This window comes from Phenylobacterium sp., from assembly GCF_004297125.1.
Classification (GTDB): domain Bacteria; phylum Pseudomonadota; class Alphaproteobacteria; order Caulobacterales; family Caulobacteraceae; genus Phenylobacterium.
This window is the reverse complement of record NZ_SCVD01000026.1, coordinates 57,672-115,342: the sequence shown is the minus strand read 5'-3', so window position 1 is coordinate 115,342 and position 57,671 is coordinate 57,672. Positions and strand designations below refer to the sequence as shown.

General features: G+C 68.6%; 47 protein-coding genes (2 of these 47 cut by a window edge). 29 read left to right on the top strand and 18 right to left on the bottom strand.

The features are described from left to right. The 5 genes from EPO51_RS19410 to EPO51_RS19390 all read left to right on the top strand — a co-directional run. On the top strand, positions 1-1,583 hold the 3' portion of the coding sequence (locus EPO51_RS19410; RefSeq protein WP_293353640.1) for a TonB-dependent receptor. Its footprint begins 598 nt before the window's first position; only the last 1,583 of its 2,181 coding nucleotides appear in the window; the start codon falls outside the window, past its left edge; it ends in the stop codon at positions 1,581-1,583. A 45-nt stretch (positions 1,584-1,628) separates the two neighbouring features. Beyond that, positions 1,629-2,666, top strand: a complete 1,038-nt coding sequence (locus tag EPO51_RS19405) for an alpha/beta hydrolase (protein ID WP_293353638.1) — start codon at positions 1,629-1,631, stop codon at positions 2,664-2,666. 95 nt (positions 2,667-2,761) lie between these two features. Then, positions 2,762-3,319 carry a cupin domain-containing protein gene (locus tag EPO51_RS19400; RefSeq protein ID WP_293353636.1) on the top strand — a complete coding sequence of 186 codons (558 nt, stop codon included), beginning with the start codon at positions 2,762-2,764 and terminating at the stop codon, positions 3,317-3,319. 229 nt (positions 3,320-3,548) lie between these two features. Further along, positions 3,549-4,487, top strand: a complete 939-nt coding sequence (locus tag EPO51_RS19395; RefSeq protein ID WP_293353634.1) for a helix-turn-helix domain-containing protein — start codon at positions 3,549-3,551, stop codon at positions 4,485-4,487. Positions 4,488-4,683: 196 nt separating this feature from the next. Beyond that, positions 4,684-6,378, top strand: a complete 1,695-nt coding sequence (locus tag EPO51_RS19390) for a class I adenylate-forming enzyme family protein (protein ID WP_293353632.1) — start codon at positions 4,684-4,686, stop codon at positions 6,376-6,378. A gap of 60 nt (positions 6,379-6,438) precedes the next feature. Here the strand turns inward: EPO51_RS19390 and EPO51_RS19385 are convergent, their stop codons facing one another. Further along, a complete protein-coding gene (locus EPO51_RS19385) occupies positions 6,439-6,810 on the bottom strand; it encodes a winged helix-turn-helix transcriptional regulator (protein WP_293353630.1) in 372 nt (123 codons plus the stop codon). 115 nt (positions 6,811-6,925) lie between these two features. Here EPO51_RS19385 and EPO51_RS19380 point away from each other — a divergent pair, with 115 nt between their 5' ends. Beyond that, a complete protein-coding gene (locus EPO51_RS19380; protein ID WP_293353628.1) occupies positions 6,926-7,738 on the top strand; it encodes an SDR family NAD(P)-dependent oxidoreductase in 813 nt (270 codons plus the stop codon). 443 nt (positions 7,739-8,181) lie between these two features. Further along, positions 8,182-8,577: an MFS transporter gene (locus tag EPO51_RS19375; protein ID WP_293353626.1), complete on the top strand. Its 396-nt coding sequence runs from the start codon at positions 8,182-8,184 to the stop codon at positions 8,575-8,577. Here the strand turns inward: EPO51_RS19375 and EPO51_RS19370 are convergent. From EPO51_RS19370 to EPO51_RS19360, 3 genes are read right to left on the bottom strand one after another with little or no spacing between them, the layout of a single operon-like run. Then, the gene (locus tag EPO51_RS19370; RefSeq protein ID WP_293353624.1) at positions 8,514-10,178 is read right to left on the bottom strand and encodes an alkaline phosphatase family protein; all 1,665 of its coding nucleotides are present in this window, start codon (positions 10,176-10,178) and stop codon (positions 8,514-8,516) included. The genes EPO51_RS19375 and EPO51_RS19370 overlap by 64 nt on opposite strands. Continuing rightward, on the bottom strand, positions 10,175-10,984 hold the full coding sequence (phnX, locus tag EPO51_RS19365) for a phosphonoacetaldehyde hydrolase (protein ID WP_293353622.1): 810 nt from the start codon (positions 10,982-10,984) through the stop codon (positions 10,175-10,177). Before phnX ends, EPO51_RS19370 begins: the two co-directional genes overlap by 4 nt. After that, positions 10,981-12,093, bottom strand: coding sequence for a TIGR03364 family FAD-dependent oxidoreductase (locus EPO51_RS19360; RefSeq protein WP_293353620.1), 1,113 nt, complete (start codon positions 12,091-12,093; stop codon positions 10,981-10,983). Before EPO51_RS19360 ends, phnX begins: the two co-directional genes overlap by 4 nt. A gap of 342 nt (positions 12,094-12,435) precedes the next feature. Here EPO51_RS19360 and EPO51_RS19355 point away from each other — a divergent pair, with 342 nt between their 5' ends. From EPO51_RS19355 to EPO51_RS19335, 5 genes are all read left to right on the top strand, one after another. After that, the gene (locus tag EPO51_RS19355) at positions 12,436-15,222 is read left to right on the top strand and encodes a TonB-dependent receptor (RefSeq protein WP_293353618.1); all 2,787 of its coding nucleotides are present in this window, start codon (positions 12,436-12,438) and stop codon (positions 15,220-15,222) included. A 72-nt stretch (positions 15,223-15,294) separates the two neighbouring features. Then, on the top strand, positions 15,295-15,933 hold the full coding sequence (locus EPO51_RS19350) for a sulfotransferase family 2 domain-containing protein (protein ID WP_293353616.1): 639 nt from the start codon (positions 15,295-15,297) through the stop codon (positions 15,931-15,933). Next, a complete protein-coding gene (locus tag EPO51_RS19345; protein WP_293353614.1) occupies positions 15,930-16,559 on the top strand; it encodes an aspartyl/asparaginyl beta-hydroxylase domain-containing protein in 630 nt (209 codons plus the stop codon). Before EPO51_RS19350 ends, EPO51_RS19345 begins: the two co-directional genes overlap by 4 nt. Further along, positions 16,556-18,475: a sulfotransferase gene (locus EPO51_RS19340; protein WP_293353612.1), complete on the top strand. Its 1,920-nt coding sequence runs from the start codon at positions 16,556-16,558 to the stop codon at positions 18,473-18,475. Before EPO51_RS19345 ends, EPO51_RS19340 begins: the two co-directional genes overlap by 4 nt. 3 nt (positions 18,476-18,478) lie before the next feature. Further along, positions 18,479-19,429 carry an aspartyl/asparaginyl beta-hydroxylase domain-containing protein gene (locus EPO51_RS19335; protein ID WP_293353610.1) on the top strand — a complete coding sequence of 317 codons (951 nt, stop codon included), beginning with the start codon at positions 18,479-18,481 and terminating at the stop codon, positions 19,427-19,429. 12 nt (positions 19,430-19,441) lie between these two features. Here the strand turns inward: EPO51_RS19335 and EPO51_RS19330 are convergent, their stop codons facing one another. Further along, positions 19,442-20,017, bottom strand: coding sequence for an HD domain-containing protein (locus EPO51_RS19330; RefSeq protein ID WP_293353609.1), 576 nt, complete (start codon positions 20,015-20,017; stop codon positions 19,442-19,444). 213 nt (positions 20,018-20,230) lie between these two features. Between EPO51_RS19330 and EPO51_RS19325 the strand changes: the two genes are divergently transcribed. After that, on the top strand, positions 20,231-20,950 hold the full coding sequence (locus EPO51_RS19325) for a UTRA domain-containing protein (protein WP_293353607.1): 720 nt from the start codon (positions 20,231-20,233) through the stop codon (positions 20,948-20,950). A 70-nt stretch (positions 20,951-21,020) separates the two neighbouring features. Next, positions 21,021-22,340, top strand: coding sequence for a DUF5690 family protein (locus EPO51_RS19320; protein ID WP_293353605.1), 1,320 nt, complete (start codon positions 21,021-21,023; stop codon positions 22,338-22,340). A gap of 47 nt (positions 22,341-22,387) precedes the next feature. On the opposite strand, the gene EPO51_RS19315 is transcribed toward EPO51_RS19320, so the two are convergent. Beyond that, positions 22,388-24,502, bottom strand: a complete 2,115-nt coding sequence (locus tag EPO51_RS19315) for a phosphocholine-specific phospholipase C (RefSeq protein ID WP_293353603.1) — start codon at positions 24,500-24,502, stop codon at positions 22,388-22,390. A 205-nt stretch (positions 24,503-24,707) separates the two neighbouring features. On the opposite strand from EPO51_RS19315, the gene EPO51_RS19310 reads away from it, so the two are divergent. After that, positions 24,708-26,987, top strand: a complete 2,280-nt coding sequence (locus tag EPO51_RS19310; protein ID WP_293353601.1) for a TonB-dependent receptor plug domain-containing protein — start codon at positions 24,708-24,710, stop codon at positions 26,985-26,987. Positions 26,988-26,989: 2 nt separating this feature from the next. Continuing rightward, positions 26,990-27,949: a S1/P1 nuclease gene (locus EPO51_RS19305; RefSeq protein WP_293353599.1), complete on the top strand. Its 960-nt coding sequence runs from the start codon at positions 26,990-26,992 to the stop codon at positions 27,947-27,949. Here the strand turns inward: EPO51_RS19305 and EPO51_RS19300 are convergent. Continuing rightward, positions 27,895-28,887 (bottom strand): LysR family transcriptional regulator, encoded by a 993-nt coding sequence (locus EPO51_RS19300; protein ID WP_293353597.1) that lies wholly within the window; start codon positions 28,885-28,887, stop codon positions 27,895-27,897. The two genes, EPO51_RS19305 and EPO51_RS19300, sit on opposite strands and share 55 nt — an antisense overlap. A 193-nt stretch (positions 28,888-29,080) precedes the next feature. Then, positions 29,081-29,737, bottom strand: coding sequence for a PEPxxWA-CTERM sorting domain-containing protein (locus EPO51_RS19295; protein ID WP_293353595.1), 657 nt, complete (start codon positions 29,735-29,737; stop codon positions 29,081-29,083). Between the two features lie 201 nt (positions 29,738-29,938). On the opposite strand from EPO51_RS19295, the gene EPO51_RS19290 reads away from it, so the two are divergent. After that, positions 29,939-31,696: an ATP-binding response regulator gene (locus EPO51_RS19290; RefSeq protein ID WP_293353593.1), complete on the top strand. Its 1,758-nt coding sequence runs from the start codon at positions 29,939-29,941 to the stop codon at positions 31,694-31,696. Here EPO51_RS19290 and EPO51_RS19285 read toward each other — a convergent pair. The 5 genes from EPO51_RS19285 to EPO51_RS19265 form a co-directional block, all read right to left on the bottom strand. Continuing rightward, the gene (locus EPO51_RS19285) at positions 31,689-32,321 is read right to left on the bottom strand and encodes a response regulator (RefSeq protein ID WP_293353591.1); all 633 of its coding nucleotides are present in this window, start codon (positions 32,319-32,321) and stop codon (positions 31,689-31,691) included. The two genes, EPO51_RS19290 and EPO51_RS19285, sit on opposite strands and share 8 nt — an antisense overlap. Positions 32,322-32,776: 455 nt before the next feature. After that, complete coding sequence (locus EPO51_RS19280; protein WP_293353589.1) at positions 32,777-33,076, bottom strand: hypothetical protein; 300 nt, start codon at positions 33,074-33,076, stop codon at positions 32,777-32,779. Beyond that, positions 33,060-33,839: a LysR family substrate-binding domain-containing protein gene (locus EPO51_RS19275; protein ID WP_293353587.1), complete on the bottom strand. Its 780-nt coding sequence runs from the start codon at positions 33,837-33,839 to the stop codon at positions 33,060-33,062. Before EPO51_RS19275 ends, EPO51_RS19280 begins: the two co-directional genes overlap by 17 nt. Before the next feature lie 2 nt (positions 33,840-33,841). Then, positions 33,842-34,291 (bottom strand): hypothetical protein, encoded by a 450-nt coding sequence (locus EPO51_RS19270; RefSeq protein ID WP_293353585.1) that lies wholly within the window; start codon positions 34,289-34,291, stop codon positions 33,842-33,844. A 172-nt stretch (positions 34,292-34,463) separates the two neighbouring features. Next, a complete protein-coding gene (locus EPO51_RS19265; RefSeq protein WP_293353583.1) occupies positions 34,464-34,907 on the bottom strand; it encodes a hypothetical protein in 444 nt (147 codons plus the stop codon). 344 nt (positions 34,908-35,251) lie between these two features. On the opposite strand from EPO51_RS19265, the gene EPO51_RS28090 reads away from it, so the two are divergent. From EPO51_RS28090 to EPO51_RS19235, 7 genes are all read left to right on the top strand, one after another. Further along, the gene (locus tag EPO51_RS28090; RefSeq protein ID WP_363201070.1) at positions 35,252-35,338 is read left to right on the top strand and encodes a potassium-transporting ATPase subunit F; all 87 of its coding nucleotides are present in this window, start codon (positions 35,252-35,254) and stop codon (positions 35,336-35,338) included. Further along, positions 35,338-37,047, top strand: coding sequence for a potassium-transporting ATPase subunit KdpA (kdpA, locus tag EPO51_RS19260; protein WP_293353581.1), 1,710 nt, complete (start codon positions 35,338-35,340; stop codon positions 37,045-37,047). Before EPO51_RS28090 ends, kdpA begins: the two co-directional genes overlap by 1 nt. Before the next feature lie 25 nt (positions 37,048-37,072). After that, the gene (kdpB, locus tag EPO51_RS19255) at positions 37,073-39,136 is read left to right on the top strand and encodes a potassium-transporting ATPase subunit KdpB (protein ID WP_293353579.1); all 2,064 of its coding nucleotides are present in this window, start codon (positions 37,073-37,075) and stop codon (positions 39,134-39,136) included. Positions 39,137-39,254: 118 nt separating this feature from the next. Continuing rightward, entirely contained in the window at positions 39,255-39,989 is a 735-nt protein-coding gene (locus EPO51_RS19250) for a TorF family putative porin (protein WP_293353577.1), read from the top strand. 12 nt (positions 39,990-40,001) lie between these two features. Continuing rightward, complete coding sequence (gene kdpC / locus EPO51_RS19245) at positions 40,002-40,595, top strand: potassium-transporting ATPase subunit KdpC (protein ID WP_293353575.1); 594 nt, start codon at positions 40,002-40,004, stop codon at positions 40,593-40,595. A gap of 18 nt (positions 40,596-40,613) precedes the next feature. Then, the gene (locus EPO51_RS19240; RefSeq protein ID WP_293353573.1) at positions 40,614-43,298 is read left to right on the top strand and encodes a sensor histidine kinase; all 2,685 of its coding nucleotides are present in this window, start codon (positions 40,614-40,616) and stop codon (positions 43,296-43,298) included. Next, on the top strand, positions 43,295-44,014 hold the full coding sequence (locus EPO51_RS19235) for a response regulator (RefSeq protein ID WP_293353571.1): 720 nt from the start codon (positions 43,295-43,297) through the stop codon (positions 44,012-44,014). The genes EPO51_RS19240 and EPO51_RS19235 overlap by 4 nt, the downstream gene beginning before the upstream one ends. Before the next feature lie 27 nt (positions 44,015-44,041). Here the strand turns inward: EPO51_RS19235 and EPO51_RS19230 are convergent, their stop codons facing one another. Further along, a complete protein-coding gene (locus EPO51_RS19230) occupies positions 44,042-45,961 on the bottom strand; it encodes a potassium transporter Kup (protein ID WP_293353569.1) in 1,920 nt (639 codons plus the stop codon). A gap of 441 nt (positions 45,962-46,402) precedes the next feature. Between EPO51_RS19230 and EPO51_RS19225 the strand changes: the two genes are divergently transcribed. The 3 genes from EPO51_RS19225 (at position 46,403) to EPO51_RS19215 (ending at position 48,661) form a co-directional block, all read left to right on the top strand. Next, positions 46,403-46,981, top strand: a complete 579-nt coding sequence (locus EPO51_RS19225) for a hypothetical protein (protein ID WP_293353567.1) — start codon at positions 46,403-46,405, stop codon at positions 46,979-46,981. After that, a complete protein-coding gene (locus EPO51_RS19220; RefSeq protein WP_293353565.1) occupies positions 46,978-47,706 on the top strand; it encodes a cytochrome c3 family protein in 729 nt (242 codons plus the stop codon). Before EPO51_RS19225 ends, EPO51_RS19220 begins: the two co-directional genes overlap by 4 nt. A gap of 310 nt (positions 47,707-48,016) precedes the next feature. Next, positions 48,017-48,661 (top strand): GntR family transcriptional regulator, encoded by a 645-nt coding sequence (locus EPO51_RS19215; RefSeq protein WP_293353563.1) that lies wholly within the window; start codon positions 48,017-48,019, stop codon positions 48,659-48,661. Here the strand turns inward: EPO51_RS19215 and EPO51_RS19210 are convergent. The 3 genes from EPO51_RS19210 to EPO51_RS19200 are packed head-to-tail and all read right to left on the bottom strand — an operon-like array spanning position 48,658 to position 53,657. Further along, positions 48,658-49,470 (bottom strand): EthD domain-containing protein, encoded by an 813-nt coding sequence (locus tag EPO51_RS19210; protein WP_293353561.1) that lies wholly within the window; start codon positions 49,468-49,470, stop codon positions 48,658-48,660. The genes EPO51_RS19215 and EPO51_RS19210 overlap by 4 nt on opposite strands. 11 nt (positions 49,471-49,481) lie before the next feature. Then, a complete protein-coding gene (locus EPO51_RS19205; protein ID WP_293353559.1) occupies positions 49,482-51,440 on the bottom strand; it encodes a pyrroloquinoline quinone-dependent dehydrogenase in 1,959 nt (652 codons plus the stop codon). Positions 51,441-51,452: 12 nt separating this feature from the next. Beyond that, the gene (locus EPO51_RS19200) at positions 51,453-53,657 is read right to left on the bottom strand and encodes a TonB-dependent receptor (protein ID WP_293353557.1); all 2,205 of its coding nucleotides are present in this window, start codon (positions 53,655-53,657) and stop codon (positions 51,453-51,455) included. Between the two features lie 213 nt (positions 53,658-53,870). Here EPO51_RS19200 and EPO51_RS19195 point away from each other — a divergent pair, with 213 nt between their 5' ends. Next, complete coding sequence (locus EPO51_RS19195) at positions 53,871-55,124, top strand: DUF1254 domain-containing protein (RefSeq protein WP_293353555.1); 1,254 nt, start codon at positions 53,871-53,873, stop codon at positions 55,122-55,124. 58 nt (positions 55,125-55,182) lie between these two features. Further along, positions 55,183-56,715 (top strand): carboxylesterase/lipase family protein, encoded by a 1,533-nt coding sequence (locus EPO51_RS19190; protein WP_293353553.1) that lies wholly within the window; start codon positions 55,183-55,185, stop codon positions 56,713-56,715. A 136-nt stretch (positions 56,716-56,851) separates the two neighbouring features. Here the strand turns inward: EPO51_RS19190 and EPO51_RS19185 are convergent, their stop codons facing one another. Beyond that, positions 56,852-57,671: the 3' portion of a serine hydrolase domain-containing protein gene (locus EPO51_RS19185; protein WP_293353551.1), read on the bottom strand. Its footprint extends 443 nt past the window's final position; 820 of the gene's 1,263 nt are visible here — the last part of the coding sequence; the start codon falls outside the window, past its right edge; its stop codon occupies positions 56,852-56,854.

Genomic DNA, 57,671 nt, shown 5'->3' with positions numbered 1-57,671 from the left:
TCGTTAGCGGCCCGCTCACCGCGGACGGCCGGTTTCAGGGGCGCCTCGCCGTCCACCAGAACTACAACAAGGGCTATTCGAAGAACCTCCTGCCGGGCGGTCCGCAAGGCCTCGACGGCACGGAGGCCTACGGCGCGCGCGTCCAACTCCAATGGCAGCCGAACTCGACGATCAAGAGCCGGCTGCTCGTCGAGTATCACAAGCAGGATGATGCCGGTCAGGCGCAGTATTTCATCGGAACGCCCGATCCCAGCATCCCGCTTCCTGGGCCGCTCCAGGGGCAGCCGACCGGAGACATGGACAATCGCACGACCTACGCCACCCAGGGCGTGCGAGAAGTGAGCTCGTTCACCACCAACCTTGTTACGGACGTGGCCTTGGGCGCGAGCAACCTTCGGGCGCTGCTGTCCTACAATCGGAACCGCGTTTACACCGACATAGCTGACGGCACGCCGGCGAACTTCTACGATCCGCAGTTCGGGCATAACGCGCAGCAGTATTTTGCCGAAGCCTTGTTCACCTCGCCAGCGAACCGGCCCCTGACCTATGTGCTCGGCGCAAACTACTACTCAGAGCACAGCTTCCAGTACATCCGCGTTCCGATCAGCACCTTCCCGATGCCGGTAGCCCAGGGAGGGGTGCTGCGCACGCGGTCCCATGCGGTCTTCGGGCAGGCCACGTACGAGTTCTTCGACGGGTTCAAGGTGTTTGCCGGGGCGCGATACACGAAGGACCGCAAGTCGACCGACGAGTATGGCGTCTACAACCCCCTCCAGACGCTGTCCCAGGCGCGCTCCTGGAATCGCCTGACCTACGAGGCCGGCTTGAGCTACGATCTCAGCAGCACCGTCACGGGCTTCGTGAAGTACGCCAAGGGCTACAAGGGCGGCGGCTTCGCCGTCGGCAGCCTCGCGCCGGCGTTCGCGCCGGAGACGAACACCAACCTGGAGGCGGGCCTGAAGGGCGCCTGGCTCGACGGCCGCCTGCAGGCCAACCTGTCCGCCTTCCACATGAAATACAAGGACCTGCAGGTGAATCAGATCGTGGGTCTGGGCAGCCAGGTCACGAACGCGGCGCGCGCGACGATCGACGGTGTCGAGGTCGAGACTGTGCTTCGGCCCGCGGAGAATTTCCGCCTCGACCTGTCCGGAGCCTGGCTCGACGCAAGGTTCGACGAGTTCATGACGGAAGACTCCTCGCGGCCTTCGCTTGGACTGTTGAGCCTAGCCGGCAACCGGCTGCCGATGGCGCCGAAGTACAACGCCAGCGTCGGCGCCTATCTCGACCTCCCGGTCTCGACAGGGGTGGTGACGCTGGGCGCGCGGTACGACTGGAAGTCGAGGATCTACTTCTCGGAATTCAACATCCCGGTTTCGTCTCAAGCTGCGATCGGCAAGCTGAACCTGTCGCTGCGCTACGAGGATTCGCGGCGACCCTGGTACGTCAACCTGTTCGCCACGAACGTCACAGACATCAGCATCAGGTCGAACGTGATCGTCTACTCGGCCGTACTGGGCTCTCCCGCCATGGCGGTCCTCGAGCCGGGCCGACAAGTTGGCGTCACGCTCGGCTACAAATACTGAACCGCCCTCAATTCCTCCGCCCATCGGCAAGAGAAGAGTGAGTTCATGTCGTCCAAACTGCTTGACGATCCTCGCATCGACCCTCGGATCAAAGAGAAGTTTCGCAACTTCGTCAGACAAGTGGGGCCGGACGTCGCCAACCGCGACGAACTGCTGGCGCTCTTCGCCGGACCGGAAGTCCTTGCCGCCTTCGAGGAGGAGGTTGCCTTCTATCGAAGCACTGCGCCGGTCGACCATCCCGCATGGGCCGATCTCGTCGTAACGACGGAGACTTTCGCGTCCCACCCGGACGGCAACCGCGTCAATATCCAGTATATAAGGCCCAAGGGTGACCATCCATTACCCTGCGTATACTACATACACGGCGGTGGGATGCTTGTGCACTCGGCGTACATGGATCACTACAGCGCCTGGGGCAAGATCATCGCAGCCCAGGGCGTGGCGGTCGCGATGGTCGATTTTCGGAACGCGCTTTTCCCCTCGACGGCGCCGGAAGTCGCGCCCTATCCGGCCGGTCTGAACGACTGCGCCGCCGGTCTCAGGTGGGTGCATGCGAATGCCGGCAAGCTCGGCATCGATGCGAAGCGGATCGTGATCTGCGGCGACAGCGGGGGCGGAAACCTGGCGCTGGCCACCGCCATGAAACTGATGCGCGAGGAGGGCGGGAACCTCTACAGCGGCGTCTACGCGCTGTGCCCGTTTATCGCGGGATCTTGGCCCTCGGAGGAGCACCCGTCGTCCCTTGAGAACAACGGGATCTTCCTCGATCTCCACAACAATCAGTTCACATACGGCTATGGCATCGAGGCGTTCCAGGCGCGGGACCCCCTGGCCTGGCCGCTGTTCGCGACGGAAGAGGACGTGAAGGCGCTGCCGCCCGTGGTGATCAGCGTCAACGAGTGCGACCCGCTGCGCGACGAGGGAATTAGCTTCTATCGCCTGCTCTTGCGCAGCGGCGTTCAGGCCAGATGTCGCCAGGTGATGGGGACGGTGCATGCCACCGAGGTCTTTCCGGCATGCGCGCCGAACGTCAGCCACAGCACGGCGAACGATATCGCCTACTTCGCGCGGACCTCGCAGTGAGCGCGCCGCATGACGACGTGATCGCGAGCCCCCAGGCTCCCGCGGTTCGACCGGCGCCCGTTGACCCCCCAAACCTTCGTTAGACGGAGACGACTATGGCCATTCCCGTTGTGAAGCCCAGCCGCGCCGAAATGGACAGGTGCCTGGCGCGGTTTGACGATCTTGAGCGCCAGGAGAAGGGCTTCCCGGACATGCTGCTGCCGGAGGGGCGCCGCGTTCTGCGCAATGTCATCGGCAATCAGGACTCACCGTTCGACGACCATGCGCCTGCGGCCGTCTCGCACCTGAGGGCCGGGATCGTCGTCGCCTACATCAGCGCCGAACCCGGCAAGGGCGTGACCATGCACACCCACGACACGGTGGAGACCTTCATCGCGATCAAGGGGCGGTGGAGGGTGGAATGGGAGCTCGACAGCGGCGTGGACGGCGTCGTGCTGGGGCCGAAAGACGTCATCGCCTGTCCCGTCGGCGTGCTTCGGCGTTTCGAGTGTGTCGAAGCCCCTCTTGGAGAAGACGAAGGATTGTTGTTGGGTATCAACGTCGGTGACGCTCCCACCGCGGAGGGCTCGCCGGAGGCGATCCAGCGGTTGCTCGACGCGGGCGTCTTCACTCCGGAGCAAGCGAAAGCCGCGTTCGATGGCCTACGAACCTGAGTTCGCCAGTCAAGCATCAAGACCCTCCCGCGGTCGGGCGGAAGCCCCGCGCCAGACGCGGGTGGCGGGGGCCCAGCCTGAGCGCCACAGGTCCGAGGCGGGGCGGCGTGCTGCGGATCGGACGCCGCCGAAGGCTCCCGCCGCCGGCGTCGTGCCTCCCGACAACAGGTCGTTGTCGTCGTACTATGTTTCCAACTTCTTCGGTGAAGAGCGCGCTCGGACGCTCCTGATGGGTGCGGGCACCGTAAAGGGAACAGAGCCCCTTCCGGCGACCATCGCGAAGCTCGACTTCTGGCGGCTGCTCCTCACCAACATCAACCTGACGGATGACGAAGGTCACGGCTGCACGCCCGACCGCCTGCCCAAGTCCAGCTTCAGCGTCATCTTCGCGGCGGTCAATCAGATGGACACCCTCCTGGAGGGGCTGGAGCGATATGCCGAGCTGATTCCGGTTCTGCGCACGGGGATCGTCGTCAGCGTTGGTCACGGGTCCGACGGCGTGCACCTGAACTTCGATTTCCCGGGCGAGTCCGAGGCGATGGCCGAACGGCGCGAGCGCTACCTCGAGCTCATCGCCATGGTGTTCCACTGTGTGCTGCTGTGGGAGACGGCCGAGGACCTGCGTCCCGTGCGGGTCCGGCTATCCTCGCGTCTCAGCGACCGGGACGGAAGCATGGTCTCGGGCCTCGCCGCCAACCAGACGCGATCGGGGTTCGGCCTGACCATCGTCTACGACAAGGCGGATCTGGCGACGCCGTTGGGACGGCGCAAGTACACGCGGTGGGGGGCGCACGACCTTACCGCGTTCGAGGGGCTTATGGAGCGCACGATCTCGCACACGTCGCCTCCAACCTCCCCGACCGTCGAGAAGTTGGCCCACCTGCTGGGCAACGGCGACCTGTCCCGGCCCGACGCGGCCAAGGCGCTCGGGATGAGCCCCGCGACGCTTCAGCGGCGTCTGAGCCTTGCGGGCACCAGCTTCCGCGAGCTTTCGAAGGACATCCGTCGTCGTAAGCTCGTCTCCCTCCTCTCGACGGATGGACGGCTAGACGACATCGCCGCAGAACTGGGATGGTCCGACCGGCGGAGCCTGTGGCGTAGCTGCCAGGACTGGCTGGGCGCCTCGCCGAGCCAGTACCGCGCCGGCCTGCGATCATCGCGGTCGTGATGGCTCGACCCTAGAGACGGTCTCGACCGCCCAGGGCATGGCGCTGCGAGACGCCGCCGACCCGCGCCCGGGCATTAGACCCCCCGAAACTCTGAAGCCTGGGCGACGCATCGGCGCCGCTGGGACCTGTTTGGCAAACTGATGACGCGGCTGCGAGCCTGAAAAGAGCCGAGGGCGCGAGGAAAGGATGACGCGAATGACCTGGGATGAAGCGCTCAAGACCCTAACCGCCGAGGGCCAGCCCTACGAACTCATCGAAACCGAGGCGCTGGGACGTCCCGTCCGGGTCTTCGCGAATGCGCCCGCCACGCTGCGCGACCTCTATGAAGAGGCGCGGAGCCCGCTTGCCTTCGTCAACTATCAGGACGAGCACCTGAGCTTTGAAGACGTCTGGCGACGATCAGGGCAACTGGCGGCGGCCCTGGTGGAGTCCTGCGGGGTCGCCAAGGGCGACCGCGTCGCGATCTCCATGCGGAACTATCCGGAGTGGATCATCGCCTTCAACGCCGCGACCTCGATCGGCGCGATCGCCGTGGCGATGAACGCCTTGTGGCAGCCCGACGAGCTCGCGTTCGCCTTGCAGGATTGCCGGCCCAAGGTGCTGCTGGCGGACCAAGAGCGCCTGGAGCGACTCGCCGCCTGTGACGTGCCCGCCGGGCTGCAAGTCATCGCCGTGCGTGCGAACGAGTCCCTTCCGGTCGAGGCACGCCGCTATGAAGCTGTCCTGTCCGCCTACGCCGCAGCGGCCATGCCCAAGCCTGAGCTTTCGCCCGATGACGACGCGATCATGCTCTACACGTCCGGATCGACCGGCCGCCCCAAGGGCGCGGTCTCGACGCACCGGAACATCATCAGCGCCCTCATGTCCTGGGAGCTGGACGCGGAAGCGGGAATACTGACCGGGAACGCGCCGCCGCCCGAGCCGGACGCAGGGCAGCCATCGGCGCTCCTGGCGATCCCCCTGTTCCACGTCTCTGGCCTGCACTTCAACCTGCTCGCCAGCTATCGGCGCCGCCGCAGGATCATCTGCATGTACAAATGGGATGCAGAGGCGGCCGTGGAGATCATCGCCCGGGAGCAGATCACCCTCTTCAACGGTCCATCGGCGGTGACGGGGGACCTGATCCGCGTCGCGCGGGACCGCGAGGCCGACCTGACGTCCCTGACCGTAGTGGGGGGCGGCGGAGCGTCTCGAGCGCCTGAGCAGGTGCGCGCCATAGACCAGACGTTCGCGAACGCCGCACCGAACACCGGCTGGGGCATGACCGAGACCAATGCGATCGGAACCGGCGTCGCAGGTCCTGACTACCTGAGCCACCCCGCCAGTTCCGGCCGCGTCTCGGCGGTGCTGGACATCCGCATCGTGGACGAAGACGGCAAGGTGCTCCCGGCCACGTCGCGCGGCGAACTGCAGATCCGCGGCGCCTCGATCATGCGCGGCTATTGGGAACGCCCGGAGGCGAACGCCGAGACGTTCGTAGACGGCTGGCTGCGCACGGGCGATGTCGCCTACGTCGACCAGGACGGCTTCGTCTATATCGTGGACCGCATCAAGGACCTGGTCATCCGCGGCGGTGAGAACATCGGCTGCGGCGGCGTCGAGGCTGCGTTGTTGGAACATCCGGACGTCCTCGAGGCGAGCGTCTATGGGGTGCCAGACGAGCGCCTCGGCGAAGAGGTCGGCGCCACCCTCTATGCCCGGCGTCCGATCCCGGAGCGCGAGCTGCGGACCTTCCTGGGATCCCGGTTGGCCAAGTTCGCGGTCCCTCGCTACGTCCACGTCTCCACGACGCCGCTCCCAAGGATCGCGTCGGGAAAGATACTCAAACGCCAGCTGCGGGAGGAGGCGCTCCAAAGGCTGGAGGGGCCGGTGGCGGACAGGGTCCTTTGAGCCGTCAAACGTAGGAGGTTTCTTGCGGCCGCCCCGCCGTCGGCGTTGGCGCTGCGCCGGTCAATCAGGCCGGCGCCGGTCAAAGCGCGTTTGAGCGTCGCGCAGATCGCCTTGATGGTTCAGAGCCCAATCGTACAGCGACAGGAACGGCTCCTGCAGGGTCCGCCCCAGGGGGGTGATCGAGTACACGACCGCGATCGGCGAGGTCGTGGTGACGCTGCGATCGATCAGGCCGTTTCTCTCCAGGCGCCGGAGCGTTTCCGTGAGCGCCTTCTGGGTGATGCCGTCCAGGCGGCGCTTGAGCGCATTGAATCGTTTCGGTTCCTCGCAGAGGAACGTCAGCACCAGTATCGACCACCGGTGGGCGATCTGTTCGAGCACCGGACGAACGACCGGTATTGTCTCGATCACCTGTTCTTCTGTGTAGGGCATGCGGTTTCCTAGAGTATACCTAGTGTATACTAGGTGCCTAATTGACACCAAGTATAGGGATTATACTTCCGACGCCAGAGATCGCCAAGTCGGCGACCGTTCTCAGGAGACTGCGTTGGCCCATTCCTCTGCAAGCAAACTCGGTGTCGCGATCGTGACCGGCGCCTCGTCGGGGATCGGCAAGGTCTATGCCGAGCGCCTCGCGCGACGGGGCTACGATCTCGTGCTGGTGGCGCGCCGCGAAGATCGGCTCCGTCAGATCGCGGCCGATCTCGCGGACCGATTTCAAGTCTGCACCGAGGTATTGGTCGCCGACCTCTCGGAGCAGGTCGGCGTCTCCGCCGTCGCCGATCGCATCTCACGCGACCGATCGGTTTCGCTGCTGGTGAACAACGCGGGCTTCTCGGCCTTGAAGCCTCTGACCGAGACCCCGGACGATGTGATGGTGCGGATGATCGCCCTCAATGTCACGGCGCTGACGGCGCTCTCCAAGACGGCCCTGGTCGCCTTCAAGGCAAGGGGCTCGGGCGTGCTCATCAACGTCGGGTCCGGGGCAGGGTTCGCGCCCTACCCAGGCATTCCGGTCTACGGCGCCACGAAGGCCTATGTGTACCTGTTCACGCAGAGCCTGCAGAGCGAGGTGGAGGCGACGGCCGTTCGCGTTCAACTCGTCCTGCCGGGAGCGGTGATCTCTGAAGGTTGGGATGTCGCGGGCGGGGCTGAGCTGGACCCGCTGCCCGACAGCATTGTCATGACGACCGAGGATTGCGTGGACGCCGCGCTCGCGGGGCTGGACCAAGGCGAACTCGTCACCGCCCCGTCCCTGCAGGATGCTTCGGGCATGCGCGACTACGAGGCTGTGGCCGCAACCCTCCTCCAGGCGATGTTCGACGGCAGGCCGGCTCCTCGCTACGGCCTCCGCTCCTAGCGCCCGGGGCGCTGCTGGCCGCCAGCGCCCCAACCTTGCCCGGTCGCCGACTGCCTTCGAGCGCGGAACACCTCGACATCGACGGGCCCAAGGGATCAGCAAGGCCTGAACGTCCACTCCCCGTGCGGCGCCCGAGGTCCGAAGTGGCCCTCTATCGACATCTCCCGAAGGCGCTAGGGCGACGCAGGGTGGGCATGGGCGCCATTTCCCGGCACCCGGGCGCTGCACACCGCCGTCCTGTCCGTTCGAGGTGGCGGAGAAGGTGCTCCGGACGATCGGTCATGATCACATTGGAGCCGAGGTCGATCAGCCGCCCCCAACCCGCCTCCGGATCTGTGACGGAGACGGTGTCGCTGACTCCGCCAGGCGGCCAGGATGTAAGGCCGCCTCCCGGACACTCAATGAGGCGGGAGATTGCAGGCGTTCCGGACATCCCTGGGTCGATGCCGCAGGTCCTGGCGCCGGGCGCACCCCAGAGCCTGACGGTCGCCGCCTTTCTCTTCGGCCTCGGCAGCGGCGGGGTCGGCATGGTGCTCTGGGGCGCATTCAGCGACGTGGTCGCGCGGGATGCGCGCGGCCGCGAGGGCATGGCCTACGGGGTCTTCACCGCGACGGCGAAGGTCGCGCTGGCCATGGGCGGCCTTGGTCTCGGCGCAGCACTGGAGTCGTTCGACTATCGTGACGTCGAGAGCGACGGATTGCTCGGGCTCATGAGCCTGATCCCGGCGGGCGGCGCCCCGACCGCGCCCCCTTCGCCGGGGCGGCCGGGCCATCCCTACTGCGGCGTCAGCAGGTTTGGATCGATGAACTGGCGGGGGATGCCGGGGCCTTCGAAATAGGCGCCCAGCCAGGCGCCGCCGCCGCCGTTGAACCACTCCACCCGGATGGCGTGCTTGCCGGGCTTCAGGTCGATGCGGCCGTTGGCCGTGACCACGCCGTGGTCGCCATCGTTGTCCACCACCGGCTTGCCGTCGATGTACAGCTTGCTGCCGTCGTCCGAGGCGAGCGCGAAATTATAGGCGCCAGCGACCGTGATGCGGAGGTCGCCGTCGAACACCACGGCGATATTGTCCTCACGCGGGAGCGTCAGCCCTGCGACGGTCAGTTCGTGCGATATGCCCGACGCCACGGGAGTCAGGCGGGAGAAATCGGGCAGGCGTACCGCAGGGTCCGGCAGCAGATACACCTTGTAGTCCACGCCTCGTGCGCGAGGGCCTGACGCGTCCAGGATGCGGAAATAGCCCGTAGCGGGAACGCTTGCGGCCTGGCCAGCCACGAAGAGCGTGGCGCGCACGATCGTGTTGCGGGTGATCTCGACCGGGCCGGCATAGAGCGAGGACGCGGCGGTGGGGATGGAATTGTCCAACGTGTAGCGGATCTCCCCGGTGCTGTTCGGGTTCCGGATGGTCAGCCGCGCCGGTCGGTTGACGAACAGCCCTCCGGGCGGGGCGTTGCCGTCGGCCGCGGGCTCGATGACCGGCGAGGCGTAGAAGCTGCTGGATCGGTAGGCCTGTTCCGGAACCCTTTCGCCCCGAAGGGCAGGCGTCACCGGCCGGCCCAGCCAGGCGAAGGGGACCTTCGCGCCAAGCAGCCAGGCGGCGGTGGCGGCGGTGTCGAACGTATTGATCGGCAGGTCGAGCTGGACGCCCGGATTGATGGCCTTGCCGTAGGCGATCCAGGGGATCTCCAGTTCGGCCAGGCTTTCTCCTCCATGCCCCTTGCCCACCCCGCCATGGTCGGAGGTCACGAGGATCACAGTCTGGTCGGCGATGCCGGCGTCGACCGTGGCCTGCCGGATCCGGCCGATCAACTCATCGGCCTTGGCGACCGCCTCGTAGTAGTGCGCGGTTCCATGGCCGTCGGCATGTCCCGCGTGGTCCACATTGTCGAAGTGAACGAAGAGAAATTCAGGCCGCTTGGCCTTGATGTAGGCCACGGCCAGCGCCGCCGTCTCGTCCTCGTCCGTGCCGTGGACGTCGTAGTCCACGAACCGGTGATCGTAGAGGTTCCCAAAGCCCTCCCAGTGATAGATCGAGCCCACGTTCCATTCCGGCTTCTGGTCGGTAAGCACCTGGAAGATGGACGGGAAGAAGCCGCCGGAACCGGCCACCGACGTGGGGAAGTTGAACTCGCCTACCTGCCAGTCATTGCTGGTCACCCCGTGCTGCTCCGGTCCGGCGCCATTGATCACGGACGCCCAGTTGGCGCCGCTGGTGGTCGGCAGCACGCCCCGGGCGTGCAGGCTCCAGCTGCCGCGCGCCATCATGTCATGCAGGACGGGAGTGTCGGCCTTCATCACCCCGTCGGGGCTCAGGCCATCCACGCCGATGACGATGACGTGGGCCGCCTTCGCGGCCGCCGCGGGGCTGACGCAGACCGCGCCCGCCAGACCGGCGATGAGCGCGAGCAGAAGCGGGAAGCGCCGGATCGGGGTCTTCATGACAGGCTCCAGGACTCGGGAAGCTCGATGGGAAGTTCGGCGAGCGCCAGGGGAAGGTCGGCGACGGTGTCGATGACCGCGTGCGCGCCGGCCTCGATGAGCGCCGCTCGGGTGCGCGCGATGCGGTCGGCCCGGTCCTCTGCTGGCAGCGCGTCGAGCGCCTCGCGTGACAGGCCGACCCCATTGCCGCTCGCCGCGACGCCGATGGTCCACGCGCCCGCGGCCAGGCCTTCGGCGATACCCACCTCGGCGTCGTCCACCTTGACGCACGCGGCCGCCGGCCAGACGCCGAGGTCGATCAGGTTCTTCCACAGCATCAGCGGCGAGGGCCGGCCGTAAGGCGTCTCGCCCGCACAGACCACATTGTCCGGGCTGTAGCCCTGCCGCGCGGCGAGAGGCAGGATGTCCTGCATCATTTCGCGCGTGTAGCCCGTGCAGGATCCGATCGCGACGCCGCTGGCGCGCAGCCGCGCTGCCTGCTCGGCGGCGCCGGGAATGAGTTCGGCGCAGGCGCTCGCCGCCTCGCGCATCGGCGCACCGACCGCAGCGAACAGCGCATCGACATCGGCGTCCTCCGCAGCTGCGCCGCGGTTCGCGATCCACGCCGCCTGGACGTGCGGCAGGCCCAGCAAGGCGCGGATATGGTCGCGCTTGGCCATGCCCATATGGGTGCGCGCTTCGGCCTCGCTGACCGGTACGCCGGCCGCGGCGAAGACCTCGCACAGCGCGATCACCGGCGCGCGGCACCCGAAGTCGATCATGGTGCCGGCCCAGTCGAAGATCACGGCCTTCAGTCGCGGTTTCATGCATTCGCTCCGAGGAGGTCCGCCATCACATCCTCGGCGAGCGCGAACGCCGTCGAGGCGCCCGTGCCGCTGGTGACAACCACCAGCCGGACGCCGGGCGCCGGCGTCTCGACGATGCTGTGGCCGGCGGCCGAGGCGTAGGTCCCCGTCCACCGCGCGACCACCTGGGGTGGTTCGCCCAGCACGTCCCGGTAGCTTGCGAGGATCAGGTCTTCGATCGCCGCCGCCGCGAACGGATCGGGGGTCGCCGCATAGTCATGGCTGTCGCCGACCACCAGCGATCCGTCGGCGCACTGCACGGCGATCAAGTGAACGCCGTGGGCGAGGGCCGCCGCGGCTTCGGCTTCAAGCCGCGCGCGCAGGGCCGCCGCCTCGGGCAGGGCGGCATAGCCGAGGTAGCGGGTCATGCTCAGGTCGCTCATGACCGGCGAGGGGAGGCGCCATCCGGGGGCAGCCAGGCGCAGCATCTGCAGCTTGCAGCGGGTGACGCCGGCCGCCGCGAAGCTCTGCGGGAAGAGCGTCGCCCAGTCGTCTCCTGGGCACACGACCACCGCGTCGGCTTCATAGGTTACGGTGGAGGTGCGTACGCGGCCCGCTTCCACCGCCTGCACGGCCACGCCGAAGGCGAATTCGACCCGATGCGCGGCGGCCAGCCAGCGGGTCAGGGCCGGGATGGCGAGCGGTGAGTCGACGCGCAGGTCCGGCCGGCTCAGCAGCCCGGCGCGTGCGCCGCGCACCATCGGCCAGCCCGCTGCGATCTGCGCTGCATCCAGCCGCGTGCAGGCTGCGCCCATCTCCGTGGCCAGGAAGGCGTCGATCACCGCGACCGCCTCCGGCCGCTGCGCGACCAGCAGCAGCCCCTGCTGCTCGATGGCGACGCCCGCCGACCCGGCGACGTCGCGCCAGATCGCGGCGCTGCGGGCCGCCAGGTCCCAGACGCGCCCGCGCTCCTGCCCCGTGACGGTGACAAAGCCGAAATTGCGAATGGAAGCGCCGTTGGCCTGCGCGTCACGATCGAGCACGAGCACCCGCTTGCCACGCCGCGCGGCGGCCAGCGCATGCGCGAGCCCGACGATGCCAGCGCCGACGACGATCAGGTCAGGCCGCATCACGGGTCGTCCGTCTCGCCAAACATGAAACGACGTCTTCGCAAAAGTCCATGTGGCGTCGTTCAACTCTCGAGCATTGGTATAGACCAAATATCGCACGATGTTTGCAGTTTCGCGACTGTGGGCCATCGGTCCGCGCCTTCGATCGGGAAAGCCGTCCGTCAAGGTAAGGAGCAGCGGAGTGGAAGGAGCGGCGGGCGTCCCGTCCTTCGCCCCGTCCTCAAGGTCACTTGGTCAGGGCTCTTCAGAGAATTTCGGCGTGAGAATCCGGCGGTGTCACGCGGGTGTCGTGGCTCGCTGCTTTAACAGGCTGGTTCATACCAGTTGGGGCGAGGCGCACTCATGTCAAAGCGATATTCGGTTCGAGCCAAGGGCCCGAATCTCAAGAGCTTCCTGCTGGGCACCGTGGCGGTGCTGGCCGTCGGCGGCTCATCGTCCGTAGCCCTCGCACAACAGGCCTCGGGGGCCGCGGTCGACGAGGTGGTGGTCACCGGCTACCGCAAGTCGCTGGGCGACGCGCGCGACGCCAAGCGTGAATCGGTCATCCAGAAGGACGTGATCGTCGCCGAGGACATGGCGAAGTTCCCGGAACTGAACCTGGCCGAGTCGCTGCAGCGCCTGCCGGGCGTGCAGATCAACCGCGAGGCGGGCGAGGGCCGGCGCATCTCGCTGCGCGGCCTCGGCCCGGACTTCGCCCGCGTGCAGCTCAACGGCATGGAAGTGCTGGGCAACGTCGACTCCGCGCAGGACAGCCGCGGCCAGCGCTCGCGCGACCGGGCTTTCGACTTCAACATCTTCGCCTCGGAACTGTTCTCGCGGGTGGAGGTCGAGAAGAGCTTCGAGGCGGCCCAGAACGAGGGCGGCATGGCCGGCACCGTCGGCCTGTTCACCGGCAAGCCCTTCGACTACGCGCCGGGCATGAAGGGCGCCCTGACGCTCAAAGTGGGCACCAACCAGTACACGGAAGACACCCAGCCGCGTGTCGCTGCGCTGTTCAGCCAGAACTGGGACGACACCTTCGGGGTCCTGGCCTCGATCGCCTATGGCAAGCGCAAGACCACGGAGCAGGGCCACAACACGTACAACTACACCCGGGCGAGCGCCTCGACCCTGCAGGGGCTGGTCACCAAGGGCCTCGACATCTCCAAGCTGAGCGCCGCGCAGCAGGCCAAGTTCCTGTCCGGCGATCTGTACTTCGCCGACGGCAACCGCATCTCGTCCTGGAACGCGGAACTGGAGCGCCTCGGCGTGACGACCGCCGTCCAATGGAAGCCGACCGACAATCTGCAGTTCACCCTCGATGGCCTGTATGGCCAGTTCACCACCCACCGCAATGAACTGCACCTGGCGACCCGGCCGCTGGCCTCCACCGGCTCGGTCGCGTTCGACACCGCGGCCGGCGCAGTCTGGCCGGCCGCCTTCCGCACGGCGTCGGTGATCAACGATCTCCAGTGGGACAAGGACAACTACGTCACCCGGACCGACGTCACGGGCACGACCTTCGGCAGCGAGCATCGGCGGTCGCTGAACAAGGGGCGCTTCAAGCAGATCGCGCTGACCGGCAAGTGGGATGCGACCGAGCGCCTCTCGATCGACGGGCACGTCGGCTGGGAGAAGTCGACCTACAAGACGCCGTACGACGACAAGTTCTACATGCGGGCCAAGGGCAACCTGATCGCCGACTACGGGGCCGACGGCCGTTCGGCGTCGTTCCAGTATCCGAACTGGGATCCCGCCAATCCGGCCAACTACGCCATGGATTCCTTCTACTACCGCAGCTTCAACAACCAGTCCGAGCTGCACGAGGGCGTCGTGAACCTGAGCTACGAACTGACGGATTCGCTGACCTTGCGGGCAGGGGTCGCCTACCATCGGTTCACCCAGGGCGGCATCGACATCTTCTATGACGACAACGTCAACGGAACCCGGTCCAAGACGCGAGGTACTTCGGTCGGCGACATCACCTCCGTGTTCACCAACGACTTCGGCTCGTGGTTGATCGGCGACTACGCCAAGGGTTTCGCGAAGTACCGGGAATACCATCGCCTCGGCCCCAACGTCGACGGGACGGGCGGGGCGCTGCAGGACATCGAGAACGTTTACAAGACCACGGAAGCGACGGTGTCCGAGTACGCCCAGCTGGACTGGGACACCGAACTCTCGGGCATGCGGCTCCGCGGCAATATCGGCCTGCGCGGCTACAGCACCGACACCCGCAGCGTCGGCTGGATCCAGGGCGACAGCTACGCCTATCTCGGCACGACCGAAGTGGAAGGCAGCTATTCCGGCGTGCTCCCGGCCCTGAACACGGTGCTGGAACTGACGCCGGAAGTGCTGGTGCGCTTCTCGGCCACGAAGAACCTGAACCGGCCGGGCCTGGGTTCGATGGCGGCGGAAGGCAGCGCGTTCCAGGATCCGGACTCGGGCGAGATCACCGCGTCGCGCGGCAATCCCAACCTCAAGCCCTACAAGGACACCACGCTGGACCTGTCCGTGGAGTACTATTTCGGCCAGGTGGGCCTGCTGTCCGCCAGCGTGTTCCACAAGCGCATCAAGAACTTCATCGGCTCCGAGACCCTCGAGAACATCCCGTTCAGCCAGACGGGCATCCCCATCACGGCCATTCCGGGCGCGACGGGCGCCAGCATCGTCTCGGAGTTCACGATGCCGGTGAACATCGCGGGCACGAACAAGCTGACCGGCCTGGAACTGGCGGGCCAGACCCAGTTCTCGTTCCTCCCGGCGCCGTTCGACAACATGGGTCTGGTGGTTAACTACACCTATGTGGACGCCCCCAAGGCGATCACGGGCTTCTCGAAGACCAGCTACAACGCCACGCTCTATTACGAGACCGACCGCTGGGGCCTGCGGGGCTCGCTGAGCCACCGTTCGCGCTGGTACACTGGGCGCAGCGACGATCTCATGAGCGCCAGCACGCGCGGCTTCGAGGGCTCCACCTATGTGGACGCCTCGGCCTTCTTCAACGTCACAGATACGCTCCAGGTCTCGCTGAACGCGATCAATCTGACGAACGAGAAGGACACCCAGTTCTGGGGACAGAACCGCTACCTCTACAATCAGAACCAGAGCGGCGCGACCTACCTCGCCGGGGTCAGCTACAAGTTCTGAGGCGACCGCGTATCGCAGCTATGCGCCCCGCCTCTCGATGAGGCGGGGCGCCTTTCCGGGGTGTCCTGAGGCGTGATCGTTTCCCACCGCCACCGCTTCATCTTCGCCGCGGTGCCCAAGACCGGCACCCACGCCGTGCGACAGGCCCTGCGCGAGCAGCTGGGCGAGGAAGACGTCGAGCAGGTCGGCCTCTTCGTCAACAAGCGCTTCCCCTGGGAGGATCTGGCGGCCATCCGGCATGGCCACCTGGCCCTGACGCAGGTGCGCCCGTACCTCGGCGAGGAGGCCTTCAGCGACTATTTCAAGTTCGCCTTCGTCCGCAATCCGTTCGACCGCTTCGTCTCGTACTGCGCCTTCATGCTGCGCGACGGCGAGGTCTTTCAGCAGCGGTCGCGCGACGTGATGCGCCACTTCCTGTTCGAACAGCCCCCTGAACACCACATCCTGTTCCAGCCCCAGGCCTCGCTGCTGGTGGGGGCGGATGGCGAGACCCTGCTGACCGACGGGATCGGGCGCGTGGAGGATATGCAGGGGTCTTACGACGCGATCTGCGACCGCATCGGCATCCCCACCCGCCGGCTCGATCGCGTCAACGGCAGCCGGCGCGGCGACTATCGTCGCTACTACGACCAGGTTCTGATCGACGGCGTCGCCGCACGCTACGCTCAGGATCTGGACCTGTTCGGCTACACGTTCGACGGCCTGCAATGAGCGCCGTGTCTCCCGGGCCTGCCGCCAACCCGCGCAAGACCACCAGCGTCCGCAAGCTCGGCCCGGTCGATATCGCCGCGCTGCAGGCGGCCGTCCTGGCGATCCCCGAGGACGTCTGGGACGCGGAGAACGCCAGCAAGCCGAACAGGTTCGAGGTGCTGGACGAGACGCGCCACATCGTCTTCCGCTTCATCGACAGTCCCCGCGACTGGCGCGGGTCGCACGATCGCCGGGCCTGGCCCGAATGGCGGAGCCTGCTGGAACCGGTGCTGGCGCAGGCCGTCCGCGACTACGGCTATGCGCGGGGCGTGTTCCCGCGGGTGATGCTGGCCAGGATGCCGCCGGGCGGGGTGATCCACCCGCACATCGACGCCAACCCGGCGGCGAAGTGGCCGCACAAGATCCACGTGCCGCTCTCCACCAACCCCGGCGTGGTGTGCTTCTTCGGCGGCGGCGAACACCATTTCCCGCCCGGCCACGCGGTGGAGGTCGACAACCTTGGCCCGCACTGGGTGCGCAACGGCGGCGACACCGACCGCGTCCATCTGATCTTCGAGTACTACGACGCCGACCAGCCGGACCCGGACTGGCTGGAGCCGTTCCTGCTGGCTGGCGCGGCGCGATGAAATCCTCCGCCGAACCCGGCGATCGCGACGCGCTGTTGCAGGCAGCGAGGGACCTGCGTTCGCATCAGCGTATCCCGGACGCCCTGGCTGCGCTCGCGCGGCTGGAGGCGCTGCATCCACGGTTCAGCCGCCTCTATCAGGAGCGCGGCCACTGCCAAGTCCTGCTTCGGAACGCCCCGGCGGCGGTCGAGGCGCTGCAGGAGGCGGTTCGCCTCAACCCCACGCTGCCGGCGTGCTGGGACATGCTGGAGCAGCTTTACCGCATGGCGGGCGACGCCGCGCAGGCGGCCGTGGCGGCGCAGCATCTGGCCGCGCTCAGGCAGTTGCCGCCGGAGGTGGTGGCGGCCAACAGCCTGTTCGCCGATGGCGACCTGGCGCCGGCGGAGGAGGTCATTCGGGACTACCTGCGGAAGGATGGCGACAACGTTGGCGCGCTGCGCCTGCTGGCGCGCATCCGAAGGGATCGCGACGCGCCGGGCGAGGCCGAGGCGTTGCTGAAGTCGGTGGTGGAGCGCGCACCGGACTACCACGCCGCGCGTCTGGACTACGCCATGGTGCTCCTGCAGCAGCAGAAGCACCTGCAGGCGCGGCAGGAGGCCGAGCGCCTGCTCGAACATGAGCCCCACAACCGCGAGTACCTCAAGCAGTACGGCGCGGCGTGTATCGGGCTGGGCGACTACGAGCCGCTGATCGCGCTCTATGAGACGCTGCTAGCGGGCCAATGTCAGTCGGAGGCTGAGGTCGCCGACCTGCGCTTGTGGCGGGCGAACGCCCTGAAGATCACGGGGAGGCGGCAGGAGGCCGTTGCGGACTACCGCGCCGCCCTGACGGCGCGGCCGGACTATGGCGTGGCCTGGTTCAGCCTGGCCAACCTCAAGACCCATCGCTTCACCGACGACGACATCGCGCGCATGCGCGGCGTGGAATCGCGGCCCGGCGTCCAGGATATGGACCGGGTCTATCTGTGCTTCGCGCTGGGCAAGGCGCTGGAGGACCGGCGCGACTACGCCGCCTCCTGGGAACTCTACGAGCGCGGCAATGCGCTGCGGCGCGCCGCCAGCCGGCATCGCCCGGAGGCGGCGGAATCCTGCGCCGTTCGATTGAAGCAGGTGTTCACCGGCGACTTCTTCGCGGCGCGCGCCGGTTGGGGCGTGGACGATCCGGCGCCGATCTTCGTCCTGGGGCTGCCGCGTTCGGGCTCGACACTGATCGAACAGATCCTGGCTTCCCACCCGCGCGTGGAGGGGACGCAGGAGCTCACCGAAATCGACCGGTACGCCGGCGAACTCTACGGCCGCGATCCGGACTGCGGCTTGCCGCTGGACCCTGACGCAGTGCGCCGCCTGACGGCCGGGGAAGCCCGGGCGCTGGGCGAGCGCTTCCTCGTTGAGACCCGGACCTATCGCAGGCTGGGCAGGGCGTTCTTCATCGACAAGGCGCCGAACAATTTCTGGCACATCGGCCTCATCCACCTGATCTTGCCGCGGGCGAAGATCATCGACGTGCGGCGCGAGCCGATGGCGTGCGGCTTCAGCAACCTCAAGCAGCTGTTCGGCGGCGCCAACCAGGAATTCGCCTACGACATGGACCATGTGGCGCGCCACTATCGGACCTACCTCGGCCTTATGCGCCACTGGGACGCCGTCCTGCCGGGACGGGTGCTGAGGGTGCAGTACGAGGACGTGGTCGAGGACCTGGAAGGCAGCGTGCGGCGCATGCTCAAGCACTGTGGGCTGCCCTTCGAGCCGGCCTGCCTGGCGTTCCACGAAACCCGGCGCAGCGTGCGCACACCCAGTTCCGAACAGGTCCGCCAGCCCATCGGTCGGGAGGGTCTGGAGCAATGGCGGTCCTATGCGTCCTGGCTCGCGCCGCTGGAGCACGCGCTGGGCGATGCCTTGACGGGTTACAGGATCTGAACCATGCGGCTGTCCCGCCCCTTCTTCCAACTCCCCGTGCTCTTCGAGGTGGAGCGTCTGCAGGCCGAGGTCGCGGCCTTGCCGGCCGAGGCGTGGGGGCCGCACCCGGACCGCGTGCCCGGCAACAGCGCCGCGCGGCTGATCAGCGCCGGAGGGGCTGAGACGGACTCCGTCCACGGGCAGATGCTGCCGACCCCCTGGCTCGCGGACATGCCCTACCTGCGCCAGGTCCTCGCGGGGTTCGGCGTGGTCTGGAGCCGGTCGCGGCTGATGCGTCTCGCCCCGGGCGCGGGCGTCCCCGAGCATGCCGACATCAACTACCATTGGCATACGCGGGTGCGGCTCCACATTCCGATCTTCACTTGGCCGCAGGTGCGATTCCACTGCGACGGGCAATCCGTGCACATGGCCGCGGGCGAGGCCTGGATCTTCGACAATTGGCGCCGGCACCACGTGGAGAACGGGGCCGACGCGGCGCGCATCCATCTGGTCGCCGACACCAGCGGCACGGCGGCGTTCTGGCGGTTCGCCTGCGGGCAGGCGCCGCCACGCGACCAGTGGCGGACAGTCGGCTGGGACCCCGGGATCCGTCCGCAACTGCTCACCGAGGGCGATCAACGCTCGCCGGTCATGCCTGCCGCCGAAGTCCAGCTGCTGGTCGATGACCTGCGCGCGGAGCTGGCGCTCGCCACCGACGCCGCCGAAGCCCGGGAGCGCGCCGCGCGGTTCAGCGCCCTGCTGGAGGACTTCGTGTTCGACTGGCGCCAGCTCTGCGCGCTTCATGGGGCCGGCGGGCAGGGGCGGCCGGACTTCCAGCGCCTGGCTCGCGCCGCGCATGAGGCCGCGAAGCCGCTCGCCGAAGGGCTCGTCATGCGCACCAACAACGCCAGCGCGCTGCTGGTGCTCGAGAAGCGCGTGCTACAGCATCTGGTCGCCGGCGAGGTCACGCCCTGAACGGGGGCGGAGCTAGATCCTGTTCGCGCGATCGATCTGATTTCGAAGCAGCGCGCGATAGGTTTCGAAGCCGGCCACGTCGGCGTCCGGGGCTTTGCCAGCCTCGTCGTAGCCGCGCAGCCGCAGGGCGGCCTGGGCCGCCGGCTTGGCCAGGAACGCCGCAATCTCGCCCTCGCTCATCGGGCCGCCCTGCAGCGCCAGACTCTGCAGCGACGCCTTGCTGAGGCCTTCGAGATAGGCGGGATCCACGGCCACCCGGTAGCGCTTGGCCGCCACGTGCAGACGGATCGGCTCCGTCACCTCGGGGCCGAACGCGCGCCCGAGATAGCCGGCGCCGATGTGCTCGTGGCGCGTATCGACGCCGAGGTCGGCGGCGTTCTCGCCGGCCTTCTGCATCATGTGGCCGACATCGTGCAGCAGGGCCGCGGCGATCAGGGCCGGCGGCGCCCCGTCGAGCTTGGCGTGATGCGCCGTCTGCAGCGCGTGTTCCAGCTGGCTGACGTCTTCTCCATAATGGAGGCCGCCCAGCCGGGCGAAGAGGTCGGCGAGTTCGGCCACGAAAGCATCGGCCGTGAGACGAGAGGTCATTGCGTATCCGTGACGCCAACTTCACTGAACTGCGCGTGGTTGGGGTGCGCGCAGAATTGGTATAGACCAAATATGCCCGATCTTTGGCGAAACTTTCGTGAAGCGGGATCGCAGGCGAGATGCCCGTCAGCGGGTGATCCCGTTTGTTGACCTCGACCTAGCGGGCTCCCATCCTCGCGAAGGGCGGTGTTGGACCGCCGACAGGTCCCTCCGATGCAGCAGCCAGACATCCTCCAGTATCTTGGAGTCCGCGACGGAATCGCCGAGCGGATCGGCGGCGGCGAGCTCAAGGCCGGCGAGCGCCTGCCGTCGGAGCGCCAGTTGCAGGTCGGCGGCGGCGTGGCGCGGGGCACCGTCCGGGAAGCGCTGTTCCAGCTCGAGGCCGAGGGGCTGATCTACCGGAAGGACCGGAGCGGCTGGTACGTCTCTCCTCCGCCTGTGGTCTACGACCCGACCCGCTGGGAAGGCTTCATGTCGTACGTCGAGGCGCAAGGGCGACGACCGGCGACCGAGACGCTCAGCAAGACCGAGATCGCCTGCGACGGTATGCTGGCGCAGATCTTTTCGCGCCCGGTCGGCGCGCCGATGTACTGGATCCGCCGCCGCCGTTCGATCGACGACCGCGCCGTGCTGATCGAGAGCATCGTCGTCGATGCGTCCCTGGCGCCGGGTCTGATCGACCACGATCTCGACGGCTCGCTGACCAGCGTCCTGAAGTCGATCTACGGCATTGGCGTCGCGCGCAACAAGGTCGACATGCGGCCCTGCGCCCTGATCCGGGGCGAGGCCGAAGCCCTTCGGGTGAAATCTGGCCTGCCCGGGCTCAGCGTGGAGCGTACCTGCTACGATGCGCAGGGGCGCGTGGTTGAATTCGACCGCGAATACTGGCGTCACGACGCCCTGAAGGTCAGCGTCGACATCCGCGTCCGCTGACGCAGTCCATCCGTCACCGAACCGCCATGCAAGTGGTATAGACCACACGCCTCACCCTGGGGGCGTCAATTTGAGTTCAGGTCCGCGCCGCTGGCTGGAGCAGGCCAACCCCGCGGCCTTTACCCTGTTCGCGGGCCTGGCGGGCTTTTGCGCCTACTTTTCCATGTACGCGTTCCGCAAGCCCTTCGCGGCGGCGACCTTCGGCGAGGTGGACGGCTGGACCTTCGCGGTCGACTACAAGATCGCGCTGGTGCTGGCCCAGGTGGCCGGCTACGCCGCCTCCAAGCTCATCGGAGTCAAGGTGATCTCCGAGATCGCGCCGGCGCATCGCGGCGCGGCCATTCTCGGGTTGATCGGCGCCTCCTGGCTGGCCCTCCTGGCCTTTGCGGTCGTCCCGGCGCCGTGGAACGTCGCGGCCCTGGTCCTGAACGGCCTGCCGCTGGGCATGATCTGGGGCCTGGTGTTCGGCTTCATGGAGGGGCGGCGCACCTCGGAGGTGCTGGGCGCCATCCTCTGCGCCAGCTTCATCCTGTCGTCCGGTGTCGTGAAGTCGGTCGGCAAGTGGCTGATGGTCGACCTCCATGTTTCGCCGTTCTGGATGCCAGCCGCCACCGGGGCGCTCTTCATGCCCCTGTTGGCCGTCTCGGTCTGGGCCCTGGTTCAGTTGCCGCCGCCCAGCGCCGCCGACGAGGCCGCCCGCGTGCGTCGCCAGCCAATGGACCGCGCCCAGCGCCGCGCCTTTCTGGCCGCCTACGCGCCCGGCGTCGTGCTGCTGGTCATGTCCTACGTCCTGCTGACCGCCTTCCGCGACTTCCGCGACAACTTCGCCGCCGAGATCTGGACCGCCCTGGGGTTTGGCGAGGCGTCCGGCGTCTTCACCGCAAGCGAGCTGCCGGTCGCGGCCATCGCCCTGGTGGTGCTGGGCGCGGTGATGTGGGTTCGCGACAACCTGCGGGCCCTCCTTGTGATGCACGGGATCATTCTGGCGGGCTTCCTGGTGCTGGGCCTCTCGACCCTGGCCTTCCAGGCTCAGCTTGTGGCCCCCCTGGTCTGGATGATCCTGACGGGCGCCGGCCTCTACATGGCCTACACGCCGTTCAACGCCATGCTGTTTGATCGGATGATCGCCTACAGCGGCCGGATCGGCACGGCGGGATTCCTGATCTACGTGGCCGACGCCTCGGGCTATTTCGGCAGTGTCGCCCTGCTGATCTGGCGCAACTTCGCCAGGGTTCAGCTGGACTGGCTGGATTTCTTCATCGCCAGCGCCTACGCGACGAGCGCCGTCGGCGCGGTGTGCACCGTGATGGCCGGAATCTACTTCCTGCGCCGCCGTCGGACAGGCGACGCCGCCGCGTCGGTGGCCGCCGCGCAGGATGCGCTCGCCTGATATTGCGGGACTGACGGCTTGGCCTGGAACGGCGCAAGTCAGCCTGGTCACCCGCGATAAGGCTGATCCATGACCGCCATTCCGCCCATGGCGGGATCGCTGATGGTGTCCACGCCCATCTCCAGTCGACCCGCCAAGCGGCGCAGGTAGCCGCCGGCTTCGATCGACACATCGTACCAGCCGCCGGTGGCCGTCACGCGCAGGTCCTTGCGGCCGTCGCCCGCCGGCGGCAACGTCATCTTCCAGGGACGGAAGGCCCTCTCATAGGCGTTTGGCCTGGCGGCCAGGGTCCTGGCCGCGCCACCGGGATTGCGCAGGGTCAGGCTGATCAGGCCTGCGGTCGGAGATGTCACGACGCTCAGGATCGGATCCTCGCCTGGAGCCCCTCCAATGAAGTGTCGGTGGAAGCCGTTCGGACCCAACACCCACAGGTCGTAGGCCCCGCTGGGCCAGGCGTCGCGGGCCTGCTTTCCCGGCTCGACAGTGTAGCGGCGCGGCGGCAGGTCGAGGCGTAGCCGGTCATAGACGTGGAAGACCGCCGCCTGCGATCCGTCATTGCCGAACGTCAGCGTCAGGCGGCCATCCTGCCCGCCCTCGTCCACGCGCAGTTCGTAGGGCAGGCCGCGCGAGGGGCGGGTCCCTGTCGCCTGCATCGGGACCGTTGGTTCGGCCGGGGTCGGCGGCACGGTGGTGGCCTTCAGCGCCGCCGCCCGACCCGCGAGGGCCTGGGTGGTGGGCAGGGTGCGGCCGAAGGGCGTGTCGTTCGGAGTCTTGAAGTCGAAGGCGCTGGTCAGATCGCCGCAGACCGCCCGCCGCCAGGGTGAGATGTTGGGCTCAGTCACCCCGAACCGCGCTTCCAGGAAGCGGATCACCGAGGTGTGGTCGAAGACCTGCGAATTGACCCAGCCGCCGCGGCTCCAGGGGGACAGCACATACAGCGGAACCCGAGGGCCAAGGCCGTACGGACGGCCCATGAGTTCGTCCCGTTCGGCCGAGGCCTCGGTGGGATTGCGCACCAGATGATATTCGCCCGCAGTGTCGACCGTCGAGGCGCCCAGGACCGTTCCGTCCGCGGCCTTGCAGGGCGGGGCCGGCGGCGGGACGTGATCGAAGAAGCCGTCGTTCTCGTCGAACATCACCAAGAGCACGGTCCGCGCCCAGACCTTGGGGTCGGCGGTGAGGGCGTCGATCACCCGGGCCGTGTAGTCAGCGCCCTGGGCGGGACTGGAAGGGCCGGGGTGTTCGGAATCGGCGGCCGGGGCGACGATGTACGACACCTGCGGCAGGGCTCCGGCCAGCACGTCCTCGCGCAGGCCGTCCAGCTTGCGGGTGGACAGGGCCAGCGCCGCCAGGCGTGGGTCCGACCCCGGCAGGGCCGCGTGGCTGTCGCGATAGGCCTTGAACCCGGCTGTGGGGTTGTCCGTGAAATTGTCGGCCATGTCCTGGTAGATGCGCCAGGTCACGCCCGCCGCCAGCAGCCGCTCGCCATAGGTCGTCCAGCGATACGGGTCGGCGGCGCCCCCATCGGCGACAAGGCTGTCGTGGCTGTTGGAGATCGAGGGACCGCCATGCCGGCCGGACGGATCGTTGGTCCCCGTCCAGAGGAACAGACGGTTGGTGTTGGTGCCGGTCTGGGTCGAACAGTGATAGGCGTCGCAGATCGTGAAGGCGTCCGCCATGGCGTACTGGAACGGGATGTCCTCGCGGCGGTAGTAGCCCATGGCGCGTTCGGTCTTCGCGGCCGGCCAGCGGTTCATGCGGCCTTCGTTCCAGGCTGCCTGGGCGTCGGACCAGCCATGAGGCGTACCCTCGACCCGCATGTGGGCAAAGGTCGCGACGGTATCCAGAGGGAAGGGCGAGACCAGCGGCGGGCCGCCCTTTCCCGTGTCGTTGACCTGCGTCCAGACCGTCTTTTGGCGAACGCCCGGGCTGTCGGGCCGCGGGATCGGGAAGCGGTCGCCAAAGCCACGGACGCCGTTCATCACGCCGAAATAGTGATCGAAGGCCCGGTTCTCCTGCATCAGGATCACGACATGCTCCACATCCTTGAGCGTGGCGGTGCGCACGTCCGCATCGATGGCCAGGGCGTTGGCGACGGCGGGGGGCAGGGCCAGTGCTGCGCTCGCGGAAAGCAGGAAGGCGCGACGATCGACTGCGGGCATGGAGGAATCCGGAAGGTCAGGTGGCCCCTCTCTAGCGGCGTCATATGTCCTTGAGGCGACAGACCGCGCCGGCGGCGTCGCCCTGACGGGGGTCGTGTTCCGGGAGGTCGCCCCGTTGCGTCCGACGCAATTGCCTTTGCGATCATTGCGTTCGACGGGTTTCCGCGCGCCGCCGATAAGCCCCGCGAAACGGCGGGGGGACGGTATGCGCAAGAGCTGGATGATGGTCGCTGGGCTGGCGGCTTTGGCCGAGCCCGCGTGGGGTCAGGTGGCGGATCCGTCGCCCGGTGTCGCGGAGCTTGTGGTGGTCGGCAGCCGGGGCGCGCCTCGCCTGGCCACCGAGACCGCCGCGCCGGTGGACGTGCTGTCCGGGGCCGAGGTCGCCGTTCGCGGGCACAACGACCTGACCAAGGTGCTGGAGTTCCTGTCGCCGTCGTTCAACTACCCACGCTCGTCGTCCGGCCCCTCGGTGGCGGGCGCCCGGCCGGCGACGCTCAGAGGGCTCAGTCCCGACCAGGTGCTGGTGCTGGTGAACGGCAAGCGCCGCCATGCCTCCTCGATCATCACCTTCAACAACGGCGCGTACCGGGGCGCGGTGCCGGTGGACTACAACACCCTACCGGTCACCGCGATCGGGCGGGTGGAAATCCTGCGCGACGGCGCGGCCGCCCAGTACGGCTCGGACGCGATCGCCGGGGTGGTCAACATCGTGCTGCGCGACGACGCGGAGGGCGGCCAGGCCTCGGTCCAGTATGGCGAGACGGAGCGCGGCGACGGCCAGACCATCATCGTCACCGGCCGGCAGGGGTTCCGGCTGGGCGACGGGGGCTTCCTCACTGTGACGGCCGAGGTCCGGGACCGGGGCGACACCAACGCCGCCGAGGTCGATCCGCGCTTCGGCCGGATCACCTCGACCTTCGGCGACCCCCAGACCACTGACGTCGACGTCACCACCAACGCCGAGCTGCCCCTGGCGGGCGACGCCCGGCTGTACGGTTTCGCCACCTACGCCCGACGCGACTCCGAAATGAGCCCGCTGTTCCGGGCGCCCACCGTGGCGCCGGCCTTCTATCCCAACGGCTTCCTGCCGATCGTCAACCTGGACCTCCGCGACGTAGGCGCGACCGTCGGGGCGCACGGGACGCTGGCCGGCTGGACCTGGGACCTCTCCGAGACCTACGGCCATTCCAAGGGCGACTACCGGGTCTCCACCAGCGTCAACACCTCGCTGGGCGCGGCCAGCCCGACGCGGTTCTACGGCGGCGGCGCGCGCTATTCGCAGAACCTTATCAACCTGACCTTCGATCGGGCGTTCGAGGTGCTGTCGGGCGCCCACTTCGCCGCCGGGCTGGAGCACCGGCGCGAGGCCTACCGCCTGGTCTCCGGCGACGTGGCCTCCTACACCCTGGCTGGCGCGCAGGGTTTCCCAGGCTTCAACCCGCCGACGCCGGTGGACGTGGATCGCCATGCGGTGAGCGCCTTCCTGGACGGCGAACTCAGCCTGGCCGAGGGCCTCGATCTGGGCCTGGCCGGCCGCTACGAGGACTACAGCGACTTCGGCGACAAGGCGTCGGGCAAGGCGTCGGTATTCTGGCGGCCGCTCGCCCTGGCCGCACTCCGGGCCACGGCCAGCACCGGTATCCGCGCGCCGTCCCTGCAGCAGCAGTTCTTCTCCACCGTGACCAGCCAGATCAACGCGGGCCAGCTGCAGAACGTCGGGACCTTCGCGGTCAACGATCCCATCTCCATCGCGCTGGGGTCCAGTCCGCTGAAGCCCGAGGTCTCGACCAGCTATTCAGGCGGGGTGGTGGTGACCCCCGGCCACGGCCTGACCTTCAGCCTCGACCTCTTCCAGGTGGACATCGACGACCGCATCGCGCTCAGCGAGAACCTGCAGGGGGCGGCGGTCACGGCCATCCTGCGGGCCAACGGGGTCACCAACGCCGCCGCCGCCCGCTTCTTCACCAATGCCGCCGACACCCGCACCAAGGGATGGGAGGCGACGCTGCGCTGGGACGGCGCCGTGGGCCCCGACGCGCGCCTGGCGCTGACCTTCGGCTACGGCGCCTTCGACACCGACGTGCGGCGCCAGGCGACCAATCCGGTGCTGCCGGGGAGCCCGCTGCTGGGCCCCGGCTCCATCGACCTGACCACCGACGGCCAGCCCAGGAGCAAGGCGCTGCTTAACGCCGAACTGACCTGGGCGGACTGGCGGTTCATCGGCGATCTCACCCGCTTCGGCGCCTACCGCACCACCTCGCCCCTGGGCGGGGCGAACCAGGTGATCGAGGGGGCCGCCTCGCTGGACCTCTCCGTGGCCTACCGGCTGCGCGATCGCTTCACCCTCCAGGCCGGGGTGCTGAACGCCACCGACGCGTATCCGGACCGCCTCGTCGGCGAGGCGACCGGCCGGCCGTTCAGCGAGTTCGACCCGCTGGGGGTCAACGGGCGCGAGTACTACGTGCGTCTGACGGCGGAGTTCTGACCATGACTCCGTTTCGCGCCGTCGTGCTGGCTGGGGTCGTCGCCCTGAGCTTGGCAGGTCCCGCCACTGCCTGGACCCGGCCGGGCCACATGGTCACGGCGGCCATCGCCTATGACGAGATCCAGCGGCTGCGGCCCGACCTGCTGCCGCTGATCGCCTCGATCCTCGACGCCCATCCCGACCGCGGGCCGTTCCAGGTTGCGGTGGACCGCACCACCGGCGCCGAGCGCGCCCGGCGCATGTTCCTGCAGTGCGCCCGTTGGCCCGACGACGTACGGCTCACCGACCAGGATCATCCCGCCTGGCATGGCGCGCTGTGGCCGGTGGTGGCCGCGGACGCCCCGGCGGAGGTCCGCGCCCGGGCCGCCCGTCGCGGGGACACGCCCGCGGGCGAGGCGCTGCCGGCCCTGGCGCTTAACTACGCGGTCCTCGCCGATCCTGGGGTCACGCCCGCCGAGAAGGCGAAGGCCATGTGCTGGGTGCTGCACGTCACCGGCGACATCCACCAACCTCTGCATACGGCCGAGCTCTTCTCGGCGGCCTATCCCACGGGCGACAGGGGCGGCGGCCGGCAGTTCGTCCGCGATCCGTTGGGGGGTGGACCCATCAGCCTGCACTGGCTGTGGGACGACAGCATCAGCCGCTCCGGCCTCCCTGCCGAGGCCGAGCGCCGCGCCCGCGAATTGGAGGCGCTGCATCCGCGGGCCGGGTTCAAGGCTCTGGACGCTGTCGGCGCCCCGCCCAGGTTCGCCGCCTGGGCCCGCGAGGAGAGCTATCCGCTGGCGGTCTCGTTCGCCTACGCCGCCGGGCTGGCGACGGCTCCGACGGAAGCCGCGGCGCCGGCCGTGCCGGAGGCGCACTGGCAGGCCCTGCGCCGTCATGCCGAGGCGCGGGTCGCGCTCGCCGGCTATCGCATCGCCGACGTGGTGATCGCCGCCCTGGACGCCGCGGCGGGATCATAGGCGAACGCCGCCCCGCAGGCGGCGGCCTCCGCCGGCTCCCGGCACGCAGCGGCCCGGCCCGCACGGGCCTCCTCGGCCAGCCAGCGCCACATGGCCGCCACCGCCGGCGACCGCAGGCGGCTGGCGCGGCCCACCAGCCGGTAGCCGCCGGGATACCGCGCCGAGGGGAGGCCCAGGCTCACCAGGCGGCCCGACTTGAGGTGGGAAGCGACCGTTACGCCCATGCCCGCCGCCACGCCCCAACCCGCCGCGGCCGCCTCGTAGAGCGCATAGGCCATGTCGAAGGTGTCGCCGGAGCGCAGGGGGCGGCTCTCGGCGCCTGTCGTCTCGGCCCACCACGTCCACATGTCCGGCGCTTGCGCTGGCGCCAGCAGCCGCTGGCCGGTCAGGTGCGCGCGGCCCTCGCGAAACGCCGCCGCCACCTCGGGCGAGGCCACGGGTGCGACATGCACATCCAGCAGGTGTTCGGTGTGCAGCCCGGTCGCATCGACGTCGGAGGCGCAGACACCCAGGTCGGCGGCGCCCGAGCGGATGGCCTCGGCCGTCCGGGTCGTCTGGATCGCGACCTCAAGGTTGGGCGCGATGTCCCGGAAGCGATGCAGGCGCGGGATCAGCCACGACACCGCCAGGGAATGCGACAGCGAGAGGGTCACCTTCTCGACGACCTGCCGCCCGCCCAGCTCCAGCGCCGCCTGGATCATGCTGCGGTAGACAGGCTCCAGCGTTTCCAGGCATTCCTGCCCGGCTGGGGTGAGGCGCATGCCCGCCGGCGCGCGGTCGAACACGTCGCGTCCCACGAACAGCCGGAAGGCCTGGATCCTTCGGGAGAAGGCGGCTGGACTAAGCGCGCACCGCTCGGCGGCCACCCGGAAACTGGGCGCCCGCGCGGCCTCGATGAACGCCTCGATCACCTCCAGGCGGGGAATGCGCCGCGTCATGATCGTCGTCTCCGCGCCAGTGGGGTGGGAGACTACCGGCCGAGCGCCGCAACATCGTGACAGTCGATGAATGATGGGGCCACCGCCGAGGCCACGGCGGGCCGAGTCCAGGACTACCCGCCGGCGAGCGAAATCCTGCGCCGCATCCTGGCGGGCCTTGCCCACACGGTCGCCCGGCCGGACGCCCGGGTTGTCAGGCGGCGACGCGTCGCCGGCGGCGCAGCATCGCCCCGCTCGCGCCCAGGCCGAGGATCATGGTGGCCCAGGTCGCGGGTTCGGGCGCCGCGCCGGGGTTGATGGCGCCAATCCGTTCGAGGACCACCTGGTCGAAGATCGGGTCGTTGTTGCCGTAGTTGGTCGACGACTTGAGGACAAAGCTGAGGGTCGTCGATCCCCCCGTCGCGATGTAGGGGTCCACGGTCGCCACGGTGAACGCTTTGCGGAAGTACCCGCTGTCGTCGGCGGTGATTGTGAAATCCTGGGTGAAGGCGCCGAGGTTTAGGGTGAACACCGTCGAACATCCCGGGCAGTTCTCGCCTGTGTAGCCGAACGACAGCTGGTAGATGTCACCGGCCGTGGTGGAGACCGTCTGGCCGATGCCCTCGCCCACCGACAGGAACCCGTTGCTGGAGGCTCCGCCCGTCACATAGACGTAGTCGCCGTCGAAGGCCGGCAGGCCCAGGGTGGCATACGACAGAACGCCCTCGGTGTGACCGATGTTGAACCAGCCGGGCGGGGTGGTGAAGGCGCTGGTGGACTCCTCGAAGCTGCCATTCTGGATCAGATTGGCGGCTTGGACCGCCGCCGGCAGGGCCGAAAGGGCCACGATCATCGTCAGCAGTTTCCGCATACTAAGCTCCCCTGTGCAGGACGGGTGACGGCGACAACTGGTCGCGAGAAGAATTCGGTAACACCGGTTCTTCGCCTTAGAAATTGGACCGAGGCCCCAAGACTAGTCCTAGGACCACGACGACTTGATCGATCGCGTTTCTGTCTTGGATTGCTGCGGCTTCTCTGGGAGATTGGTCCCAGATAGCCCAGCGAGGGGTGCGTGCCGTCGACCGATCGCGAACAGGCGGAGCTGATCCGCGCCCTCTACGGGAACATCCCCGCCGGCGCCCTCGTCACCCTGTTCGCCGTCGTCGTCCTGGGCGGCGGCATCCTTTACATGGCGCCCGAGCGCCTGGCCCCGATCCAGGTGTGGTTCGCGGTCAGCGCGGCGGTCTGCGCCGCGCAGCTCGGCCTCTGGGCGTGGCGACGCAGCGGAACCTGCGTCGAGCGACGCTGGAGAACCTGGGAGCGACGGCTGATGGTGGCCTGCCTCGCCGACGGCGCCCGCTGGGGGGGAGCGACGCTCTGGCTGGCCGCGCCGGGCGCGGCCGACCAGCAGGTCTGGGTCTGCATGATCTGTGGCGGAGCGGTCTGCGCCTCGGTTGCGTCCCTGGGCAGCTACGCCCGCGTCTACTACTGCCTGCTGTTCCCGGCGATGGTCCCCTACATCGTCTGGGCCGCCTTCCTGCCCGACCCGAGCTACTGGGGCGTGGCGCTGCTGGGCGCCATCCTGACCTGCGCCATCGCCTGGCTGAGCCATCGCCAGAGCCGAGCGTTCGCCGAGGCTGTGCGCCTGAGGTTTGAGAACCTCGACCTGGCCGGACGGCTCGCCGAGCAGAAGGCGCTTGTCGAGCGCGCTTATCTCGCCAAGACGCGGTTCCTCGCCGCCGCAAGCCACGACCTGCGCCAGCCCATGCACGCCCTGGGCATGTTCGTCGCGGCCCTAAGTCGCCTGCCGATGGCCGCGCACGGCCAGCGCCTCACCCGCCAGATCGCCGAGACAGTGGACGCCATGGGTGACCTGTTCGGCAGCCTGCTCGACATGTCCCAGCTCGACGCCGGCCTGATCGCGCCGGAGCGCGAGGCCTTCCCCGTTGGCCCCTTGCTCGCGCGTCTCTGCCGTGAGCAGGCTCCCGAGCTGACGAAGCGGCCCGTGACCCTGACCCTCGTGGCCTGCCGGGCGACCGTCGAGACCGATCCGATCCTGCTGGAGCGCATCCTGCGCAACCTGATCGCCAACGCCGTGCGCTACACCGCCCGCGGGCGGATCCTGGTCGGGTGCCGTCGGCAGGCCCGTCGGCTATCGGTGCAAGTGTGGGATACCGGCCCCGGCGTCCGGTCCGAGGATCACGAGCGGATCTTCGAGGAATACTACCAGCTCGGCAACCCGGAGCGGGACCGGGCCAAGGGGCTGGGGTTGGGCCTGGCGATCACGCGACGGCTCTCGACCCTGTTGGACTGCCCCGTCGAGTTACGCTCGTGGCCAGGCAAAGGTTCGGTCTTCAGCGTCAGTGTTCCGGTGGTCGCCGAGGCCGCCCGCACCCCCGCTCTCAAGGCCGCCGTTCCTCCGATGCAGGACGGATTGATCTTCATCATCGACGACGAGCCGCTGGTGCAAGAGAGCATGGCCGAACTGCTCGGCGGCTGGGGCTATGAGGTGCGGGTCGCTGGATCGGCCGAGGATCTCCTGCGTTGCGCCGATCCGGCGCGCCCTCCCGACCTGCTGATCTGCGATTGGCGCCTCCGCGGCGGCGAAACCGCCTTGGCCGCCATCGGCCAGGTGCGCGAGGCAGGGTCCCCGACGCTGCCTGTGCTGCTGATCACCGGCGACACCGCGCCGGACCGCCTGCGCGCAGCGCACGCCACCGGCTTCGTCCTGCTGCACAAGCCGGTCTCGCCGGGCAAGCTGCGCGCGGCGGTGGGCAATCTGATCGCCCAGTCGCGGCCCGACCTGACGTCGGTGGCCGCGGTCAAATGATGCCGGCGGCGCGGGCCGATTGGACGGCCTGCTGCCGATCACTGACGTCCAACGCGCGCAACACACCGGTCATGTGCGCCTTGATGGTCTTCTCGGTGATGCCCATGCGATGCGCGATCGCCTTGTTGGACAGGCCCTCGCCAAGATAGCGGAGTACTTCGGACTGGCGCTCCGTCAGGTCGCTGAAGCTGGCGGGCGGCGGGACCGGCCCCGCGACAATGGGATGCGCCGTCCGCTGCATGAGCGAGGGCACGAAGGCCTCGCCCCGCATCACCAGCGATAAGGCCATGAGTAGGGTGTCCGCCGAGGCGGACTTGGGCACATATCCCAAGGCGCCGACAGCGAACGCCTGGCGCGCCAGGGCGGGATCGTCGGCGGCTGTCAGCACGATGACAGGCAAGGCTGGGCGCGCGCGGCGGAACTCGCGAAGGGCGTCCATACCGTCCATGCCCGGCATCGAGAGGTCGAGGAACACGGCGTCGAGATCGCCATGCCGCGCGGCCAAGCGCAGTCCTTCGGCGCTGTCACAGGCCTGGAGCAGCTCCGCGCCCGGAACCTCACGCTCGAGCAGGGCCAGCACGCCCTGCCGCACCAAGGCATGATCGTCGATGATCATCAGTTTCATGGCGCACTCGGACCTTGCCCATCGCCATCGGAGCTCAACCGAGAATATAGGGCGGCGACGCCGCGCGGGGCTAGCCCGTGCGCCTGGGAGGCGAGCGCACCTAAGGACGTGCTCGACGTGGAGGCGATCAAGGTGCGGCGGGGGCGCTGAGGGACGGTTGCTTTGGCCGGAGGCGGCGCCTTTACGAAGCCCGGGAGGACGAGCGCAGACCGGCGAGGTGTCGACGCGCCTCAGAGACCCCTGAACGAGACGAGCAGCCGGGACACTAGGGAGCAGAGGCCTTGCTTCCCTGCGCCGCGGCCGCTTCCGGGCGGGTCTCTCGCGTAGACCGATCCGGATCCAGGACGCTGTAGAGAACAATGGCGCCGAAGGCGATCAGCAGCAGAGCAACCTCTCGCCATCGAGCCCTGCGGCGGCGGGCGATCTCGCGATCGACGCGCGAGACGTCGCAGCGATCAGCGCTCATCGGAAGCCGCCGATGCATGGATCAGGCGCAGCGTGCGCCGCGGCCGTGCGGTGACCATGCGGGGCGTGAAGCAGTGCAGCTCCTGCACGGCGGCTTCGACCACAACCATGCCGATCAGCCCGCCGTCCGCGTCCGCGCGTGCCAGGCCGCAGGCGAAGGTCGTCGCATCGGTGGCGAGCGTGAAGGCGCCTTGGTCGGCCGTGTCACGCGTTACGCTCCAGAGGCCGAGGTGCGGCGCGACGAGGTACTTGCGCGTGCGCTCCTCGGCAGGCTCACGCGGTCCCGGCATGATGGGCCTCCGTGCGCGCCACCGTCTCCGCGAGCCGGATGAGGTCCTCCAGGGCCTCGTTGCGGGCGTCGGCACGCCAGACCAGCCCGTAGCCGATCTCGGCGGTGTCGCTGAGGATGGGCCGCAGGCAGACGCCGGGATAGAACGCGCCCAGGCTCGCGCCCGGCGACACCGAGACGCCCATGCCCAGCGCCACCAGGTCGAAGAGCGTATCCCGCTCCACCGGGTGGTGCATGAACCCGGCGGGCGCGCCGCCCAGGGCCTGGACGATCGTCTTCTGCAGGGCGCGGTCGCCGCCGCCGTCGCCGGCCAGGAGGATGATCTCGCCGCGCAGGCCGGCGGTGGTCACCGAATTGTCGACCGCCAGGGCATGGCCTTCCGGCAGCACGGCGATGAGCCGCTCGCGCCAGAGGGGCGCCTGCCGCCATTCCCGCCGCGCGGAGCCTTCCGGCGCGATGGCCGCGTCGATGCGGCAGGCGTCGAGCTCCTCACGCAGGGTCACGTCGTCGAGATCCTCGACGACCAGGTCCACGTCGGGGTGGGCGGCGCGGAAGTCGGCCAGCAGCTTGCGCGCCGTGCCCCAGTGCAGGGAGCAGAGGAGGCCCAGGGTGAGCGTCCGGCGCGGGCGCGACGCCCAGCGGGGGAACATCTCGCCCTCGTCCCGGAAAGGCTGTGCGGCGCCGGACGTGGGGACAAGGTGAACGGCCGGCAGGGTGGGCCGCGAGCCCAAACCCAGCAGGGCCCAGTCTGAACGTCGGATCATGGTCAGGCCGCCTTGCGCCAGGCATGCGCCACGCGACGCGCCACATGGACCTCGCGGTGCGCGCCGTGGACGCATCGCTCGACTGCATAGCCATGGTCCTCGAGGAGCCGATGAATGGGATCCTTCCGGCCGATCGCCGACGCGGGCACGGGCGACTGGAACACCAGGACGCCGCCTTCGCGCACATGGGGGCCGGTGGTCAGCAGGCGGCGAAGCGTCGGCTCATCGCAGGTGTGGGCGATCAGCAGGGCGTCGGCTTCCTCATGCGGGCAGCCTTGGCCGGACTTGACGTAGCCGACCTGGTCGAAGCCGTGGCGGCAAAGCCAGAGCAGGGCCGAGAGGCCGCTGGAGCCGGTGACACGGATCACGCTCGTTTTGGTGACTTGGGCCTGCGCAAGCAGCGAAATGAGCGGATCGCCGGTGCGCAGGCCGTTGGGACCATCTTGGGTCATCGGAACGGGAAACTCCGAAAGCGAAGGCCGACAGGGCCTCCAGACGCCGGCATACTCGCCCGGAGCCGCGTAAGGGTTCGATGCGGAAGTGGCGGCCTGGGATAAGCGAGGCATCAAGGCCTCGGGTGGCCGCGGGCGCCCGGTCAGTCCCTTCGGCCGCGGGTGCGCATGGTCAGGCGGCCTGTCGCGGGGCGAACGCGCGGCGACGCGCGAGGATGAGCGCGCCGCGGCTCGAACCCAAATGGCGCTCGAGCGTGAAGCCGGCGTGCTGCAGCAGCCATTCGACGGCCGTCAGGCTGGCCCCGGGACCCGCCTTGAGCTGGAAGATGAACGCGCCGCCCGGCCGGACCTGGCGGCCGACGGAGAGCAGGCGCTTCAGGTCGAGCTCACCGCAGGGCTGGGCGACGAGGACCACATCCGGTTCCTCGTGCGGCGAACCCTCGCCGGCGCACACGCAGCCCGCCTGATCATAGTCATGGCGGCGGAGCCCCAGGACGACGGCGAGGGCGCCGGGGCCCGCGACGCGGATGCTGGCGAGCTTCGAGACGCCGGCCTGTTCCAGGAGCGCGACGACAGGGGCGGTCTGGAAGCGGCCATCTGGGGGAGGTTTGGGCATGTCCGAAAGGACCTCGCTGGACGGAGCCCTGGGCTCTCGCGGGTGGGTTTGTCCCACGACGGCGCGTAAGGCCTCCATTCGGATTCTCGGCCGAGGCGTAAGTGAAGCATCAGGGCCGCCCGCAACAGCGGGAGGCATAGCCCCGACCGTCGTCCCGTCCGGCCCTTATACTTTCTTGATCATTCGCAACGCGGTTCCACATAGAGCCCTTACGTTGCTCGCGAGTAGCTTCCCCCCTCATCGCTAGGACCGGGGCTTACCATGCTCGACATCCTCTACATTTCCATCGGCCTCGTCGTGTTCGGCGTCTTCGCCGCCTACGTCCATGGCCTGAGGGGCATCTGATGCTTGCCAACATCATCTGGGGGCTCGGAGCCCTCGTCATCGGCGGCTACATGGTCGTCGCCCTGCTGCGTCCGGAGAAGTTCTGATGAACCCTCAGGGCTGGGCGGAGATCGCCCTCACCATCGCGCTCACGGTCGCCTTGGGCTGGCCGCTGGGCATCTATCTCGGCCGCGTCTGGGCCGGTGAGAAGACCTGGCTCGACCCGATGCTGAAGCCCGTTGAGCGGCTGGTCTACGCCGCCTGCGGCGTGAAGCCGGAGAAGGGCCAGACCTGGGTCCAGTACGCGCTCAGCATGCTGGCGTTCAGCGCCGCGAGCTTCGTGGTGCTCTACCTGATCCTGCGCTTCCAGAACCTGCTGCCGCTCAATCCGCAGGGGTTCCCGGGGCTCTCGTCGCACCTGTCGTTCAACACGGCGGTCAGCTTCGTCACCAACACCAACTGGCAGTCCTATGTGCCGGAGACCACGCTCTCGACCTTCTCGCAGATGGCGGGCCTCACCTCGCACAATTTCCTGTCCGCGGCCGCCGGCATCGCCATGGCCGCCGCCGTGGCGCGCGCCTTCGCGTCCAATCGTTCGGACAACCTCGGCGACTTCTGGGTCGATCTGACCCGGATCAGCCTATACGTCCTGCTGCCGATCTCGCTGGTCATCGCGCTCGCCTATGTGGCGCTGGGCGAGCCCCAATCGCTGCTGGCCAATGTGACGGCCCAGACGGTCGAGGGCGGCAAGCAGACGATCGCGCTCTATCCGGTCGCCAGCCAGGAGGCCATCAAGCAGCTTGGCACCAACGGCGGCGGCATCTTCAACGCCAATTCCGCGCATCCGTTCGAGAACCCGAACGCGATCACCAACCTGATCGAGATCCTGTCGATGAACGCCCTGTCGCTTGCCTGCGTCGTCGCCTTCGGCCGGATCGTGCTGGCCCGCAAGGAGGCGCGCGCCATCGTTGCGGCGATGGTGATCCTGGTGGCCGGCGGCGCCTCGGTGATCTACGCGGCTGAAACGCAGCGCCCGCCCGCCCTCGTCGCCGCCGGGGCCCAGTCGGACGTCAATATGGAGGGCAAGGAAGTCCGCTTCGGCGCGCCCTCCACGGCCGTCTGGGCGGCAGCCACCACCGGCGCCTCCGACGGTGGCGTCAACGGCATGCACGACAGCTTCATGCCGCTGGGTGGCGGGATGGCGATGTTCCTGATCCAGCTCGGAGAGATCCTGCCCGGCGGCGTCGGATCGGGCCTCTACGGCATGCTGGTCATGGCCCTGATCGCGGTCTTCGTGGCCGGGCTCATGGTCGGGCGCACGCCGGAGTACCTGGGCAAGAAGGTGGAGGCCAAGGAGATCAAGTTCGCCATGCTGGCGGTGCTGATCCTGCCGCTGTCGATCCTGGGCTTCACCTCGGTCGCCCTCGTCCTCCCCGCTGGACTCGCCGGCCTGCTGAACCACGGCCCGCACGGCCTGTCGGAGATCATGTACGCCTACACTTCGGCGACCGGGAACAACGGGTCGGCCTTCGCGGGCCTCACCGCCAACACGCCCTGGTACAACACCACTCTCGGCATCGCGATGCTGCTCGGCCGGTTCGCCTATGTGATCCCGGTCCTTGCCATCGCCGGCGCTCTCGCCGCCAAGCCGAAGCTCGGCGCCACCACGGGCACATTCCCGACCGATGGCCCGCTGTTCGTCGGCCTGCTGATCGGGGTGATCCTGATCATGGGCGGCCTGCAGTTCTTCCCCGCCCTCGCCCTCGGTCCGATCGTCGAGCACTTCCAAGCGCTCGCCGCGGTCGCGGCCCACTGAAACCCCTGGGGCAATTGAAATGACCATGACCTCCGCGCCTCTGGGTGAGCAACGCCGCAAGGCCGCCACCCTCGTCGGCAGCTTCTCCGGGCCCGTCTTGGCCCGCGCCGCCCGCGACTCCTTCGTCAAGCTCGACCCGCGCAAGCTGCTCGCCAATCCGGTGATCTTCGCGACCTGGGTCGTGGCGCTGCTGGCGAGTTTCTCCACCGTCCTGGCGATCGGCCAGGGCGGGGCCTGGGGCTTCGCGCTGCAGATCGCGCTCTGGCTCTGGGCGACCGTGCTGTTCGCGAACTTCGCGGAGAGCGTCGCCGAGGGCCGCGGCAAAGCCGCCGCCGACAGCCTGCGCGCCACCCGGGTGACCACCAAGGCCAAGCTGCTCGCCGATCCCGAGAAGACCGCGGTCACCATGACGCCCGCCAACGAACTGCGCGTCGGCCAGGTGATCCTGGTCGAGGCCGGCGACGTCATTCCGTCCGACGGCGAAATCGTCGAAGGCATCGCCTCGGTGAACGAAGCCGCCATCACCGGCGAGTCCGCGCCCGTGATCCGCGAGAGCGGCGGCGACCGTAGCGCCGTGACCGGCGGCACCACCGTGGTTTCCGACTGGATCAAGGTGAGGATCACCTCCGAGGCCGGGAACACCTTCCTCGACCGGATGATCGCCATGGTCGAGGGCGCCGACCGCCGGAAGACGCCCAACGAGATCGCGCTGGCGGTGCTGCTGGCCGGCCTGACGCTGATCTTCCTGATCGCGGTCGTGACCCTGCTGGGCCTGGGCGCCTACTCCGGCGTGAAGCTGGACCCGATGGTGCTGGGCGCGCTGTTCGTCTGCCTGATCCCCACCACCATTGGCGGTCTGCTCTCGGCGGTCGGCATCGCCGGCATGGACCGCCTGCTGAAGGTCAATGTGCTGGCCACCTCCGGCCGCGCCGTGGAAGCCGCGGGCGATGTCGACACCCTGCTGCTGGACAAGACGGGCACCATCACCTTCGGCAACCGCATGGCCACCGAGCTGATCCCCGCGCCGGGCGTACGCGTCGAGATGTTGCAGAAGGCCACGCTCCTGGCCTCGCTGGGCGACGAGACGCCGGAAGGCCGCTCCATCGTCGAACTCCTGCGCAACCAGGGCTTCAGCCTGGAGGCCCCGGCCGGGGCCACGGTCATCCCGTTCAGCGCCAACACCCGCCAGTCGGGTCTCGACGCCGGAGGCCACAGCTGGCGCAAGGGGGCGGTGGACGCGGTGCTGAAGGACTCCGGGCTCGAGGTCAGCCAGGCCCCGGCGGAGTTCAACGCCGCCGTGGATCGCATCGCCCGCTCCGGCGGAACGCCGCTGGCGGTGTCCGAGAACGGCGTGCTCTTCGGCGTGATCCACCTGAAGGACGTGGTGAAGCCCAATGTGAAGGAGCGTTTCGCCGACCTGCGCCGCATGGGCCTGCGCACGGTGATGATCACCGGCGACAACCCGGTCACCGCTGCGGCCATCGCTTCTGAGGCCGGGGTCGACGACTTCCTCGCCGAGGCGACGCCTGAGGACAAGCTGAAGCTGATCCGCACCGAGCAGGCCAAGGGCCGGTTGGTGGCCATGTGCGGCGACGGCGCCAACGACGCCCCGGCCCTGGCCCAGTCCGACGTGGGCGTGGCCATGCAGACCGGCGCCCAGGCCGCCCGCGAGGCGGGCAACATGGTCGACCTGGACTCCGATCCCACCAAGGTCATCGAGATCGTCGAGACTGGAAAGCAGATGCTGATCACCCGCGGCGCGCTCACGACCTTCTCGATCGCCAACGACGTGGCCAAGTACTTCGCCATCATCCCGGCGCTGTTCGTGGTGGCGCTGCCGGCGCTGGGCGCGCTCAACGTGATGCAGCTTCACAGCCCCGAAAGCGCGATCCTGTCGGCCGTGATCTTCAACGCCCTGGTGATCGTGGCGCTGATCCCGCTGGCGCTCCGCGGCGTGAAGTACCAGGCCATCGGGGCCGGCAAGCTGCTGCAGCGGAACCTGCTGATCTACGGCCTGGGCGGCATCGTCGCGCCGTTCGCCGGGATCAAGCTCATCGACCTGGTCGTATCGGGCCTGGGGCTCGCGTGATGACCCAGGTTCTGATTCCGGCCCTCCTGCTGGGCTCCACCCTCCTGCTCGCGCTCGGCAGTGCGCGGGTGCAAGCGGCGGCGGACGCCGTCCCTTCTCGCTTTTGAAAGATCCCAAGATGACGACCCGTAAGACGTTCCAAAGCCAGTTCGGCCCCCGCGCCATGGCCGCGATCTACCTCGGCATCGCCCTTTCGGTCACTGTCGGCGCCGTCCGCGCCTCGGCCGAGGAAGCCGCCGGCCCGAGCTTCGCCTTCAATATCGGCGCGAACACCGACTACGTGTTCCGCGGCATCAGCCAGACCGACGAGGATCCGTCGGTGTTCGGCGGCGTCGACGCCACCCTGGGCCTGGGCTACGCCGGGGTCTGGGTCTCGAACGTCGACTTCGGCAACGGCACGGATGTTGAGTTCGACCTCTACGCGGGCGTGAAGCCGAGCGTCGGCCCGGTGACCTTCGACCTGGGGGTGATCTACTACGGCTACACCGACCAGCCCTCCGGCTCGAACGAGGACTATTGGGAGGGCAAGGTGGCCGCGTCCGTGCCGGCCGGACCGGCGACGCTGGGCGCCGCCGTCTACTATTCGCCGGAGTTCTTCGGGAAGACCGGCGACGCCTGGTACTACGAGGTCAATGCCGCGCTTCCGATTCCGAACACGAAGTTCAGCGTGTCGGGCGCGCTCGGCCACCAGGCCGTTGACATCGGCCCGGGCTATACGACCTGGAACGCCGGCGTCGGCTACGCCCTCACCGATCACATCGGGCTGGACGTCCGCTACTGGGATACCGCCAAGGACAAGTTCGGCGATATCTCCTCCAGCCGCGTCGTCGGCGGCCTCAAGGTCGTCTTCTAGGAGACCCTGCACATGCTCGCCCAAGCCCGCGCGGCCATCGTCGCCACGCTCTTCTTCACCCTTCTGCTCGGCGTCGCCTATCCATTGGCGGTGACCGGCATCGGGCAACTGGCCTTTCCCGCCCAGGCGAACGGCAGCCTGATCCGTGACGCCAAGGGCCAGGTGGTGGGCTCATCGCTGATCGCGCAGAGCTTCACCAAGCCCGAGTACCTGCATCCGCGGCCCTCCGCGGCCGGAGCCGACGGCTACGACGCCTCGGGATCCTCGGGCTCCAACCTCGGGCCGCTCAACGAGGACCTCGCCAAGCGGGTCGCGGAAGGCACGAAGGCGATCCAGGGCGAGGGCGCCGGCCCGGTCCCGGCCGACGCCGTCACCACATCAGGCTCCGGCCTGGATCCGCACATCTCGCCGGAGAACGCCCGCCGACAGGCGGCGCGTGTCGCGGCCGCCCGCGGCATCCCGGTGGAGCAGGTGGAGAGGCTGATCGCCGCGAATACGACCAGCGCCTGGTTGGGCGTCTTTGGCCAACCGACGGTGAACGTCCTGCAGACCAACCTCGCCCTGGACGCGGCGGCTCCAGCCAAGCCCGCGGCCCCGGCCGGGTAGCGCAGGCGACGGCCGGCGATGCAACCCGAGGAACCCCGCCGACCCGACCCGGAGGCGCTCCTGGCCGCCGCCAATAAGGCGCGCCGGGGGCGCCTCAAGGTGTTCCTGGGCATGGCGCCTGGGGTCGGCAAGACCTACGAGATGCTCCGCGCAGCGCGCCGCCGGAAGGCCGACAGCGACGACGTGGTCATCGGCGTGGTCGAGAGCCATGGCCGGCGCGAAACCGAGGCGCTGCTGCGCGGCATGGAAGTGTTCCCGCGCAAGCCCATCGAATACAAGGGCCGCGCCCTGATGGAGTTCGACATCGACGGGGCCCTGGCCCGCCGGCCGAAGCTGCTGATCGTCGACGAATACGCCCACTCCAACGCCCCCGGCTCCCGTCATCCCAAACGCTGGCAGGACGTCGAGGAATTGCTCGGAGCCGGGATCGACGTCTGGACGACGCTGAACGTCCAGCACCTGGAAAGCCTGGTCGACGTCGTGCAGCGGATCACGGGGGTGCGTCAGCGGGAGACCGTGCCGGACTCGGCGCTGTCGCGCGCCGACGACATCGAACTGGTCGACATCACGCCCGAGGAGCTGCGCGAGCGGCTGGCCGAGGGCAAGGTCTATGTGCCCGAGACGGCCCGTCTCGCCGCCGACAACTTCTTCAAGCCCGAGAACCTGACGGCGTTGCGCGAGCTCGCCCTGCGCCGGATGGCGCAGACCGTCGACGACCAGTTGATCGCCGCCATGCGCGAGAAGGGGGTCGAGGGCCCCTGGGCGGCGGGCGAGCGGATCGTGGTGCTGGTCGCCGGCGACCCCATGGCCAACGCCCTGGTGCGCGCCGGCCGTCGCCTCTCCGACATGATGATGGATGCGCCCTGGACTGTGGCGCATGTGGAGCAGCCCAACCGCAAGCCGCCGTCTCCGCAGTCGCAGGGCCGGCTCAGCGAGGCGCTGAAACTCGCCGAGCAGCTGGGCGGCTCGACCGTCATGCTGACAGGGGACGATGTGGTCGCCTGCGTGATGGACTATGCGCGGCGCAACAACGTCACCCAGATCGTCATCGGCAAGTCGCGCGACAGCCGCTGGCGGGAGCTGCTGGGCCGCGCGCTCGCCATCGCCCTGCTGCGCGAGGCGCGGGGCGCCGCGGTCCATGTCGTCACCGAACCGGCGGAGGAGACCGCGGCGCCGGCGGAACACCCGACCAGGCTCGGCCCCCCGCAGTGGCGCGGCCAGCTTGGGGCGCTGGCCATGGTCGTTGTGGCGGGCCTGGTGGCGACGCTCACCGACCAACTCGCCTCGGGCGCCAACCTGGCGATGATCTTCCTGCTGAGCGTCCTGGGGTCGGGCCTGGCCTTCGGCCTCTGGCCGGCCGTCACGGCCGCGGCCCTGTCGGCGGGCATCTACAACTTCTTCTTCCTGGAACCGCGGCTCTCGCTGGAGATCGGGCGCTCGACCGACGTCCTGACCTTCGCGGTCTTCTTCGTCGTCGCCATGACGACGGGCTGGCTGACGGGCCGCATCCGCGACCAGGCGCTTCAGACCTCGGCGCGGGCGGCCGCGATCCGCTCGCTGCTGGCCTCGAGCCGGCGGCTGTCGGGATCCGCCACGCGCGAGGAGACCGCCCATGCGCTGGCCGAGCAGATCTCGGCCGCCGCCGGCGCCAAGGCGATCGTGCTGCTGCCGCTGGGGGAGGAGATCCAGCCGGTCGCCGGCGCCCCGAAGCTCGAGGTCCTGGGCGCGGCCGCCATGGCCGCCGCGCGCTGGGCCTGGGAACGCGGCGAGGCGGCCGGGCACGGCACCGGAACCCTGCCGCAGACAAGCTGGACCTATTGGCCGCTGCAGGGGGTGCGCCATCGCGTCGGCGTGGCCGGCGTCGAGGCCAACGCCCTGCCGCCCGGCTCGGACCAGGAGCGGCTGGTGCTGGCCCTTATCGACCAGGGCGCGGTGGCCCTGGAACGGGCCGACCTCGCGCTCTCGGCGGTGGAGACCGAGACCCTGCGCCGCTCCGACCGCTTCCGCGCCGCCCTGCTCAATTCCATCAGCCACGACCTGCGCACCCCGCTCTCGACGGTGCTGGGCTCCACCACCACCATGATCGAGTACGGGGAGGGCATGCCGGCCGCCACCCGGGCCGACCTGTTGGAAAGCGTGCGCGAGGAGGCCGAACGGCTCAACCGCTACGTCGGCAACCTTCTGGACATGACCCGGCTGGAGGGCGGCGCGCTCAATCTCCGGACCGACTGGGTCGATGTCCGAGATGTGCTCATGGCCGCCGCGGAGCGGGTCTCGCGGCGCCTCGAAGGGCGTCGCATCGACCGGGATTTCCCGTCGGAGCTGTCGCTGGTCCGGCTCGACCCGAACCTGCTGGAGCAGGCGGTGGTCAACATCCTCGAGAACGCCATCGCCTACAGCCCGGACAAGACCGCCATCGAGCTGGCCGCCTACGAGGACCGGTCGAACATCGTCATCAGCATCGAGGACGAGGGCAAGGGCATCCCGACCGCCGAGCTGGAGCGGGTGTTCGAGAAGTTCCGGCGCATGGAGGAGCCGACCGATCGGTCGAAAGGCGCCGGCCTTGGCCTTTCGATCTCGAAAGGCTTCATCGAGGCCATGGGCGGGCGCATAGCTGCCGCCAGCCCGATCCACGGCGACCACGGCACCCGGGTCCTGATCAGCCTGCCGAAAGCCTTTCCTGCGTCCGAGGCGCCCCAATGAGCATCCATCCCCGCGTCCTGGTGATCGACGACGAGCCGCAGATCCACCGCTTTCTACGCGCCGCCCTGCAGGCCGACGGGTTCGAGCCGCTGCGCGCGGATACGGGCGCCGAGGGCCTGCGGGAGATCGCCCGCACCGCGCCCGACGCGGTCGTGCTCGACCTTGGGCTGCCGGACATGGACGGCAAGGACGTGCTGACCAAGGCGCGGGAATTCTATCACGAGCCGATCATCATCCTCTCGGCCCGAGACCGCGAGACCGAGAAGATCGAGGCCCTGGATCTTGGGGCCAACGACTATGTGGAGAAGCCGTTCGGGGTGGGCGAACTGCTGGCCAGGCTACGCGCGGCGATGCGGCAGCGGTCGCACGCCTCCGAGCCGCCGCCCTCGATCATCAGCAGCGGGCCGCTCACCATCGATCTTCCCCGCCGCCTGGTGACCCGGGGCCAGGAGCTCGTGCATCTTTCGCCCAAGGAATATGACCTGCTCGCAAAGCTGGCGCTCAACGCCGGCAAGGTCATGCAGCATCGGGATCTGCTGATCGCGATCTGGGGACCCGCCCACGTCGACGACACCCAGTACCTGCGGGTGTTCATCGGCCAGCTCCGCCAGAAGATCGAGCCCGACGCGGCCAAGCCGCAGATCATCCTCACCGAGCCGGGCATCGGCTACCGCTTCGCCACCGACGACATGATCCGGCTCGCGCCCCAGGGCTGACGTTCACGAGCCGTCGGCGTCGGCGCCTCAGATGCTGACCTGTGTCCCCATCTCCACGACCCGTCCCGGCGGAATGTGGAAGAAGTCCGTCGGGTCGGCGGCGTTGCGTGCCAGCCAGATGTAGAGCTGGCCCATGCCGAACGGCAGCGGCGAATGGGCGGAGCGGACAAAGCTGCGGCGTCCGACGAAGAACGAGGTGTTCATGATGTCCATCTTGATCCCCTGGCCCCGCAGGGCGGCAAGGGCCAGCGGGACGTTGGGGGTCTCCATGTAGCCGTGGGTGAGCACGACGCGGGTGAACTCCGGCGTCAGCGGCTCGACGACGGCGCGGTCCTCGGGCGCCACGCGCGGCGTCTGGGCGCTGCGGACAGCCACCAGCAGGTTGCTCTGATGCAGGACGCGGTTGTGCTTGAGGTTGTGAAACAGCGACCCTGGCACGCGCGCGGGGTCGGCGGTCAGGAACACTGCGGTTCCAGCCACCCGGTGGGCCGACCGCGACGACAGGGCCGGCAGCATCTCCTCGACCAGGGGATTGTCGCGCTCCACCTTGCTGCGGATGAGGGCGGTCCCGCGCGCCCAGGTGATCATGAGGAAGACGATGGCCGCGCCGATGAGCAGGGGGACGAAGCCGCCGGAGAGCAGCTTCAGCGCGTTGGCCCCCAGGAACACCGCGTCGATGGCGAACAGCGGTCCAATGAGGGCCAGGGCGCCCCAGAGCGGCCACTTCCACTTGCGGGTCACGACGATGAAGGCCAGCGAGGTGGTCACGACCATGGTGCCGGTGACCGCCAGGCCATAGGCGTGGGCCATGGCGCTGGAGGTGTGGAATATCCCGATCAGCAGCACCACGCCCAGCCCCAGCAGGAGGTTGATCTGCGGGATGTAAATCTCGCCGGCCTGGGTCTCGGACGTGCGGAGCACGGTCAGGCGCGGCAGGTATCCCAGCTGGATCGCCTGGTTGGTCAGTGAGAACGCGCCGGTGATCACGGCTTGGCTGGCGATCACGGTCGCCAGGGTCGCCAGCACCACCATCGGGGCGCGCAGCGTCACGGGCGTCATCTGGAAGAACCAGTCCTGGTTGGCGATGGCCCCGCCGTGCGCAAGCGCCACCTGGTGCAGGGCGAACGCGCCCTGGCCCATGTAGTTGAGCGTCAGCGCCGGCAGGACGAAGAACAGCCAGGACGCCTGGATCGGCCAGCGCCCGAAATGGCCCATGTCGGCGAACAGGGCCTCGGCCCCGGTCACGGTTAGGAAGACCGACCCCAGCACGAACACGCCGGCGACACCGTGGTTCAGCAGGAAACCCACCGCGTGGTGGGGGCTGATCGCCAGGAGGACGCGCGGTTCCGCCAGAATGTGGGGGACGCCGACGCCGGCGATGGCGACAAACCAGACCAGGCAGATCGGCCCGAACCAGCGGCCCATCTTGGCCGTGCCGCGCGACTGCACGAGAAACAGGACCAGCAGGATGGCGAGGCTGGCGCCGATCACCACCCCCTGGGTCACACGCTCGCCGAGCGCGGGGACCGATCGCAGGCCTTCAACCGCTGACAAGAGGGAGATGGCCGGAGTGATGATGGCGTCGCCGTAAAAGAGGGCGGCGCCCGTCACGCCCAGCATGAAGATCAGCGGGGTCCGCCGCCCGACCGCCGCCTCCGCGAGCGCCGCCAGCGAGAGCACGCCGCCTTCGCCGTTGTTGTCCGCGCGCATTAGGAAGAGGACGTACTTGACGGTGACCACGATGATCAGGGCCCAAAGCGCGAGGGAGACCACGCCCATGGCGGCGGCGGAGGTCACGCCGCCCGCCTGGCCCAGGGCCTCGCGGAACGAATAGAGCGGGCTGGTGCCGATGTCGCCGAAGACGACGCCGACGCTGCCGAGCGCCAGGCCCCAGAACCGGCGGCGGTCCGTGGACCCCGCGGCGGCGTCGCGCGCGACCGCGGTCACGGGCGCCTCGCGTGCGTCGGTGGCGTCAGGCTGCTGATGGTCATCGTGGCTTGCGACTCTGGGGCGGGCCCGCCAACGTGGTGCGCCCGAACCTCATGTGTCGCCGGAACGGCTCGCAGCCGGCCGCGCAGCCGAGCAGTGGGTGCGCGGCGGCTTTGACGGGGGGCCCATTGCCTCGCTGGTCGGACGGCGAAGTGGGACGTGCGACGGGTTCGGCCATGGGGTCCTCGGGCGGGTTCGCCGAAACCGCGTCTATTAGGCCGCCTGCGCATAAAGATTCGATATGATTCTTATCAGCGCACATCGGCCCTGCGCGGGGTCCTGGACGGCCGGCCGACCCTGTCCCAGCTGCCTCTCGCACACTGATCTAAGTCAAGTTGGTCGGGCCGTCGTCGTGCGACATGCCATCGACTATCCGAGGCGATACCGGACACGGACCGCATGAGGTCAAACCTCCTTCTTCGCGAAGTGCTGCCGTTCTTCCTGTCGCTGATGGCCCTGGTCGGCGCGGCGCTCCTCGTGGACGCAGGGTTGCACCTGCTCGACGCCGTCTGGATTGGCCGCTACCTCGGCATTCCAGGCGTCATCCTGATCCTGGCCTCATTCGGGCACTCCCTGCGCAAGCGCGGTGTCATCCAGGGTGGCGACCCTATGCTCCTGCTTCGCCTGCACGAGTGGCTGGCGTGGGCGGGCTCGTTGCTCGTGCTGGTGCATGCCGGCGTCCATTTCAACGGCGTCCTGGCCTGGCTCGCCCTCGGTGCGATGCTGATCAACATCGGCAGCGGGCTGACGGGCAAGTTCCTGCTCCGCCGAGCCCAGGCGTGGCTGAAGGCGGCGCGCACCGAGCTGAAGGAGGAGGGGCTGCCCGATGCGGAGATCAAGGCGCGCCTCCACCAGGACAGCCTGACCGTCGACATCGTCAGGCAGTGGCGGAAAATCCACCTGCCGATCGCGCTCGCCTTCACCGTCCTGTCCTTGGCCCACATCATCGCCGTCTTCATCTTCTGGGGCTGGAAATGACGCCGAGATGGGTCTGGATCGGCCTGAGCACGGTCCTTGCCGCGATCCTGGTGCTCGCCTTCCTTTTTCCTCACCAGATGGTCAGTCCGGGGGACCTCCAACCGGCGCACGCAGGTCTGCAGCAGGATTGCTTCGCCTGTCACGATGCATTCCGAGGCGCGGCTCCCGAGCGCTGCGTCAAATGCCACGTTGTGGCCGACATCGGCCGCCGCACGACGAAGGGCGCGCCGATCGCCTGGTCGCGGATGCCGCCCTTCCACGAGGCGCTGCTTGAGCGGGACTGCATGGCCTGTCACACGGACCACCCGCGGCCCAGGCTTACGCGCAACCTGGCGCCGGCGTTCGACCACGCGCTCCTGAAGCCCGACGTGCGAGGCCGATGTGCGACGTGCCACGGCCCGCCCAAGGACGACCTTCACCGCGGCGTCACCGCGTCCTGCGGTCAATGCCACAGCACTCAGGCGTGGAAGCCCGCGAGCTTCGAACACAGCCGGTATTTCAGCCTGGCGCCGCCCCATGACGCGAAGTGCTCCACCTGCCATGTCGGAGGAAACTACCGCACCTACACCTGCTACGGCTGCCACGAACACCAGAAGGCCCGCATGGAAGCCGAGCACCTCGAGGAAGGCATTCGCAACATCCAGAACTGCGCGCGCTGTCACCGCAGCGCTGACGACGAACACGGGGACGGCGACCGGCGTTCCAGGGAGACCGACGAGGATTGATCAGCCGGCGTGGAACCCAAGCGCGAGGCCGCCCAAGCCGAGGCGTCGGTGAGGTAGGGCATGCGCAGAGCGCGGTGCGCCACTGCTTCCAGCGGCAGGGGATCAGCGTCAAAGACGTATGGCAGGTCCCGTCCGCAAGGGTGCTGTCGTGATGGCGTGATCGGTCTGCGGACGGCGGCGCTGCCGTGGAGAGCGACGGCGCGCAATCCCCCAGAATGTCTGAACAATCTGGGCGACATCCGTTACTGCCTTCGACTATTGAACTTGCATGACGATAGCCGTTCCGACCGCTCATTCCGGGCGCAGCCGTGTGAAGGACGTCGCGCAGGCGCTGCGCGCCGAGATCCAGGCGGGTGAGCGCGCGCCAGGTGCGCCGTTGCGCGAGGTGGCGCTTGCCGAGGCGATGGGCGTGAGCCGGGCCACCATCCGCGAGGCGCTGCGACACCTGGCGGCGGATGGTTTGGTGCAGGTCGAGAAGTTCCGTGGTGCGCGGGTCTCGTCGCCGACCGCCTTCGAACTTTTCGATCAGTTCGAGATCCGCGCCGCGCTGTTCGGGATGTCCGCACGGTATGCCTGTTTCCGGGCGTCCGACAGCGACCTCGCCGAGATCGTGGCCCGCATCCGCAACCTCGTCGAGACCGCCGCGTCGCAATCGGCGGCCTGGCGGGTCGAGGAGGGTGTGGAGATCGGCAGCATGATCAGCCGGCACGCCGGTCCCGACGCACGGGCGATCCTGGCGGGCTCCCACCGCAAGGCCCGCTGGCATCTGTCATCTTTGGGCCTGGACGAGCGTGGCTTCGTAGGGCCGGTCGATGAATGGCGCCGGCTGGCGTCGGGGCTGGAGGCGCGGGACGCCGACGCCGCGTCGGATGCGGCGCGGCGGATCATCTTTCGCATGCAGCAGGAGGTCACCCAGGCCGTCATCGCCCGTGGCGGTCCGCCGGACCCCGCCTAGGGGATGGATCGCCGGTCGTTGACGAAGTCGATGTCCGGGTTTTCGCCGATGAACATCGATATCGCCTCCACGAAGAGTCCGCTGCCGCCCCACGGCGGCGCGGGCAGTTTCGGCGCCGTCAGGAACGCCGCCTTCCAGGCCGCGTAGTCGTCGAACCAGAACTCGGCGACCCTTGGGTATTCCGCCGCTTTGGCGAGCGTTTCGTAGCTGGCGTAGCGCCTCACGCCCGGCAGCTTGGCGGCCTGCGGGGCGTAGACGTCGCGATACCAGGCGTCGCCTTGCTCCAGGGGCGCACCCTTCGGATAGCGGAAGAAGATGATCCAGCGGAGGTAGGGGTTCTCCTTTGGGGGGGTGTCTCCATTCACATAGACATGCTGCGGGTTCACCGGGATCGACGCCGTCGTGGACTCGAAAGGCGGCGCCTTCCAGCCGCCCGGTGGGGGCGTGAACGATTGAAGGCCGCCGTAGAGGTTGTTCGGCCGTGTCTCCTGGAAATCGGCCAGGCTATCGAACTGGATTTCAGTCATCCGCCCATAGAGCAGGGGATAGGCCTTCTTCGCCTCGTCGGGCGGGAGGTAGCTGCGGAACGACACGTAGTTGCGCTGCCACGCCTTGAACGCCCGGCGCACCTGGGGAGCGTGGAACGTCATGTACCAGCGGTCGAGGACCAGCTGGTCGACCCCCGGCTTCAGGTCGATGAGGATGTAGTGTTTCATGGCGCCGACGGCGGCGGCGGGCGTCGCCGCGGCGGCTGCGAGCGCCGCCGCGCCCAAACCCAGGGCGGCGCGACGATTTAGAGCGTCCAACATGAATGCCTCCTTCATGGCAGGGCCAGAGCTACGAGCCGGTGCGGCTCGCTGCGGAAGCCCATGCCGCAAATGATCAGTTGCCGCCCGCCCGCGAGGCACGTCATCGGCGGGCCGAGGGTGTAGCCGGGCAGGGCGATCTCCGCGACCAGCTCGCCGGTGCGCTTGTCGTAGGCGCGCAGCATCTTCTTGCCGTAGCGCGGGTCGTGGGGGCCTTCCCCAACGAACAGAAGCGTGCGGGTGACCAGCGGTCCGGCCCGCTGGTTCGAGCCGATCCATCCGAGTTTGAAGGGCGCCAGCGCCGGCGAGTCGGTGGCGCCGGGACCGTTCGGGCGGCTCCAAAGGTGCTCGCCCGTATTGAGGTCGATGGCCGTGATCCGGCTGTACGGCGGCTTGGTCAGGGGCAGGCCGCGTGGCCCGGTCACGACCCGCGCGCTGCCGGCGATCTCTTCGGTCTCGTTGGCGGCCGCCTTGCGCTCGCCGTCCGGGTCCAGCGCCATGGCGGCGATGGAGGATTGCGACGGAATGAAGATGACGCCTGTCTCGGGGTCCACGGCGGCGCCGCCCCAGTTGGCGCCGCCGACCCACGCGGGTCGGGTGATCGTCGGTTTGGTCCCGTAAGGCGTATAGAGCGGCCCGCCCACATAGGTCTCGAGAATCGCCTTTGCCTCGGCATTGAGCTCCGGCGTGAAGTCGATCAGGTCGGCCTCGCCGATCCCCTGGGGCTCGAACGGCTTCGGCCGTGTCGGGAAGGGCTGGGTCGGCGACGTCTGTTCGCCAGCGATCGTGCTCTGGGGGACCGGCCGCTCCTCGATCGGCCATACCGGCTTGCCGGTGCGCCGGTCGAAGACGAACAGGAAGCCTTGCTTCGTCGCCTGGGCCACCGCCTTGATCCGCCGGCCATCGACCGTGACGTCCACAAGGTTGGGCGCGCAGGGGAGGTCGTAGTCCCAGACGTCGTGATGGACGAACTGGTAGTGCCAGCGGCGTTTTCCAGTGGTCGCGTCCAGGGCGATCAGGCTGTTGCCGTAGAGATTGTCGCCGCCGCGCCGGCCGCCATAGAAGTTGTTCGTCGGGCAGGTGCCCGGCAGATAGACCAGCCCCAGCTCGTCGTCGGCGCTCATCGGCGCCCAGATGTTGGCGTTGCCGTTTCGCTCGGCCGTGCCCGCCGCCCAGGTCTCGTAGCCCGGTTCGCCCTTCATCGGAATTGTGTGGAAGGTCCACTTCAGGGCGCCGGTGCGGACGTCGAAGCCGCGGACGTCCCCCGGCGGCATCTCCGAGATCACCTCGCGATCGTGGATGTACTGGCCGACCACGACCACGTCGCGGCAGACGATGGGAGGCGAGGTGGTTCCGAAGAGGTCGACCGGATCGGCCGCCAGCTTGCGCTGCAGCCCGACGCGGCCCAGGTCGACCTCGCCGTCCACGCCGAAGCCCGCGACCTTCGCGCCTGTGGCGGCGTTCAGCGCGATCAGCCGGTTGTCGCCCGTAGCGATCAGCACCCTACGGTCGCGGCCTTCAGCCCAATAGGCCACGCCGCGATGCTGGAAGCCCTTGCTGGTGAAGCGGCCGTGCCGCCAGGTCTCGGGATCGAAGCGCCACAGCGTTCGGCCCGTCGCCGCCTCGATCGCCACGACCTGGCACATGGCCGTGGACACATAGAGCACCCCATCGACCATGATGGGGGTCGCCTGGAACTCGCCCGGCCGCAGCTGGGGATTGGCCGCCAGGACTTCCGCATCCGGCGAGCGCCACTCCCAGGCCAACTGCAGCCGCGCCACGTTGCTGGCGTCGACCTGGTCGAGCGGCGAATATTTCGTGCCTGCGTTGGTGGCGCCATAGGCGGGCCACTCGCCGGGTCGACGCGGGGAGGCGGCCTGGGCCAGCGGCGCGGCGCCGAGGGCGAGCAGGCTTGCGCCGGCGGCCAGTAGCCGCCGCCGATCGATCCGCGGCCCCGAGCGGTCAGGCTCCATCGTCGCCCTCCCCTAGAACCGGCTGCGGAACTGCAGGATGTACTCCGGCCCCGGCGTCGCCGCGAGGAAGCCCGTTCCGTAGAAGAACTCGTAGCGCTGGTTCAGGACGTTGGAGGCCTTCAGCGCCACTTCCCAGTCCATTCCATGGCGAATGCCGGCGCGCAGGGACAAATCGCGGTTCTGATCCCGGCTCTGCAGATTGGTGATGTTGTAGAAGCCGTCCCACTCGCCCTTGTAGTTGGCGTTGAGGAAGCCCTCGATCCTTCCGGCGATCGGTCGCGACCATGTGGCGTTGGCGGTCATCGCGAAGTCCGGCGCGCCGTTCAGCTTGTTGCCGTCGATGATGCCGATGGGCGAGCGGATCTTCGAGTCGAGCCAGGTTCCCGAAAGCGTGTAGACGAACCGTCCCCCGATCACGGGCGGGGCGAGGATGCCGTTCAGCTCGATCTCCACCCCATCGGCCTTCGCGTCGCCGAGGTTGTCCAGATAGATGAACTGCCCGCCGCCCTGCGCCGCGAAGCGCGTGCCGGTGTCGCTCACCAGGACGTCGTCGTAGTCCGTCTTGAACGCAGCGGCGCTCACCTGCAGGGCGCGTGACATCTCGTACTTGACGCCCACTTCGTAGGCCTTGCTGCTCTCCTCGTCATAGGCCAGCGGCGTCGCCGGGGCGCCCGGCAGGACGTTCGACGTGCCGAAGTCGCGGTTGTACCCGCCCGCGCGGAAGCCGGTGGCGAAGCGGGCATAGAGATTGAGGCGGGTGGTCGGCCGCCAGCTGAGCGAGCCGCCATAGGTCCAGTTGACGAAGGTTCGTTCGCGCTTCGGGATGCTGCCGACCATGGGGGCGCCGTTGGACAGGCCGCCGAACAGCTCCTTCTGGTCCTGCGTCCACCGGAGACTGCCCTCGATGGTCACCGTCGGCGTGATCTTGTAGGCGCCGGTCCCGAAGGCGCCGACCGTTCGGTTGTCGCTGTCCAGGATTGCATACGAGGCCGGGACGGGCGCCGCGCCGTTCATGCGCCCGAGGCTGACGACGATGTAGCTGTCGCTGAGCTTGCGGAAGTCGCCGCCGGCGGTCCAGTCGAGCGCGCCCCAGGTCCCGTTGAGCCGGACCTCCTGGTAGAACACGTTCACCTGGTCGGCGATGGTCGAATAGCAGTTGTTGTTGCGGCACGTGGCGCCGCCCGCGATGTTCGGTTGGCCGTTCGCCAGCAGCGGGGCGCCTGGGTATCGGCCGTCGTCGTCGGCGATGGCCAGCGAGTCGCGCCATCGGATGTTTGTGCTGGAGGTGAGCTGCACCGCGCCCAGGTCGGCGTTGATGACGAGGTTGCCGTTGGCGACGTTCTGCCGGAGCCGTTGCTTGGTGTTCGCCTCGGTCTGCGTCTGATAGTCGTAGGTCTCGGGTATCGCCGGGTACTTGCGCCGCGAGATGTCGACTTGGGCGCCCACTGGGTCATCCAGTCGCGAAACATCCAGGGTCAGGACGGCGCGGAAGGCGTCGTCCGGCGTGAAGGCCAGCGCCACGCGGGCGCCACGGTAGTCGCCGCCGTCGACATTCTCCTTGCGGAACGTGTTGTAGACCCGCCCGCCGTACTCCTCGGTGATATCGACGCCGACCCGCAGGGCGAGCACGTCGTTCAGCGGCAGGTTCACGATGCCGACGGCGTTGATCCCCTCCATGTTGAAGTTGTAGCCGCCCTCAAGCTGCGCGGAGAACTCGCGGCCGGGCGCCTCGCTCGCCACCGAGATGACCCCGCCCACGGCATTCGCGCCGTAGAGCGAGCCCTGCGCCCCACGCAGCACCTCGATCTGGCCGACGTCGAACAGGTCCATGCGGGCGAAGCCCCGACCGCCGATGTTGCCGCCCGTCACCTGTGCGCCGTTGCGGATCAGGGCGATCGCAGAGTCGGCGTTGACGTTCCGCCCGGCCTGGCCGGCTCCGCGGATGGCGAACTCGCTGTTGACGTTGTCGTTGTCGACCAGGCTCACGCCCGGCAGCAGGGTGGCCAGGTTGCGCAGGTCGGTGGCGCCGCCCGATTCCTGGACCCGCTCACCCGTCAGGACGCTGCCGGCCGCCGGCACATCCTGAAGACGCTCCTCGCGCTTGCGCGCGGTGACGACCAGTTCGGTGACGACTGTGTCGTCGGCGATGGTCTGTGCTGCCGCGGGCGAGCCCATCAGCAAGGCCCCCGCCACACCCCAGCGCATGATGGCTGACATTTGTCTCCCCCCTCGTATCGCCCGCGTGGCGACCATTCTTGTCCCGCCCTATAGCAATATTGAGGAAACAATAGAAAGGGATTGTTCGGACAATAATGTGAGGGTGCGAGGCGCGATCGAATGATGGGCCAGGTGGATCGGCGGGGCGTGATGCTGGGCGGAGGCGCCGCGGCGTTCGCCGCCGTTCGCGGCGCAGCGGCGGCCAGGGCGCCTGTGACGGCGGACGGCCTCAGGCCGGCGTTCTTCTATGCCTTCCCGCTCTATGAAATGGCCCGGATCGCTCAGGAGCGCACGGCTGCGGCGGGCGGGACCGGCGGCCTCAACACGATCACGCACCGCGCGCAGCTGTTGGACCACCGCGCGCGCCAGGTGAGTGGTCCCAACAACGACACCATATATTCGTCGGCGTTCCTGGACCTCGCGGGGGGCCCGTTGGACCTGATCATCCCAACCGAGCGCGATCGATATTTCTGCGTCGCGTTCATGGACGCCTTCACCGACAATTTCGCCTATGTCGGCGCCCGCGCCACGCATGGGCGCGGCGGTCGGTTCTGGGTCGTCGGTCCCCATTGGCGCGGAGCGCCCCCGCGCGGCGCGCAGGTGATCCGCGCGCCCACCAACGATGTCTGGATGCTGGCCCGCATTCTCGTCGACGGACCTGGAGACCTGCCTGCGGCGCAGGCGCTGCAGCGCCAGATTGCCCTGGTTGCGCCGGCGGGCCGCCCGCCGCCGGGCCCCTGGTCCAATCGAGCCACTCATGCCGCCGACGGCGCGAACTTCCTGGCGGTCGTGAACGAGGTTTTGGCCCGTTCCGCCGGCGGCGGGAGCCAGCTTGCGCGCGCGACCCGCTTTTCCTCCGTCGGGGTCGGAACATCCCGCGCACCGGATGCGGACCTGCTGGCCGCATGGAACGCCTGGATCCCCGCCGGGCTCGCCGAACTGCAGGAGGCGTTCCAGTACCGGGACTTGGTTGTCGACGGCTGGAGCTACCAGGAACCCGGCGTGGGTGAATTCGGGACCAAGGATCGGCTACGCGCCGCCGTCGCGCTCGGCGGCATCGCGGCCTTGGGTGAGGCCGAGGCGATGTACTTCCACGCGACGCGCGCCGCCGACGGGACCCTTCTCGACGGGCGCCGGGCCCACCGCTGGCGCGTCCCGGCCGGGGGCGTGCCGGCGGACGCCTTCTGGTCGCTCTCCATGTACGCCGCCGAACCGGACGGGCGGTTCTTCTTCGCGGACAATCCGATTCATCGTTACGCCATCGGGGATCGCACGCCCGGTCTGGTGGTCGCCGCGGACGGCAGCCTGGATATCCTGATCCAGCACGAACCGCCGGATGGCGTTCTCGCCGCGAACTGGTTGCCTGCGCCGGCCGGCCCGATGCGCCTGGCGCTTCGCGCCTACATGCCACGACCCGAGCTGCGGCGCCGGCGGTGGCGTCTGCCGCCTTTGCAGGCGGTGGCATGACGACGCCCCACGCATGCGCATCGAAGGTGCGACGCCGAACCCGCGAGGAACGATGACGATGAACCGACTTGGCCTGGCCGCCTGCGCGGCAGCTCTCATGGCTTTGGCCGCCAGCCAGGCTGTCGCGCAGACGGTCCACACGGCGGCCGGCGCCGTGGCAGGCGTCACGGCGGACGGCGTCTCGGCCTGGAAGGGCGTCCCGTTTGCAGCGCCGCCCATCGGCCCCCTGCGCTGGCGCCCGCCGCAACCTGCAGCGCCGTGGCCTGGCGTCCGGCCCGCCGACCGCGCGGGCCCTGCGTGCCCGCAGCCCGAACGTGGCGATGGCGGAGCCGGCGCGCCGCCCGCACAAAGTGAGGATTGCCTGACGTTGAACATCTACGCGCCGAAGGGCGCGCGGAATCTGCCGGTGATGGTCTGGATCCATGGCGGAGCGTTCCGCCTGGGCTATGGCGCGGCGCCTGTCTACGACGGCGCGGCGCTGGCCCGGCAGGGCGTGGTGCTTGTCACCATCAACTATCGGCTGGGCCTCCTCGGCTTCTTCGCCCACCCGTCGCTCACCGCTACTGCGCCGCCCGGTGAGCCGCTGGGAAACTACGGCCTGATGGACCAGCTCGCGGCCCTGCGCTGGGTGAAGGCGAACATCGCCGCGTTTGGCGGCGATCCGCGCAATGTCACGGCTTTCGGCGAAAGCGCAGGCGGCTCCAGCCTCATCTACCTCCTGGCCAACCCCGCCGCGAAGGGCCTGTTCACCCGGGCGATCGTCGAATCCGGCGGCGGCCTGCAAAAGCCGGCCAGCCTGGCGGAGATCTCCCGACGCGGCGAGGCGGCGGGGACAAGGCTCGGGCTCCCGGCGGACGCCTCGATCGACGACTTGCGCGCCCGGCCGGCGCAGGACTGGGTCACCGCGCAAGGCGGCTTGCAAGGGGGGCTGGGCTTCGGCCCGTTCATTGACGGCCGGCTGGTCACAGAGGCGCCGTGGCGGGCGTTTAGCGCCGGGCGCGCCCTGGACGTGCCGCTGATCGTCGGCGCCAACTCCAACGAGGCCAGCGTGCTGTCGACCCTTGGCGTGCCGGCCGGCGCGTTTGCGGCCGCGGTCGGGGACCGAATGAGCGCCTTGCGCCCGCTCTACGGCGCAGAGACGTCCGACGCGGAATTCACCCGCCAGGCGCTGGGAGATGCGGTGTTCGTCGCGCCGTCGCGGTGGATCGCGTCGGCCACGGCGAAGGGGCAGCCCAGCTATCTCTACTATTTCTCGTATGTCGCGGCGGCCCGGCGGGCAGCGGTTCCGGGCGCGAACCACGGCTCGGAAATCCCCTACGTTTTCAAGTCGTGGGAAGCCACGCCCGTGCTTTCGCGACTGATGACTCCCGAGGACAAGGCTGTGTCCGAGATGATATCCGCCTGCTGGGTGTCATTCGCAAAGGCCGGTCAACCGGATTGCGGTCCTGCTTCTCCGTGGCCGGCCTACGATCCCGCAGACGACATACAGATGGAGTTCTCGGCTCAGAGCGGCGCGCGCAGGGTCGGACGCGCTGCGGCGCTCGACTTGCTTGTTCGTGACGCGACACGGCCTCCCAGCCGCGAATTCTAACTGCGCGCTCCAGGCCCCGAAGCCAACTTCCTCCCCCGGCGAGTAGGCTGTCGGTTGAGGCGGAGTGCGGGCGTTCCGATGATCCCGGAGCGTGGTCTGGAGCCTTGATGGATGTTCGGAGCGTGAGCTCTTGGGCTCACTGCCGGGCCTGGCTCGAAGGCCAGACCTTGGCGATGGCCTGCTGGCTGAGTTCCTCGTGGTTGGGCAGCTTCTGCAAGTTGAACTGATTGATCATGCCCACGAAGACGACCTTGCGCTCGGGATCGACCCAGAACCAGGTCCCGGCGGCCCCGTCCCACATGTAGCTGTCCTTGCCCATCGCGGTGGCGCCCTTCACCGGATCGGTCACGACCACGCCATCGTAGCCGTGCTGGTAGCCGGCGCGCAGGCGCTGCCAGCCGTTGGTGAAGTCCTTGTCGACGACGGCGGCCGGAAGCTGGTTGCTCGTCATGAGTTTCGCCGCCGCCGGACTGATGATCCGGGCGCGGCCCAGTGTCCCGCCATTCAGCAGCATCTGGCCGAACCGCGCATAGTCCCCGGCCGTCGTCACCATTCCGCCGCCGCCGGACGGAAAGCCCGGCCGCTGTTCATAGGTGTTGTAGAACAGGCCCGACCCAGGCGGCATCGGGCCCAGCTTGCCGCCGCTCAGCAGGTAGAGGTTGGCGAACCGCGACCGCTTCTCCGGTGGGACGACGAAGCCGGTGTCCCTCATCTTCAGGGGGCCGAGGATCTTCGCCTGCATGAAGTCGTCCAGGCGCTGGCCGGTGATGCGTTGGAGGATGGCCCCCTGGACATCGACCGAGGCGCTGTACATCCACTGTGTGCCCGGCTCGTAGGCGAGCGGAACCTGGGCCAGCCGGGCGATGAAGGTCTCGCCGTCCGGAGCGTCCATGACCTTCAGGGCCTTGTACTGGTCATCGACGTAGCCGCGGCCCATGCCATAGCTGAAGCCGGCG

What these genes read in the sequence shown, in the direction of transcription:
- EPO51_RS19265 (WP_293353583.1), bottom strand. Translation starts at nt 34,907, where the DNA reads ATGCCCAAACCTCCCCCAGATGGCCGCTTCCAGACCGCCCCTGTCGTC.
- EPO51_RS19235 (WP_293353571.1), top strand. Translation starts at nt 43,295, where the DNA reads ATGAGCATCCATCCCCGCGTCCTGGTGATCGACGACGAGCCGCAGATC.
- EPO51_RS19390 (WP_293353632.1), top strand. Translation starts at nt 4,684, where the DNA reads ATGACCTGGGATGAAGCGCTCAAGACCCTAACCGCCGAGGGCCAGCCC.
- EPO51_RS19275 (WP_293353587.1), bottom strand. Translation starts at nt 33,839, where the DNA reads ATGATCCGACGTTCAGACTGGGCCCTGCTGGGTTTGGGCTCGCGGCCC.
- EPO51_RS19250 (WP_293353577.1), top strand. Translation starts at nt 39,255, where the DNA reads ATGACGACCCGTAAGACGTTCCAAAGCCAGTTCGGCCCCCGCGCCATG.
- kdpA (WP_293353581.1), top strand. Translation starts at nt 35,338, where the DNA reads ATGAACCCTCAGGGCTGGGCGGAGATCGCCCTCACCATCGCGCTCACG.
- kdpB (WP_293353579.1), top strand. Translation starts at nt 37,073, where the DNA reads ATGACCTCCGCGCCTCTGGGTGAGCAACGCCGCAAGGCCGCCACCCTC.
- EPO51_RS19405 (WP_293353638.1), top strand. Translation starts at nt 1,629, where the DNA reads ATGTCGTCCAAACTGCTTGACGATCCTCGCATCGACCCTCGGATCAAA.
- EPO51_RS19325 (WP_293353607.1), top strand. Translation starts at nt 20,231, where the DNA reads ATGCAGCAGCCAGACATCCTCCAGTATCTTGGAGTCCGCGACGGAATC.
- EPO51_RS19305 (WP_293353599.1), top strand. Translation starts at nt 26,990, where the DNA reads ATGACTCCGTTTCGCGCCGTCGTGCTGGCTGGGGTCGTCGCCCTGAGC.
- EPO51_RS19210 (WP_293353561.1), bottom strand. Translation starts at nt 49,470, where the DNA reads ATGTTGGACGCTCTAAATCGTCGCGCCGCCCTGGGTTTGGGCGCGGCG.
- EPO51_RS19355 (WP_293353618.1), top strand. Translation starts at nt 12,436, where the DNA reads ATGTCAAAGCGATATTCGGTTCGAGCCAAGGGCCCGAATCTCAAGAGC.
- EPO51_RS19300 (WP_293353597.1), bottom strand. Translation starts at nt 28,887, where the DNA reads ATGACGCGGCGCATTCCCCGCCTGGAGGTGATCGAGGCGTTCATCGAG.
- kdpC (WP_293353575.1), top strand. Translation starts at nt 40,002, where the DNA reads ATGCTCGCCCAAGCCCGCGCGGCCATCGTCGCCACGCTCTTCTTCACC.
- EPO51_RS19375 (WP_293353626.1), top strand. Translation starts at nt 8,182, where the DNA reads ATGCCGCAGGTCCTGGCGCCGGGCGCACCCCAGAGCCTGACGGTCGCC.
- EPO51_RS19335 (WP_293353610.1), top strand. Translation starts at nt 18,479, where the DNA reads ATGCGGCTGTCCCGCCCCTTCTTCCAACTCCCCGTGCTCTTCGAGGTG.
- EPO51_RS19240 (WP_293353573.1), top strand. Translation starts at nt 40,614, where the DNA reads ATGCAACCCGAGGAACCCCGCCGACCCGACCCGGAGGCGCTCCTGGCC.
- EPO51_RS19190 (WP_293353553.1), top strand. Translation starts at nt 55,183, where the DNA reads ATGAACCGACTTGGCCTGGCCGCCTGCGCGGCAGCTCTCATGGCTTTG.
- EPO51_RS28090 (WP_363201070.1), top strand. Translation starts at nt 35,252, where the DNA reads ATGCTTGCCAACATCATCTGGGGGCTCGGAGCCCTCGTCATCGGCGGC.
- EPO51_RS19385 (WP_293353630.1), bottom strand. Translation starts at nt 6,810, where the DNA reads ATGCCCTACACAGAAGAACAGGTGATCGAGACAATACCGGTCGTTCGT.
- EPO51_RS19310 (WP_293353601.1), top strand. Translation starts at nt 24,708, where the DNA reads ATGCGCAAGAGCTGGATGATGGTCGCTGGGCTGGCGGCTTTGGCCGAG.
- EPO51_RS19205 (WP_293353559.1), bottom strand. Translation starts at nt 51,440, where the DNA reads ATGGAGCCTGACCGCTCGGGGCCGCGGATCGATCGGCGGCGGCTACTG.
- EPO51_RS19330 (WP_293353609.1), bottom strand. Translation starts at nt 20,017, where the DNA reads ATGACCTCTCGTCTCACGGCCGATGCTTTCGTGGCCGAACTCGCCGAC.
- EPO51_RS19360 (WP_293353620.1), bottom strand. Translation starts at nt 12,093, where the DNA reads ATGCGGCCTGACCTGATCGTCGTCGGCGCTGGCATCGTCGGGCTCGCG.
- EPO51_RS19315 (WP_293353603.1), bottom strand. Translation starts at nt 24,502, where the DNA reads ATGCCCGCAGTCGATCGTCGCGCCTTCCTGCTTTCCGCGAGCGCAGCA.
- EPO51_RS19225 (WP_293353567.1), top strand. Translation starts at nt 46,403, where the DNA reads ATGAGGTCAAACCTCCTTCTTCGCGAAGTGCTGCCGTTCTTCCTGTCG.
- EPO51_RS19220 (WP_293353565.1), top strand. Translation starts at nt 46,978, where the DNA reads ATGACGCCGAGATGGGTCTGGATCGGCCTGAGCACGGTCCTTGCCGCG.
- EPO51_RS19340 (WP_293353612.1), top strand. Translation starts at nt 16,556, where the DNA reads ATGAAATCCTCCGCCGAACCCGGCGATCGCGACGCGCTGTTGCAGGCA.
- phnX (WP_293353622.1), bottom strand. Translation starts at nt 10,984, where the DNA reads ATGAAACCGCGACTGAAGGCCGTGATCTTCGACTGGGCCGGCACCATG.
- EPO51_RS19395 (WP_293353634.1), top strand. Translation starts at nt 3,549, where the DNA reads ATGGGTGCGGGCACCGTAAAGGGAACAGAGCCCCTTCCGGCGACCATC.
- EPO51_RS19345 (WP_293353614.1), top strand. Translation starts at nt 15,930, where the DNA reads ATGAGCGCCGTGTCTCCCGGGCCTGCCGCCAACCCGCGCAAGACCACC.
- EPO51_RS19280 (WP_293353589.1), bottom strand. Translation starts at nt 33,076, where the DNA reads ATGCCGGGACCGCGTGAGCCTGCCGAGGAGCGCACGCGCAAGTACCTC.
- EPO51_RS19200 (WP_293353557.1), bottom strand. Translation starts at nt 53,657, where the DNA reads ATGTCAGCCATCATGCGCTGGGGTGTGGCGGGGGCCTTGCTGATGGGC.
- EPO51_RS19270 (WP_293353585.1), bottom strand. Translation starts at nt 34,291, where the DNA reads ATGACCCAAGATGGTCCCAACGGCCTGCGCACCGGCGATCCGCTCATT.
- EPO51_RS19370 (WP_293353624.1), bottom strand. Translation starts at nt 10,178, where the DNA reads ATGAAGACCCCGATCCGGCGCTTCCCGCTTCTGCTCGCGCTCATCGCC.
- EPO51_RS19285 (WP_293353591.1), bottom strand. Translation starts at nt 32,321, where the DNA reads ATGAAACTGATGATCATCGACGATCATGCCTTGGTGCGGCAGGGCGTG.
- EPO51_RS19400 (WP_293353636.1), top strand. Translation starts at nt 2,762, where the DNA reads ATGGCCATTCCCGTTGTGAAGCCCAGCCGCGCCGAAATGGACAGGTGC.
- EPO51_RS19295 (WP_293353595.1), bottom strand. Translation starts at nt 29,737, where the DNA reads ATGCGGAAACTGCTGACGATGATCGTGGCCCTTTCGGCCCTGCCGGCG.